The organism is Armatimonadota bacterium (assembly GCA_035527535.1).
Taxonomy (GTDB): Bacteria; Armatimonadota; Hebobacteria.
Genome location: DATLAK010000012.1, coordinates 1 through 57,277, shown reverse-complemented (window position 1 = coordinate 57,277; position 57,277 = coordinate 1). Strand labels below are relative to the sequence as shown.

Below are 57,277 nucleotides of genomic sequence, written 5' to 3'. Positions count from 1 at the left end.
GGGCGAATCCGACCCGGGCGGCCCCCCAGGCCATGAGTTGATGTTCAACTTCATCCAGGTCCAGCCGTACCTCGAAGACTGACGCACCGCCCTGCGACCGGGTGTATCGGTCACGCGCCCGCGAGACCACCTCGAGGCAGGCCGGCCGGGCTCTGGTTGGCTTGAACAGCCCGTGTTGTCGAGAAACTCATCTCAGATTCAGCGCGGCATCGAGTCTTTCCTTGGGATACGAAGCGCTGGATCGCGGGGTCGGGCGCGGCCAATGCACTTCCCCCGCAGATAAGCACCATCGCCAGTCCCAGCGCGCACGCGACGAGGGTAATGACGGCAATCCGCGTCATTCGCACCATCGTCGTTCCCCCAAGGTGATTTGTGCTCGAGATCCAATCCGACCCTGTGATGGGGCAGGCGGCGCGCCACGCCTGCCCCCCATAGCCTCGGCGAAGGGGGTGCCCCTGTGTGGCGTGGCTAGGCCCCTCGGGCCGCCATGGCGGTCGCGGAGCGACGTAGCCACTTTCGGCCGCGGCCTGCGGCTATGCCTCGCCCTCCGGCCGTTCGCGGCGCTGTCGGCGCGTGTGTGCCTCGTCGGTGGACAACCAGTGGTACCACAAATGCGACTGCTATCCGGCAAGCGACCTCTGGCAACCTCACCGCGGTTCGCCATTCCCCAGGAGAACACCACCGATAGCCGCGACCAGGACGCTGTAGAACGAGAGTCGGCAACTCGACGGAGCGACGTTGTTCGCCTCTCTGCATGATCTGGTCGTAGGCGTCCTGAAGCACATCCGTCCTGTTTGCGTCCATCAGCGCTGAACATCCCTGCACGAGGTTGGCGCGCCCATCGCCTCTCACCGAAATGCAGAGGATGTCATTCAACCGCCACGGTAATGGCGAACCGGCCGCAGGCCGCGCCCTACGGCTTGCAGAGGTAGACGTGCACCTGCTGCGGCTGGAACTCGTCCTCGATGACGCCTTCCTTCAGCGCAACCGCGCGCTTCTCCAACACCACCTGGGCGGTGCCCGAGGCCTTGGCCAGCTCGCGCGGCGCCAGCTTCCACCGCGCGGCGCTGTAGGTAGGATTGCAGGCGATGACCAGGAGCTCCCCGTCACGCTTGATGACACAGAAGTCGAGGCGCCGCTCGCCCTCGCGCAGCACCTCCGTGCGCCGATACGCGGCGACCAGGTACGGCTCCAGCGCCTTCATGTCCTTGAGATCGCGCTGGATGCCCGCCCACAGCGCCGGGTCGTCGTGGGACGCGATGTAGGTGTCCCCGCCGGCCCCCGGCCCCTTGGGATCCTGGTAGCGGAAATAGTGCACCCCCCGCCCGCCGTGGATGATGACCAGGAAGGCCATCGCTCGCTCTTCGGCGGGAGTAGCGAAGGGCATCGAACGCCCGGTGAACGCCTGCACCACGAACCAGGTTGGGATGCGCCCCTGGTTTTCCTGGACCGCCTCGTCCATGCGGTCCGCCACCTCGCGCGCGTCTTCCCCGAGGTGCCAGAAGGGGTAGAACGCGGGCAGCGCGATGTCGGCCACGGCGGTGTAGCGCGAGCCGCCGGCGGGACTGCCGTCACAGATCAGCGTCGGGTGATAGGGGTCGAGCATGCGCACCGCCTGGCAGATACGCCTCATGGTCTCCACCGGCACCTCGCGGTGCGAAGGCTCGTCCGCCACATACCACGCCAGCAGCGCCTTCTCGCGCGAGATCGTCTCGATCGTGGGCATTGACGCCAGGACCACCTGGAAATCCGCCAGCGCCTCCATAGCCATGCCCACGACCGCATACACCCCGTGGTCCGCGCACGCGCGCCAGAAGTCAGGCCCCCCACCGGTGAAGGTCACGTCGAAGCCCATCTGCGCAACGTCGGCGACCTCCTGGGGGGAGGGCCCCGCGTTGTAGATGCCCACCGGAAAGGTCGGCTTGCCGTCTATCAGCAGCGCCGTCCCCGCGTCGAAGCCGATGTGGCCCTTGCGGTAGCCGGGGTAATCCTGCGCCTGGCGAGCAGCGGGCTCCGTGGCGGCTTGTACGCGCTTGGCGAGATCGGACAGGCCAAGCCGGAGGCCGAGGAGGCGCGCCCGCGCATCGCCCAGGCGCGTTGCCTTGACGTCGTCGCGCGCCCACTCCACGTAGTACTTGCCGACCGCGACCAGGCGCCGCGTGAACTCGGCCGGCGAGTTGAGCGGGGGGTCGCCGAGCTGGGCCGCCATCTGGTCCAGCTCCTTGTCCAGGGTCCCCGCTTCCTTGAGCAGCGGCTCGGGCGTCACCCGCTCCAGCTCCAGCTGCGCCTGCGCCAGCATCTTGCCCTGGGCGTCCTCGATGCGCGCCTGCATCCGGCATCCCGGCTCGTCTTTGAGCAGGGTCCCCAAGGGCACGTGCTCGACTATGGTGTGGCGCCCCCCCACCTCACACCGGGAGGAGAATATGGGCCGCTCGGCGCCCTCGACTTGCACCACCAGGGTCTTCTCGTCCAGCGATTCCGGGGCCAGGCTGTCCAGGTAGACCTCCATGTCGCCTATGGCGGCGTAAGACGGGTATTCGCGCTGCGCGATGATGGAAACGTGGAAGCGCGGGGCGCGCGTCTCCTTGTAGGTGGTGACGATCCGCTGCTGCGGCGTCGGCCCCGGCTTGAGCAGAGACGCGTTGATGTTGGCGTTTAAGCGCGTCTGACCCCACAGAATGGACTGCGGACGGTAGGGCGCGCCGGTGGCAAGGCACACGACCCCGTCTTCGCCGCCGCACACGATCTCCAGCTTACCGTCGCCGTCCACATCCCCCAGGGCGGGCGTGGAGCCGATGCCGCCGCCCAGCTCCCACAGCTCGTGCCCGGCGGCATCCACGCAGTAAAGGTGCCCGTTGCCGCCGACGACTACCTCCGGCTTGCCGTCGCCGTTGACATCCCCCACCACCGGCGTGCAGTCGTACGCGCCCAGCTGGCCGCCCTTGGGCGTGAACTGCCACAGCAGCTTGCCCGAGGAGCTCAGGCACCGCAGCGCGTCCATGCACCCCACCAGCACCTCCAGCTCATCGTCGCCATTGAGGTCGGCCACGGAAATGGAGGTGCGGATGACCGTGCCCACCTTGAACTCCCACACCGGCGCCCCATCGGCGCCCGACACGCAGTGCAGCGTGCCGTCATTGGAGCCGTAGAGCACCTCCACCCGGCCGTCTCCCTCGAGGTCCGCCAGCACCGGCCCCGAGCCGCATTCTCCATTCGCCTCGCTGGCCCACACCTGGTTCCCGCGGCGGTCAATGCAATAGAGGTGCTTGTCGGGGGAGCCCACCAGGATCTCGGGCTGGCCGTCGCCGTTCACATCGCCTACCACCGGCGGATCGCCATAGTCCCCCACGGCGAGGAACAGCCACACCACGTTCCCATCGGCATCCAGGCAGTACAGGTGGCCGCCATCAACCCCGAAGAACATCTCCGACCGCCCCTCCCCGGTCACATCGGCTATCACCGCACCCCCGTGGTACACCCCCGCCGTCGGCAGCCACCGCCGCCACCTCAGCTTGCCCTCCGAGGTCAGGCAGATCGCGCGCCGCTCGCGCCCGACTGCGATCACCTCCACGCGCCCGTCACCGTCGAGGTCCGCCGCCGACACGTAGCAGATATAGCGGATCCTCTGCTGCTCCCGGTGTTGGAAGCGCAGCTTGCCCTGGCCGTCCACACAAAAGATCGAGCCGCTGGCCTCGGTGGCAAAGAGGATCTCGGGTTGGCCGTCGCCGTCTATGTCAGCCAGGGTGATCAGCCCGCTGCCCCCCGTGAATCGCCACTTCTCGGGCGGGGCCGCTCCCCACCCGGTGCTCGCCCCCACAGTCAGCGCCAACACGATACCCACCACGGTGAACCTGAACATAGAGCCCTTCCTTCCGCCAGTCTATATGCTACCGGCAAACACCACATATACTCTATTCTTGGCCCCGCTGCCGCTCACCTCCTGCCTGGTACCGCGTCGGCTCCCTCGGGAAATCCGGGGCCAGGCGCCCCCGGCTGCCGGGCCGGCTTTTCTGAACCCAGCGCAGAGATTCCTGAGCCGGGGTCTCTCAACCACCTGGTGGACTCGATACGGTCGGACTCTCCATAGGGTCAGTTGTAGGAGCCAGGCAACTGGTTCATTGCCGGAGCCGAGAGGATAAGGGCGGTTGCCCGCCGCCGCCGGGCAGCGGTGGATGTCACCCGCCAACGCTCGCGCCACTCGTGGCCCCCCACATTATCGCCTGCCCTTGGCCTTGACAGGTTGGCTGAACATCCGCCCTATACACTTATCGGATGCACGCCACGCGTGATAGGAGGGTAGGATGACCAAGGGAGGATCGGGGAAGATAGGTACGGGGAAGGGAGGGGGCAAGCGGCCGACTCGCTCGCTGCTGGGCGAGTTCCTGGATGCGCTGGCGCTGGAGGGGCGGTCACCGCATTCGGTGCGCTCGTATCGCCGGGATCTGGAGCCGTTGCTGGTGGCGCTGCCGACTCGCCTTGACCAGGTGCACCCTGCGGATTTGCGTGAGCATTTCCGCGCCCAGCAGCAGGCCGGGCGCGCGCCCTCCAGCATCAACCACGCCATCGCCGCCACGCGGTCTTTCTTCAACTTCCTGGTGGATAATCGAGTGCTCGATTCCAGCCCCGCCATGAGCTTGCGCTCCATCCGCGTGGGGCCGAGCCTGGCGCCCAAGCATCTGACCGTGGAAGAGGTGGATTCCCTGCTGGCCGAGCCGCGGACTGACACTCCGACCGGGGTGCGCGACCTGGCGCTGCTGAGCTTCCTCTACAACACCGGACTGCGAGTCGGCGAGCTGTGCGCGCTCGACCGCAGCGACGTCCAGCTTCCCGCCGACGGCTGGGGCCAGGTGCAACTGGTGGGCAAGGGTATGCGGATGCGCTGGGTGCCCGTCAACGCCCATGCCCGCCATACGCTGGAGGATTACCTCGCCTGCCGCGAAGACGATAACCCGGCTCTGTTCCTCAACCGCAGCGGGGAGCGCTTCTCGGTGCGGGGAGTGGCCCTACTGGTCAATCGCTACCTGCGGCGCGTCGGCATCACCGACCGCTCGGGACCGCACCTGCTGCGTCACACCTTCGCCACCCACGCCCTGCGCGCGCGGCCCAACCTGCGCGCTGTGCAGGAGCTACTGGGCCACTCCAGCGTGACCACCACCCAGCGCTACACGCATATGGATGCCGACGACCTGCGCCAGCAGGTGGCCGACCTGCCGGGGAATGGGTTCAGGCACTGATTCATCCTCGCCTCAGATTAGGGCACACGGCCAGGCTGCCACCCGGCTGGCAGCAGGAAGCCAGGCCGGAGCGATGGAAATTCTCACCCAGAAGCACAAGAGGCGGGTCGCCATGGGAATCCCGGGCTAATGGGGGGTGCCATGAACAGGCACATATCCATCACCTCGGTTTCACTGGTCGTGATCGCGGCGGCGCTGGTGGTGCTGGCAGCGGTGCCAGCCGAGCGCGACCGGGTGCGGTCGGCGATCAAGAACGTCGATTTCCACGCGAACGTCGGGCAGCAGGCAAGGGAGCGGCCATGGGACCCCGACGCGCTGCTGGCACTCGCCGCGGCTTGGACGCCCTACTACGGCCCCAAGCTGCCGGATGTCAAGGCCTACCGACCGCTGTTCAAGCTTAAGCCGGACTGGGCGGCGGCCTACCTACTGCTCGGTTACGGGATGGTCTCAGCCGTGCCCCTGGATCAGCCACGGGAGTTGGCAGCGTCCGGACAGCGTACCTATTACGCGGGCACTCAGTTTACTCGCCGCCAGCGGCAAGAGGCCGCAACCACCGCGCGAACCGTGCTGCAAGAGGCACGCGCCCTCGACCCGACGAACGCCGCCCCGGACTATCTGCTCGCCTATCTCGCGCTGGCCGAGCACCGCGACGATGATGCCCTGGGGCTGCTCCGTTCGGCCATGCGCAAGAACCACTGGAGCATCGGCGAGCGCGAGACCTGCATCGCCCGTTACAAGGCTAACGCGCGCAGGATGCCTCCGCTTGAGGCGGCGATGTTCGCGCGTGTGTGTACGTTCGTGCCCCGCAAATCCCTGCGCGATCTGGCGAGGGTAGTGACGGGGATGGCTGTGCTCGCGGAAAGAGGAGGGGATGCCAAGCGCGCGATCTTCCTGCGCGAGTCGGTGATGCACCTGGGCGAGCTGATGATGGCCGAGGGGTACACCAGTATTGAGGTTTTTGATGGACGCGCTGTCTGGGCGATCGGTTCCAGCGAGCCGCTTACACCTGCAGAGAGCGCGGCCGCGACCAAGGGACTGCCCAAGCCGAAACCCCGCGAAAGCGGCGAGAGAACCCAACCGTGGAATCTGGCTTTGAGAAAAGCGAGGCTAGATAAGACCGTTCGGTATCTGCGCGCGCATGGCCGCGCCGAGCTAGCCGAGCGCATCGTATCGTTCGGTCGTGCGTATCCTGCCCGCCAAGATCTCTTGAGTCGCGTTGTAGGCCGCGACGCCGCCGAAGTAACGATCCTGTTGAGGCTAATGTTGGGATTTCGCCAGGCGCTTTTCGCCCTCGCCGCCGCGATGATCCTGGCGGCGGTGTGCGGGCTCGCGTCCCTTGCGCTGGTAGTTCTGCGAAGGCGGCCGCGGCCGATTATCTGGGCGCGATGGAAGTGGGCGTTACTGATAGTTGCGTGCCTTGTAGGACCGCTCGCCATCGCGGCGGCACATGCTGGGTGGCGCCCCGGTAGGCCGCTGCCGGGTCTCTCAAATGACGATTACGAGTTGGACTGGCTCAGGCCGGCGCCGGTCATGGCGTTGGGGCTGCTGGTGGTGAGCACGCTGGTGGTAACATGGCGGCTCCGGCGCCGGGCCGGGATGCGCAACGGCGTGCCGGGGTTTGGGCGACACTACGTCGGCACGCTGGCGGCAGTGGCGGTTCCACTCACCGCAGTGGTCGCGCTGGGTTGCCTTGCAGTGTCGGTGCCGTTGGTGCTGAAGGCCAGGGAACGCGCCCAGCACTACCGGACGATGATCTACCACGGCGAACTCGACTATATTGGTCGCCAGCAGGTAGGAGAAATGCCGACGAACCGCCCTCCTCAGTAGGGAAAGGCGGTTCGCCGGTGCTTGCTGCGGACTGGTGCAGTATGCCTACGCCGACTGCGCCTCGAACACCTCCATCATCCGCACGAGCGGCGGCAGAAGTGGAATCAGCCCAGCGAGTGGGAGATTGTCCCGAACGTGCATCTGCCGGTCATCAGCGAGGACGAGGCCAACGCTGCTCTCAGCGCCCGGAAGCAGGCATTGGCGGCTCATGGCAGTCGCTCGGCGGGGATGTCACGTGTCAAGTCGCAGGGCAGCCGGTTCGTTCTGTCGGGCGGATTGTTCGGATGCGCCAGGTGCGGCGCAAGCATGACGGGGCACACGGATCGTGGCCGCGACGGCTATGTCTGCGGCGCTGCCAAGTATCGCCGGGGGCTGGGCTGCGGGTCCAGCATGTTCGTCGAGAAGCAAGTGGTCGAAACAGCCACGTGGGAGAGCGTCAAGGAACTCGCGGATATGGTGGCCAGCGCCCGGGGCAAGCGTGTGCTGGCCAAGCTGAATGACGGCCTGCGAAAGGAATGGGAAGAGCGCGGCGGGAAGGCCGCATCCGCGGCGCGGAAACGGCTCCAGCAGATTGACGAGAAGATAGCTAACGTGCGGGCTGCGCTGGAGGGCGGGCTCAAAGATGTCGCCTGGGCGAATCATAGGCTGGACGAGCTTGGGCGAGAGCGAGAAGCAGCGCTCGCGACGGGTGGCAGCACGGTGGGGCCGGCCGCGCCGCCGCGAGTGGACGAGGCAGAACTCCGGCGCTCTCTGGCCGATGTTGTTGCCCTGATGTCCGAGGCAACGAACGAAGAGAAGCGGGAGCTGGCGCGTCGGTTCCTGGACGGAGTGACGCTCTATCCTGACCAGCGCGAGCTCGAAGTGAGGGTGAAACTGCCGGCTAATACTGTACAACGTGTGGAGGCGGCGACCGGAATTGAACCGGTGTATAAGAGTTTTGCAGACTCCTGCCTTACCACTTGGCTACGCCGCCACGGCACCGCCCCGCGAACCAGTGGTCTGTCGGATCGCCCGGCCAGGGCCGACAGACGTTTATGGAGCGGAAAACGGGATTCGAACCCGCGACCCTCAGCTTGGGAAGCTGATGCTCTACCAACTGAGCTATTTCCGCTCCGCGTGCCCTCTACAGACTACGTAAGACTCTAGCCCATCGTGCCCGTCTGTGTCAAGCCCTCTTTGCGTACCCTCTTCGCGAGCGTGACTGCTTGCTTTGGCGCAGCAGCATTGCTACAATAGGGTGCCGGGGAGGCACAGCGTCCATGCGCGGAACGCAGTCGGCATACGATGTGCTCGGGCTGCCCTATGACGCGCCGCCGAGCCAAGTGCGCACCCGCTATCGCCAACTGGTGCGGAGATACCAGCCCGATCTCGAGCCCCAGGCCCTGCTGGAGGATGACGCCTTTCTGCGCCTGGTGCGGGCCTATCTGGTGCTGGATTCGCCGCGGCGGGCGGAATACACCCGGGTGGTGCGCGCCAGCCGCGGCGCGCCCCTGGAGATGCCTGATCTCTACTCCCGCCTCTCGCGCGCGGACCAGATCCTGCTCGCCGCCGAGGCCGGCGTCGCGCGGCGCCAGTTCAAGGCGGCGGCCCGGCTGGCCAAGGAGGCGCTGGAGGAGAACCCGCACAGCGCTCGGGGCTATGGCCTGCTCGGCGACATCCTGCGCCTGCAGGGCAAGTACGGCGAATCCATCTCGATGTACAACTACGCCATCCAGTTCGATCCTGACAATCGCCGCTACTGGCAACTGCTGGAGGAGGCCACCGCCCTGCGCGAGGGCCGTCGCGTCGCGCGCGCAACGGACGATGTACCGGGCCACTGGCATCGGTCGCTGCAGGTGTGGATCATGCTGGGCGCCGTCGCCGTCTTCATCGAGCTGTCGGTGCTGGTGCTGCGCGCCGGACGGGGGCCGGCGCTGTTCTTCGGCATCCCCGGGCAGATGCTCGCCATCGCCGCTCTGGACGGCGTCCTGGCCGGGCTTGCCCTAGCCGCCACCGACCTGCTGGCCCCCTACGACGATGAGATGATCTCATACTCGGTTGCGGCATACGGCGTCCAGACGGCCCCGGTCGCGGTGTTCGTGCTGCTGCCGGGCCTGGTATGCTTCTGGGTGGCGCTCCCGTTCTATGCGATTACCGCCTCCCTCGACGAGCACGCCTCGGCCTCGATCGTGCTCGCGCTGGGCGTCACCGCCGTGCTCACCGCCGCCTTTTCCTTCATCTACCCCGAAGTGCGCCTCGCATTCCTGATTTTCGGCGGTAATTTCGTCTGGGCGGGGCTCAACATCGGGTGGATGATCGGCAGCCTGCGGCGCACGGTGGCGGAGACGGATGAATACTAGCATTCAGCCTGCGGCCTACTTTTCCGACCGCTGCGCGTGCTTTTCCGTCTCTTCGGCGGCTTTCTCCCGCAGCAACTGGCGCTCCCACCCGGCAGGCGCGGTGGGCGCGGCCGTTTCCCGGCGCCGGCCCGCGCGCCGCGGGGCGGCCGGCGCAGACGCGCCTGGCTCTTCGACGCCAGTGAGTTCCCGGTGCCAGCGCGCGCGCCAGCGTCGCGCCTCGCGCGCCCGTGCCTTGATCTCGTCGTAGTCGAGGCCGGCCGCCTCCAGCGCGGCGCGCCAACTCCCGAAGTAGCACTTCTTCGCCGCCGCGGCGCACAACTGCGGATACTTGCGCTCGGCGACCGCCCAGCTCAGGCCCTCTCCTGCCCGGTGCAGCCGTGAGATCTCCGCCACGATCTTCTCACACGACCACTTGCTGATGCGCCAGCGGCGGCGCTGCCGGCCGCTGGCGCGCACCTGTGCGTAGTCAACCCCGGCCGCCGCCACCGCCGCTGGCCAGCTCCCGAAGTAGCGTTCCGCCGCGCTCACCAGCGGCCCGTCGCGCGCGCTAACCATGCCGGGGGTGAGGTCCGAGCCCTGCGCCCGCAGCGCGCGAATGCGCGTGATGATCAACTCCCGCGACCACTTGCGCTGCGGCATCAGCCGGCCTCCTGCGCGGCGGCGCCCGCCCGCTCCACGAGCGCGCGCAGCTCGGCGAGCTTGAACGGTTTCACCAGGTAGTCAAACGCCCCCTGGCGCAGCGCGTGCACCGCGGTCTCCACCGTCGGGTAGGCGGTCATGATAACCATGCGCGTCCCCCGCCGCTGCAGGCACTCGTGCTCCAGCAATTCCATGCCGTCCATGCGGCGCATCTTGAGGTCCACGAACACCAGATCGTAGCGCGCCTGCTCCAGGCGCGGCAGAGCCTCGTAGGCGGAGGGCACGATCTCCACGCGATGCCCCTCTCCCTCCAGCACCGAGCGCAGCACCTCCAGCAGTGCCTTGTCGTCGTCCACCACCAGGATGTCAAGCCCTGGTTTCATCCTCGCTCCTGCCGGCGGCCGGCAGCCGAATGACGAAGCGCGCGCCGGCGTCCGCACCCGGCGCCGCTGCCGGACTCCGCACGTAGATCTCCCCTTGGTGCATCCTTACCACCTGGTAGGCGATGGCGAGGCCGAGGCCGGTGCCTTCGCCTACCTCCTTGGTGGTGAAGAAGGGGTCGAAGACGCGTCCCCGATGATCCGGCGGAATACCCGGCCCGGTGTCAGTGATGGAGACCTCGACCTCGCCGCCGCAGTGACCCACCGTGACTGCTAGCTCGCCCCTTCCGCCCATGGCGTCGAGCGCATTGCGCACGATGTTGGCGAAGGCCTCGCGCAGGCGATCGCGCTCCATGCGCACCCGCGGCACGTGCGGTTCGTAGTAGCGCGAGATGCGCACCTCGCCCATGGGCACCGACGCCAGCGCCTCCTCCATCACGTCGCGCACATCGGCGGCTGCGAGGGCGGGTGGGCGCGAGTAGTCGAAACTCAGCAGTTGCCCCACGATCTCGGAGATGCGACCCGCCTGGTCGGAGACCGCGCGCGCCAGATTGCGCTCGCGTTCGTCGGCGGCGGACTCGTGCAAGCTTTCCGCAGCCATCGAGATGGTGGCCAGGGGATTGTTGATCTCGTGCGCCACCCCCGCTGCCAGTAGGCCGATGGAGGCCAGCCTCTCGCTCTGCGCGAGCTGCTGCTGGGCGCGCGCGAGCTCAAGGTTCTGGGCGGCGATTTGCTGCACCATGTGGTTGAAGCGCTCGCGCAGGCGCCCGATCTCGTCGTGGGCGCGCACCCGCGCCCGCGCCGAGAGGTCACCGCGCTCGACGCGGCCCATGGTGCGGATCAGCCGCGCGATGGGATAGTGGACCGCCGCGTGGACGACGAGGGCGATCGCCAGCACCACCAGCACGAAGGCGGCGACCTGCGCTCCCAGCATTCTCCGCAGCGCGTGCTCGGTGCGCCGCCGCGCCGCCGCCGCCGACACCGCGATCTCGATCCCGCCCAGCACCTCGCGCTTGCCGTGGCAGGCGGCGCACCGCGGCTCGGAGCGCACCGCCCACAGCAGGTGGTGGGTCCCGGCGGCGTCGCGATAGCGTTCTCTCCCCTGCGGCCGCCGCGCGGCCGCGCGGATGTGGCGCGCCGCCTGCGGCGAGGCGCGCCCGCTGTCGCCCGTCGGCGGCGCCCACGTCTTGCCCTCGGCGTCGAGGATGCGCACCGTGTCCACGCCCTCGCTCAGAGCCAACCGCGCCACCAGCGATCGCACCATCGCGTGCTGGCGATGCGCCATGCTGTAACGCAGGCTGCTGTCCACCGCCGCCTCCATCGTCTCGGCGGTCGTCGCCGCGCTCGCCGCCAGGTCGCGAGCCGCGAGGTCGGTCAGCACGTACGCACTGACCGCGAACGCCGCCACCAGGATGACGGCCACCGGCAGGATGACTTTCCATTTGACGCTGAGGGAGGTAATGAAGTCAGGCATGACGCAGGCGTCCCCCTCGCCACCCTGACAATTCGGCGGCGGGCGGGCGTAACCTCTGCGCTCCTGCGCCCAAAGGGAGCAGCGGCAAGGTGGCCGCGCGGCGTCAGAGGTGGCCCTCGGCGGCCGCGGGCGCGCAGTCACAGGAGGTCGAGCCCGGGGCCGCGCCGTCGCGCAGGAACTGCGCGCAGTCCTCGGGGCGGGTGGCGTTGATGATGAGGCCGGTCGCGTGCTCGAAACCGCCCAGGGTGGTCAGGACTGGCCGGATGTGCCAGTCCCAGTGGAAAGCCTCCCCCAAGCGCTGCCGCTCGCGCACCGGCGCCGAATGCAGGAAAGCGTTGTAGGGGGGATCGTTGAGCTTCTCGTAGACGCGGTGGCTGGCCTCGCGCATGGCCCCGCCGAAGGCGTCCACCTCCTCGTCGCTCATGTCGGTGAAGCCGGCCATATGGCGCACGGGCGTCACCGACAGCTCGAAGGGAAAAGCGGAAGCATAGGGGATGTAGCACGCGAAGTGGCGGTTGCGGAAGACCATGCGGCGGCCGCTGTCGCCCTCGTGGCGCAGCACCCGGCAGGTGACGCACTCGCCCGCACGCCGGTGGCGTCGCAAGGCGTTGGTGCACTCACGGCGCACCGCCCGCGGCACTATGGGCAGGGCGAAGAGCTGGGAATGGGGATGTTCGAGGGTCGCCCCCGAGCCCTCGCCTTGGTTGGTGATGATGGTGATGTAGCGCAGATGGTCGAGCTCGCTCAGGGCGCGGTAGCGATCCACATAGGCATGCGCCACCCGCTGCATGTGCGCCGTCGGCAGCACCCCCGCGTGCGCGTCGTGATCCGGCGACAGTACCAGCACCTCGTGGCGCCCGCTGCCCCGCAGCACGCGGTAGATCTCATCGCAGCGCACGCCCGGCTTGCCATCCTGCGCGAACGCCGGGTACTTGTTCTCGAACACCCGCACCCGCCAGTCCCGCTCGCCGTTTTCGCCGGCGTAATAGACCGTGGGCGGGGTCAAGTGCTCCCGACCGGCGCAGAAGGGGCACTCCGTCGGCTGGCGGCGAGCGCGGTGGGCGAACCCGTCGGGCCGCTGCGCCCGCGCCGTCGCCACCACCACCCAGTCATCGCTCACCGGGTTGTAACGCAGCTCGCTCATGTCTTTGGTCCCGCGCCCTGCGGGCGCGCCAGCGCCTCCCGGTAGATGGCGTCGTAGCGCTCCGCCACTCGCTCCCACGAGATGACGTTGTGGACATAGACGGCGAGGTCGCGCCGCATGCGCTCGCGCCGCGCCAGGTCGTTCATGACGGCGACCACGCGCTCGGCCATGACCTCCATGTCCGCCTCCACGTCGCCGGTGAAGGGGATCAGCTCCTGGTTGGCATCGCGGCAGAAGGCGCCCAGTCCCTCCAGGTCGCGCGCCAGGCAGGGGGTGTGCACCGACGCCGCGTGCGCCAGCACCCCCGACTGGCTCGCGTCCTTGTACGGCGCCACCAGCAGATCCGCCGCCGCCAGGCTCGCCAGGAACTGGTCGGGGGTGAACACCTTGCTGATGAGGCGCACGTTCTGCGGCGACCGGGCGCGCGCCACCATCGCCGCCAGATCGTCGTAGTAGGCCTGCTGCTGGGGCACGCGGATGCCGCCGACCGCCGCCAGCAGGGTGCGCTGATCGGTCAGCTGCGGATAGATATCGTCCCAGCGGGCGACCAGGTATTCATGGCCCTTGTTGTCGGCGAAGAAGCCGTTGAGCATGACCACCGGGCGATCGTCGAAGCCGAGCTGCTCGCGCCCCAGACGCCGCAGCTCGGCGACGCGCTCCGGCGGCAGCTCTTGCGCGCCGTGCTCGACGTAGCGCACGTTGTCGGGCACGTAGCCGATGTTGTCTTTGAGGCCCTCGACCTGGTATTGGGCGTGGGCGACCGAGACGCTGGTCAGCGGGATCAGCTCGGCGTAATGCTCCTTGTGCTCATCGCGCATGCGTCCGATCAGCGTGTGGTAGGTCGCCACCACCGGCAGGCCGCGCTCGCGCAGCCCGCGCACCAGCTCGACGATGCGCTCGCCGTTCTCGTGGACGCTGGCCTGGTAGAGGCCGAACTCGTGTTGCAGGTGAACGACGTCGCAGCCGGTGCGCTCGGCGATATAGGCGGCGGTCTTGGCAGGCCACTGCGGATCGCGGACGTCAATGATGGGGTGGACCTGTGCGCGAGCGCCGCCGCCCGCGCTGTCGGTGTGGCAGACCATCTCGAACGAGTGCCCCAGGCGGCGGATGGCATCGCTCTGCTCGGTGAAGTAGGTGGCGATGCCGCACGCCCGCGGTGGCCAGCTCGATATGCCGCAAACCTTCATCTGTTCCTCTGCTCATCCCACGGTCGGGGGCCCCTGGCTCCACCTCGGAGTCCGCCCGTCGCGCTGCTTTTCTTAGCAGCTATCCAATAAGATGTTACCCGATCACCTCCCTGGCCACTCAGGAGCGCCCGGGGCCTCCATGCGCCGCCGTCGCCGTCTGTCGTGCGCCCTCCTGGTTCGGTTACATATTCCACAACGACAGGGGGTGGCGCAACAGAAAAAGACGGCCTCTTTGTGGCGAGTATGGAGAGAGGGAAGGGCGACTGTGGGGTCCGAACAGGCTGACAGCGGGCCCGGCAGACGGGTTGCCGTGACTAGTGCCGTAACGATCTGCCCGGGACGCCGGCGGTTAGCAGCCCTCCAAGGTGACGCGGTTGACGTACGTTCTACCGTACGTTGCGGAGAGTTAGACGCCGCCCCACAAATCTCCTGCAAGAAGATTTTCCGCGCCCCTGTGGGGGGCTGGCGTCTCGTCCCCCCGCGTCCTGGGTTGGCGGCGCAATACGCACACTGTCGCATCTCGCCCGCAGCTCGGTCTATCAGGTTGCTGTGATTGGTGCCGTGACAACTTGTGCGGCCCAGCGAGGCGGGTCCGCCGGCCCCGCCGCGTGGCATCTGCTGGTGACGCCAGCGATCGGCAGTCCTGCGCAGTGACGGGTTTGCTTGCACGGCTCTGCCGTACGCCGAACAAGATCAGACGCTGCTCGCCGAAGTCCTGCCGGAGAGTTGCGAGCCTCGCCCTTCCACCGGGGGGCGCCGGGACGAGAGCAGACGCGCAATCCGCCGGTGCGGATCGATCGGCAGCGGCGTGGACGCCTCGCCCCGCCGGAGGCGCACGAGGCTCGCACGCTAGGCGAAGGCGACGCTGAAGAGCCGGGCCGCGCGCAGGCGGAAACGCAGTCTGACGGCGGCACCCTCCTCGTGCCCGAGGTCCGCTTCGCCCCTCCACGTCACCATGTTATCGAGCTCGTCGCCGCTGAGAGGGTCGCATTCGGCGAAGCCGCGCCCCGCCAGCACGTGGCCGTCCGCGCCGACCGCCTCGACCAGGGCGTAGCCGGCGGTCTTGGTGCTGAAGTTCAGGCGCACGGTCCTGCCGCGAAAGCGCAGCGGGAACAGCGCGAAGGAACCCTCCAGCGGTGCCTCCAGTGCCACCAGTCGCCCGGTTGGCCACCATGCCCAGGCCAGCGCGCCCATGGGAGGCCGGCGGGGGTGCTTGTGGGGCACCGGGGTGCCGGCGAACAGTATTCCCATGCGGTCGCCAGGCAATGGAACCAGCCCCAGACCGGGCGCCACGACGCCCGCGTCCCATGCCCGCGGCGGGCCGGGCCGGCACACCGCCCCGCCGGGCACGAAGTTCCACACTATGCCGTCCGGGCTGGTCGCCAGGTGGAACTCGAAGCTGTCGTCGGGCAGGCTCCAGCGCAGCGGAAACATGACGTGATAGTCGGTCGTGCCGGGCATCATGGTCTTCGCGTTGGCGTACCACGTGTCATATGGCGCGACGGCGGCGTTGGGCCAGAACAGCTCCTCGGGCAAGGGGAATCGCCGGAAGTCGTCCGTCTCCATGCGGCCGATAGTGCGCCGGTTGAAGAACCACGAGCGGACATAGGCGACGTACTTGCCGGTCGCCTCGTCGAACGTGCAGACATTGTGCGTGTCGCTGGTCTGCACCACGAGGGGGTCCGGCAGCGGCGTCCAGCGCAGACCGTCGGGCGACACGCCACCGAACAGCGCCGGCACTCTTGGCGCATGGAGGTGGAACGGGTCAACCGCGTCCGGGCGCTGCGTGCGGAAGCGCTCGACGATCTCATGCGAGACGCGACCGAGGTGGAAGGCCTTGTAGCGCTCACCAACCGGAGCGGAAGGGTCGCGGAACACACTGCCGCCGTGGTAGCCGGTATCGGGGGTCAGGGGGGCGCCGTAGACAACGTTATTGCCGCGGCTGCCGCGATACTCGACCACACCGAGCGATGGCATCTTCCAGTCCACCCCATCGTCCGATTCGGCGTACCGCAGCAGGTTGAACGTGCCCATGCGATCGGTGCCGATGTCTTCTCCGGGCCAGCACTCATACCAGAGGCGGTAGCGCCCCTCATCGTGGATGCAGGTGCCGCCGAAGAGGAACAGCTCGCTCGCGGACTCGGCGGTCAGCACCGGCTCCGTCTTCCGAGCGGGCTGAGCCGCCAGGTGAACGCCCAGCGGCAGGTCCTGGTATTCGAGGTGCATGGGAGGCACGGGGTCCGTTCCCCAGATGGGGACCCCCTCACCATTGGGGCCATGCCAGGCGAAGGCGCCGGGGGCAACATATCGCCAATCGTGGAAGTAAACGATGTTGGATGGCAGCACATAAGGCGGGCGCAGGCCGTGAAGCGGGCTGGGCATCGGGTTCCTCCTGCGTCTGCTGCGGGCACGGGGGCATGGCCCCACTGCAGCAAGCGGCGGGCGATACGGTCGGCGCTCGGCAGGAATAGGCAGGTCCGGGGTGAAGTGCCATGCAATCAAGCGCTTTTCCCGCCCACCGAGGTCCGCATTTGTAACGTTCTTCTGGCAGCCACGCTCGTTTCCTCTCGGCCACTCGAGTTCACTTGCCGCACCATGCTCCCCGCGCAGGAGTGTCGCTGCCGGGCACGGAAGACGGAGCACGGTCGTGCCGTACTCGATCACTACCGCGGGGGAGTCACCATGAGCCGGGATATCCTGATGGCGACCGCCGTCATGGCGGTCATCGCTGGAGCGCTCTACGGGGTAGCCGCCTGGCGCAGCCCGACCGTGCTGCGGCCGGCCGCGATAGGCGGGGTGCGCGGGTTCGTCGGCATTCTGCCGCTGCTGGCGCTGTCGTTTGCGATCGCGGGGCTGGCGCAGGCATGGGTGCCGCGGGAGCTCATCGGGCGCTGGCTGGGAGCCAAAGCGGGCCTACGGGGCATCTGGTTCGGCTGCCTGTTCGGGGCCATCACCCCGGGCGGGCCCTATGTCAGCTTCCCCATCGTCGCCGCTATCTACAAGGCCGGGGCGGGCATCGGCACCGTCGTCGCGTTCGTCACCGCGTGGTCGCTGTGGGCGGTGGCGCGGCTGCCGATGGAGGTCGCCCTCATCGGCCCCGAGATCACCCTCAAACGCATCGCCAGCACCCTTATCTTCCCGCCCCTGGCCGGGCTGCTGGCGCACTTCCTGTTCGAGTAGGCGGTCGCTGCCGCCCGGTGAAAAGATGACCGATGACTGACCGCGTCAATATGCGCCAGGCGTGGAACCGCATCTCGCCGGGCTATCAGGCGGACTACGAGATCCCCACCGATTTCGCGCACTACGGCCCGCACTGCCCGAACGAAGATCAGCTCAAGCTGGTCGGCGAGGTGCGCGGTCGGCGGGTGCTGGAGATCGGCTGCGGCGGCGGCCAGTGCGCCATCGCCTTCGCCAAGCGCGGGGCGGTCGCGACCGGGATTGACATCTCCGACGCGCAGATCGAGTTCGCCCGCGAGTTGGCGCGGCGCGAGGGCGTCGCGGCGACATTCCTGCGCGGCAACATCGAGGACCTGCCGGCTATCCCGGAGGGCAGTCAGGACGTGGTCTTCTCGGCCTACGCACTGAACTATGTGCGCCGCATCGGGCGCTGCCTGGCGGAGGTCGCGCGGGTGCTGCGGCCGGGCGGGCTGCTGGTATTCAGTTGCTGCCATCCGTTCTGGCTGTGCCTGGCCGAGGACGAGATGACGGTCACCAGCAGCTACCACGACCGCGCCCCCGACGAGTGGGAGTGGGAGCGCGGCGACGAGCCGCTGGGCGCGCGGGTGCGCGAGTACCGCCATACCGTCGGCGACTGGTTCCGGCGGCTGCGCGCCGCCGGGCTGGAGGTGGTGGACATCATCGAGCCGGAGCCGGTGGAGTCCGGCAGCGGCCAGGACTGGGGTGGCCACTACGCCCCGCAGCGCCAGCGCATCGTCCCCGCGACCATCATCTGGAAAGCGCACAAGCCCGAGGAGGCGCGCCCATGAGGGCCTGCGGGGCTCTGCCGAACATCCGGTGTCCGTGGCCGCGCCGCGGCGGCGCTCGGGGGACTTCTGCGAATCGGTGCTGGTGTTGCGCGCGGCGCCGAGGGCGGCGTTACACCCCAAGCTCGATCTTGGTGCGCAGGAAGCGCATGATGTTGGTGCGGCTGATGATGCCGACCAGCTCCGTCCCCTCCACCACCAGCAGCCGCCCGCGATCGGCGCCGGCCATGGCCGCCAGCGCCTCCCACGCGTCGTCGCCGGGGCGCACGAAATGCGACTGATCGAGCCGCTCCACGACGTCGGCGACGCGCGTGTGCCCCCACTGCTCACGTGGAACCTGACGCACGTGCGCCAGCGACAACATGCCCGCCAGGTGAGGCCCCTCGGTCACCGGGAACGCCGCGTGGTTGAGGCGCAGGAAATACTCATCCACCGCTTGCTGCAGGCTGACATCCGGGGGCACGGTCACCACCTCGGGCGTCATCATGTCGCGCACCCGCACCCCCGACAGCGCGCTCCGCAGCACCTGCTGCTGATAGCTGGAGCGCGCCGCGTCCAGCAGGAACCAGCCGACCACGAGCAGCAGCCAGCCGTTGGCCGCTGGAATGCGTGGAATGCGCCCGAACAACGCCAGGATGCCCGCCGCCATGAGCGAATAGGCCACGCCTTGCCCCGCCGTGGATGCGATGTAGGTCGCATGGCGGAGGTCGCCGGTCGCGGACCAGATAATCGCGCGCAGCACCCGCCCGCCGTCGAGGGGGAACCCCGGCAGCAGGTTGAATCCGGCGAGGAAGAGGTTCATCAGGCCCAGCCAATGCAGGCCGAACCGAACCGCGGGCGCGGCGCCGGCGGCGACGGCCGCCACCCACAGGGCGAGGAAGACCACGCCGAGCAGGGCGCTGGTGGCGGGGCCGACGATCGCCATCTTCAGCTCGTCGCCGGCGGACTTCGGCTCCGACGTCATGCGCGAGACCCCGCCGAAGATGAAGAGGGTGATGCCGGAGATGCCGATCCCCAGGCGCTTCGCAACCAGCGAATGCGCGAGTTCGTGCAATACCAGCGAGGCGAAGAACACGAGCGCAACGCCGATCCCCAGCCCCCACTGCAGGCCCGGCGGGATGCCGGGCGCGATCCCGGGTAGACCCGCGGTAATCACCAGCGCCACCACGGCGAAGATGATGAACCACGTGAAGTGCAGGTCAATGGAGATCCCGGCGATGGTGCCCAAACGGATGGAGCCGTGCATCGGCCTGTGCTCCCCTCTCACCCGGCGGCGGTTGACCGTATCATGCGGGCGCACCGAGCGCGGCATCGGCGTAGCCCAGCCCGACCGGGGATAGGCTTTCGGTCTGGATGCGGCCGCCGCGCACGCGAAAGAGCGCCTGGTGCGCGCGCTGCACCGCCGGCGCCGCCCACGGGACGAGCTGCCGCGCGCTGTATTCCACCCCCCGCAGCGGGAAGCTGCGCGCCGCCAGCCCCGCCGAGTGCACCAGCGCCAGCCCCGGATTGGCGAGGTCCTGCACCGTGTAGAGCATCCGCGCCTGCGCCGCCTGGGCGATGTAGAGCAGGCAGGCCGAATGCCCCTTGCAGGTCTTGAGCGTGACCCCCGACCACCCCAGCCGGTGCGCCAGCTCCAACTCCTCCGGGCCGGTGACGCTTTCGTCCACGATCACCGGCTTGATCGCCGCCAGCTCGTGCATGTCGAAGTGGCGGGCGGTGAGGTCGCGCTCCGTGGGCTGCTCGAGATAGAGCAAGCGCGCGAAGGCGTCAGGGCAATCCACCTGCAGTCGTTGCAGCAGCTCGACGCAGTAGCCCGGACCCTCGCACATCTCGTTGGCGTCGGCGCTGAGGCTGTAGTCGCTGGCGCCGCGCGACGCGGTCGCCGCGACCTGCTGCAGGCGCTCGAGGTCCCAGTCCAGGTCGCGCCCGCGCAGCTCGACCTTGAAGCAGAAGACGCCGTCGCGCTCGATCCAATCCTGCAGGCAGTTGGGCAGGCCGTCCCGGGGATCCTCCGCTCCCAGGTCGGCGTGAGTGAGCTTGTCGGCGGCCCCCACCAGGTGAAAGACCGGCAGCTCGGGCACGTACTCGCGGCGCAGGTAGTCCGCAGGATAGCACCCATCAAAGGACGGACCCAGATAGGCGCCCAGGTCGCGCGCCATGAACTCGCGCCCGCAGCCGTCGTAGGCGCAGATATCGTTGACGCGGCCAAAGGCGTCGTGCACCGCCGCGTCCACCGCCGAGGAGCACACCAGCGTCGCCAGCGTCGGCATGTGGCAAGGCGCCGAGTGGCGCCGACTCACCTCCGCCGCGATCACCGGCAGCTCCGGCTTCAACTCCAGGAACAGCTCGATGGGATGAGCCTGCACCCGGCAGGCCGCCGCCTTCCGGCAGAACGCGGTTGCCACGTCGCGCATCGCCGCGTCGCGCTCTTCGGGGGCGAGGGTGTCACTGGGGTAGGCCCACATGTAGCCGAGCAGCGTGCAGCCGTATCCGTCAGCGGTATGCCCGAGGCCGTTCTCCACCCGCGCGCGCACGGTCAAGCGGGTGTGTGTGCGCACGATCCCGGCACCGGACACCAGCGGCGTGCGGAACGCCTCCTGCTCGACGCGGGGCTCGATCTCCACGATGCGCACGTCGGTCTTCACGGCTCGGCCCTCAGCCGGCCTGCGCCCACGAGCGACGGCCGCGGGCAGGCGTCCACCGCAGTTGTTCGCCGTAATCGTGGTCAGTCCTGCCCCGATCATGTGTGCCGGGCAGGCCGCAGAGCCCGCATGGGGAGGTCGGCTGGGGGCGACGGAGGCTACGGACCGTACGTAGTCTCCGCCGGCTGCTCCTGCGTGGGGGGGGCGGGCTCAGCGGCCGGCGGCGGGCTTTTCTCCTGCTCCACCAGCAGGCGGCTGGCCACTCCGCCCTCCGCCTCCAGCCAGTCTTCTTTCACCGACACGGTGATCTTGTCGGCGCGGAAGGTCTGGCCGCGCTCGTCCTTCATTTCGACCTTGCCGGTCAGCACCAGCAGCTCATCCTGGTCGGTGTACACCGCTTCGTCCGCGCGGCCGGTGCGGTCCTTCTGCCGCGCGGCAACCCCTCCGCGCGCCAGCGCCCGGTCGTCGCGGTAATTGTAAACCAGCTCCGGGCACCTGATCTCGGTGTGGTCGCTCCAGTACTCGCGGAAGGGCTGCTCCTGTTCGTCGGGGGCCTTCGCCGCGGGCGCCGCCGCCGGCTTTTCCGCCCCCGACTTAGGCTCGGGCCGCTTCTGCGTCACCAGGCGCACCTCGCCCTTGAACACGACCTCGCGCGCATCGAAGTCTATCTCCAGCCGCTGCGCGGTCACCACGGTCCGGCCATTGGTGAAGGACAGGTCGCCGCTGGCGTCGCCCTTTTTCGTCTCGCGGTTGAGGCGCATGGTCTGCGCCCGCAGCACGCCGTCCTCGTGGCGCACGACCACCGCCCCCGTCAGTTCGTACTGCTTGGTAGGGTGGTCGTAGCGCACGCGGTCGGCATGCTCCAGCACTACCTCGTGGGTGGTGTTGTTCGCGGGCTCCGGCTTGGGCGCAGCCGCGGCCGTCCCGCCCCCGGGGGCAGGCTCGGCGGTGGTCGTGGCGGCCGCCGCCTGCGGTCGAGCATCGGCCCGGTGTGATGGCCCGCGATCGAGGCAACTGGCGGCGATCACCGCCAACAGCACCCCGGCCGCCGCCCATGACCACGCGCGCACTAGCGTCCCTCCCTTGGCGCCTTCTCCAGCAGCTTCGGCATCGCCCCCAGCAGCCCCGCGCCCTCCGCCAGCTCCCGACCCTCTTCAACTCGCGCTCGCATGCGCACCCCGCCCGCGAGCTCCAACGTCTCCGCGACCAGGTCCGCGGTGAGGCGATCTGCGCGCAGGCGGTCGCGACCCTGCGCGATCTGCACGCCGCCGTCGCATACTATCTGCTGGGTGCGCGCCGAGTAGGAGGCCCGCGGCGCCGTGACCGTCGTGTCGCCCATGGTGATCGTTACCGGCCCGGCGGAATCGAGGCGCTCCGGTCGCGCCTGCCAGCGCAGCAGCTCCGCGCGCAGCACCAGCCCGGCGGGCGAGGCCACCTCGACGCCGCCGCCCAACTCGAGGTCACCCGCCGGGGACTGCAGCCGGGCCCACGCCGCGCGCGCCGTGAGCTGCCGCTGCTTCCGGTAGTAGAGGCTCGCGTGGCGCAGACCATCGAGCCGGGTCAGACGCTGGTCTTTGGTGAGCTCCACGCTCTCCGCCTCCAGCTCCCACCAGCGGTCGTCTCCCGCGCGGCCGCGCACGGTGACGTGCTCGAACTTGACCTGGAGGTCGGGGGCGACGAGGGGCGCCAGCTCGCGTGGGGAGATGCGACGCGAGGTCAGCCACATGCCGCCCACCGCGGCCACGGCCAGGGCGGTGACCGCTGCCCAGAATGTAAGGCGCATGGTTGTTCGCCGGGGCCGCTGGCCGCTCGCGCAGGAAGCGGACGGTGGATCAGCCGCTGTCGGGCGCGTCGCCTCGTTGCAGGCGCTCCTCCAGTTCCTGCACCCGTCGGCGCAAAGCGCGCAGCTCCGCCAGCGCGTCGGGCAGCTTGCGCAGGCTCGCCTCGATCTTGAGCCGCTCCTTGTGCGGCCGCGCGGGAAAGCCGGACACCACCGTGTCCGCCGGCACGTCGCCGGTGGCGCCCGTCTGCGCGCACAGCTTCGCGCCGGCGCCGATGGTGACGTGGTCGGCCACGCCAGCCTGGCCCGCGAGCACCGCCCCGTCCCCGACCTGGACGCTGCCGGAGAGGCCGACCTGGGCGACGATGATGCAGTTGCGCCCGATATTGACGTTGTGGCCGATCTGCACCAGGTTGTCTATCTTGGTGCCGCGGCCGATAGTAGTCGCATCGGTGGTGGCCCGGTCAATAGCGCAATTGGCCCCGATCTCGACTTCGTCCTCGATGAGCACCGTTCCCACCTGCGGCATCTTGACGCGCTCCCCGCAGGCGCCCTGCACGAAGCCGAAACCGTCGCCGCCGATGACACAGCCGGAGTGGATGATGCAGCGCGCCCCGATGCGCACGTCGTGATAGACGCTAACCCGGGGGTAGAGCACCGTGTCCGCGCCTACCTCAACGTTGTCGCCGATGAAGGTCAGGGCGTGCAGCTCAACCCCGCGTCCCAGCCGAACGCCGCTGCCAAGCACGACGTAGGGACCGACGTAGACTCCCTCCGCCATCTCAACGTCGGCGCCCATCACCGTCGTCGGGTGCACCCCTGGGAGCGGCCGCCGCCGGGGGGAGAACAGATCCAGCGCCTGGGCGAACGCCAGGCGCGGGTTGTCAGCGCGGATGATGGGCTTGGCGGCGGAGACGATCTCGCGCGGGACGATGAGCGCAGCCGCACGGCTGCGCTCGGCCAGCGGCAGCAGGCGCGGGCTGTCCACGAAGGCCAGGTCGGAACCGCCCGCGCTCTCGTAGCTCGACACGCCCGCTATCACCAGCTCGCCGGGGCCCACCGCCTCGCCCCCCAGCTTCTGCGCCAGCTGCTCCAGAGTCAGTGCGGGCACGGGCATCTCCTCATGCGCCCCAATACGCGCGCAGCCACTCTTCGGCGCGCGCGGTCACATCCCTCGTCGCCCGGCGGCCGGCGCCGGGGGGCGCCCACTCGATGCGCCAGTTGCGGGCGCGTGCCAGCGCCTCGGCCGTCATGCGCGTATCTTGCCTCACGAAGTCCAGCAGTTCCTGCCGGCGTCGAGCGAGTTCCCCGGCATCGCGCATTTCATCCTGCGACCAGCGCCGCGACTCGCTGTGCAGCAAGTCGGCGGCGCGCCCGAGATCATCGCCCAGCGCCCCCGGCGCCACCGCCGCGACCTGCGTACCCGGCAGCGCCGCCTCCACCGTCAACCGGCGCCGGCCGGCCGCGGCCCGAGCGCGCTCGGCGGCCAGCTCCTCCGCGCGCTGCCGCACCAGCGACTGGCGAAGCGTCTCCACCTCCCGCGCCACCTGCGCGTTCGCCGCCTGCCGCAGGGACGCCAGTTGCTCGTCATAGCGCCGCTGCAGCACGGCGATGCGCTCGGCCTGGTTCCGCGATGCCTGGCTCAACTGCGTCTCGGCCGCCTGCAGTTGCTCCTGGGTCGCCGCGCGTACCGTTCCCGGACCGGCCTGCGCCAGCGCGCGCTGCAACTCGGCGACGCGCACGCTCAGGTCGAACCCCTGGGCCCGCGATGCGAGCAGCACCTGTCGGCGTCCATCCTCGAACTCCCGCCGCAGCTCGATGCGCCGCTGCGCATCGAGCGCATCAGCCTCGCGCGCAGCCTCCCGCGCCCGGCGCGCGAGCTGTGCTTGGTCGCGCTGCTCCAGTTGCTGCGCGAGGCGCGCCAGTTCCTGCTCGTGCAGTTGCTCCAGGCGCCCGATCACTGCCTGCGCCTGCGGCCGGTCGAGCTCGCCGCCCCGGGGCGGCGGGAAGCTCAGAGCTGCGGGCGTTGACAGGGCAGGCCCGGCCTCTCGCGCCGCGGTGCGGGCGCTTCGCGCCCATCGCTCCAGCTCCGCGATCGACACGTAACCCGGATGGAGGGGGACCAGGGCCTCCAATCGCGCGTAGCCGACGCGCGGGGGCCGCGCCGGCGGGGATGCGCAGCCGGCACCGGCGGCGACCACGACGCCGACCAGCGCCACTCCCCCCCACCATCTGACGATGCCGCAGGATGACCTCACGCCGCCTACCCGCTGGACGCGCCCGTGGGGCGGTCGCGCTCTACTGGCTCGGAGCCGCCGTCGCGTTGAGCTTGGTCAGCAGGTCCGGAGTCAGGTCGCGACCGCCGTAGAGCACGACCTCCTTGGTCAGCACCACGTCAATCTGCTTGTCCTTCGCCACCGCCGCCAGGGCCGTCTCGATCTGGTGATTGAGGTTGTCTGAGAGCTCCTTGTTGCGCTGGCTGATTTCTTCCTCCATGCGCTTCTGGAGCTGTGAGAGTTCGTCGTCGCTCTTGCGCGCCAGCTCCTGGAGCTCGGTCATGCGCCGCTTGTTCTCCTCGGTCGGGTTGGACACGACCTGCAGGCCCTTGAGCTCCATGTCGCGCGTCCGCGCCGTCTCCTTGAGTTGCTCCATGCGCTGCTTCTGCTCGTCGCTGGGGGCGATCACCGCCTTCAAGTTCTGGTATTCCTTGAGCTCGTCCTCGCCCAGCAGGCGCAGGCTCGCGCGCTCGACGAATTCGGCCTGGCGCGCGCGCATGAACTCCTGGTAGGTCTTCTCCGATTCCTGGAACTGCTTGTACCCGTCAAACACCTTGCTCATGTCAACCACGCCCAGACGGGGCGCGCGTTCCTGCGCCAGCGCCGCCGGGGCGGCCGGCGACGCGACCATAGCGCAGGCGATCAGGACCGCCGCCGCTTGCTTGATCAATTCACGTCTCCTTTCGTAGTCCGAACTCGGCGCTCCGCGGTAAGGGAAGCGCCGATCACGTCCCGCCGGCCCTGACTAGAATGCATGGCCGATGCTGAAATGCGTCTCCTGGCCCTCGGTGCCGATGCCGTAGTCTATGCGGATAGGGCCGATGGGGGTGATCAGGCGCACGCCGACGCCATAGCCGAAGTGCGCCTTGAAGTCGGCGTCGCCGAGGTCGCGGGCGAAGGCGCCGCCCCAGGCGTCGCCGACGTCCGCGAACAGCACGCCGGCGATGCTTTCTTGGATCGGCATGCGCAGCTCGGTGTTGAGCAACGCCATACGCGTGCCGGGGAAGCGGTCATTGCGGTAGCCGCGCAGGGTCTCGCCGCCCCCCAGCAGATACTGCTCCAGGAAGGGCGGGTTGCCCGAGGTCAGGCCGAGCAGCACCCGTGCGGCGAAGATGCGCTTGCCCCCGGCGCGGAAGTAGCGGCGGACGTCGGCCCCGAACTTGTTGAAGCTGGTGCCGCCCAACCATCCCGCGAACTCCGCGGAGAGGCTGTTGAGCCCGCCCCGGGTGGGGTTGGCGACGATGTTGCGCGTGTCGTTGCGCAAGGCCAGCGCCACGCTGCGCACGTCCTCGCCCCGCTGCAGCGCGATGATGTCGGGCAATCCCGCGTCCTGGGCCTGGCGCACCGACACCGAATCGGCGCGCAGAGTCGCGAAGATGCGCGTGGTTTCGCTGTCGCCGAGCGGCCGGCTCCAGGTGACGTTGCCGCCGCTGCGCTTCTCGTCGTAGAGGAAGCTCTGGTTCTCGCTGAATGCCTCGCGCAGGATGATCTTACGGTAGAGCCCTACGCGCAGGCTCGTCGCGGGCGCAGCCGTCCACGGATTGAAATAGCCGAGCTCGTAGCTGTCGCGCCCGCCGAACTCGGTGCGTAGCGTCACCTGCTGCGCGGTGCCGCCGAGGTTGGACTCCGCCAGGTCCACGAACCCGACGAGCTTCTGCACCGAACTGTAGCCCACTCCCGCCGCCGCCAGCCCGGTCTTCTTCTCCACCACGTTGACCGTCGCCACCACCAGCCCCGGCGCGCTGCCGACCGACGGCTGCGCCGAGACGTCCTGGAAGATGTCAAGGTTGATGAGGCGGTCGAGGTCGCGCCGCAGGCGCCCGTTGTTGAGGATGTCGCCAGGTTTGGTGCGCATCTCACGCGTGATGACGTAGGTCTTGGTCTTGTGGTTGCCGGTGACCCGCACCTCCTCGACTTTGCCCTCGACCAGGGTCACCACCAGGTTGCCGGTCGCGGTGTCGGTGGCCACGTCCACGATCTGCGCGAAGATGTAGCCGGCGGCGTGGTACTTGTCGGCGATCACCGCCATGTCACTGATGATCACGCGGTTGTTGCCCACTTCGCCCGGCTTGGTCTGCATCACCGCCAGAAGCTCCTGCTGGCTGAAGACGGTGTTGCCCTCGATGACGATGCCCTGGTAAACCGGGTTCTCGACGACATTCACCACCAGGCGCACGCCTTGCGCGGCTTCTTCGCTGGTGACCGAAACGTCGTAGAACCATCCTAGCTGCCGCACCGCCTTTTCTTGCGCGGCCGCGACCGTGTCGCTGTAGGGATCGCCGATGTGAGCGCTGAGGGCGGCGGTAATGGTGTCGGCCGCGATGTGCTCGGTGCCGCGCACCTCGATGGCGACGATCGGCGGCCCCGGCTCTTCGGCCGCGGGTTCCGCGGCGGCGGGCGTTTCGGCCGCCGCCGGCGGCGCGGCCTCGCCCTCGCTCCCGGGCTGCACGGCGGTCGCCGCCGCGTCCGGGGCGGCGGCAGGCGCAGGAGGCTCCTGCGCCCACGCGGCGACGCACATCACTGTCGCCAGGCAACAGACGGCCAAGGCTTTGCCCATGCTCAAGTCTCCCTCCAATCGGCTCACGATTCCGGCGACAGATAGGGCGCCAGCTGCTTGCGCAGCGCCGCGCGCGCCCGGAACAGGCGTGCTTTCACGACTTCCGCGGAAACCCCCACCACCTCGGCGATCTCCTGATAGCTCAGCCCGCGCAGGTCGCGCAGGATCACCACCACGCGCGCGTCGGGATTGAGCGCGGCGATAGCGCGCTCGACCTCCTGCTGCAACTCACGCTGCTCCACGTGGCGCTGCGGCGCGCGGCTCCAGTCCTCGATCTCGCGCGGAGGCGAAGCCCCTCCCGGCGCGGACTCCGCCTGCTCGTCCAGTGACGGGCCATCCACGCGCCGGCGCACCCCGCGCCGACGGTAGTAGTTCTTGCACCGGTTGACGGCAATGCGGTAGAGCCAGGTGTAGGGCTGGGCCTCCCCCCGAAAGCGATCGAACGATCGCAGCGCCTGCACAAAGGTCTCGGACGTGAGATCGGCCGCGTCCTCATAGTCGCCCACCAGGCGGTAGATGAGGTTGAAGACGTCTCGCTGATGGCGCGCGAACAACTGGTCGAAGCCGTCCATCCCCGGACGCTCAGGCGCATCGCCGCCCGGCGTCCTGGACTTATCTCCAACCACCGCGACTCCCATTGCCGGGTCGCCCGCACATACGACGGCCCATCATCTTAGACAGATGATGGCGCAAAACGTTACGTCCCGATCTCATTTCCACTCTGAGCGCCGCGGGCGCCTAAGTCTAGCACATATCCCCGCCGCGGCACAACCGCGGGGCGCGATGCGCGAAGCTTGGACCCCTCGCGCGCTGCAGGCGCCCACCCGCCGGTCGGGGCCGCACTCGTGGCGCCCCTACTTGTGATTCCCCCTCTCCCCGCCCCGCAGCAGCCCATATTCCAGCGCGTCAACCAGCGCCTGCCAGCTTGCCTCGATGATGTTGGTGTGCACGCCCACCGTGCTCCACGAGTCGGTGCCGTCCGATGACTCCACCAGCACTCGCACCTTGGCCGCGGTGCCCTCCGCCCCCGCGATCACCCGCACCTTGAAGTCGGTGAGCTTGATCTGGCGCAGCTGCGGGTAGAACTTCTCCAGCGCCTTGCGCAGCGCCCCGTCGAGCGCGTGCACCGGCCCATCGCCCTCCGCCGCCGTGTGCTCCTGCACGCCATCCACCGTGACCTTGATCGTCGCCTCCGAGAGGATGTCGCCGGCCGCCCGCTTCTCCACGATGACGCGAAAGCCCCCCAGCTCGAATCGCTGGCGGTACATCCCCATCGTCTTGCGCATCAGCAGGTCGAAGGACGCCTCCGCCCCCTCGAACTGGTAGCCCTCGTGCTCCATCTCCTTGACGCGCCGCAACAGCACCCGCGTCTGCGGCGACTCCTTGTCGAGGTCAACCTCCAGCGCGCGCGCCTTGTGGATGACCGCGCTGGCGCCCGCCTGGTCGCTCACCAGCAGGCGTCGCTGGTTACCCACCAGCTCGGGGGCAATGTGCTCGTAGGCGCCGGGGCGCTTCAGCACCGCGTCCACGTGCACCCCCGCCTTGTGCGCGAAGGCGCTGCGGCCGACATAGGGCTGGCGCTCCGCCGGGGTCTGGTTGGCGATCTCGGCCACGTAGTGCGCGACCTCGTAGAGCCGCGTCAGGTTCTCCGGCGGCAGGCAGCGCCGATCGAGCTTGAGCTGCAGCGCCGGGATCAGCGAGCACAGGTTGGCGTTGCCGCAGCGCTCGCCGTAGCCGTTGATCGTCCCCTGCACGTGCGCGACCCCCAGGCGCACCGCCGCCAGCGTGTTGGCGACCGCGACCTCGCTGTCGTTGTGGGCGTGGATGCCGAGCGGGGTGCTGACCGCGGCCTGCGCCGCGCGCACGCCGGACTCCAGCTCGTGCGGGAGCGTGCCGCCGTTGGTGTCGCACAGCACGATGCAGTCCGCCCCCGCGCCCTGCGCCGCGCGCAGGGTGCTCAGGGCGTAGTCGGGGTTGTGCTGGTAGCCGTCGAAGAAGTGCTCGGCGTCGAAGAAGACCTGCCGCCCGTGCGACTTGAGGCAGGCGACGGTGTCCTCGATCATCTCCAGGTTCTGCTGCAGAGTCGCGCGTAGCGCGCCCTCGACGTGCAGGTCCCAGCTCTTGCCGAAGACGGTGATGGTGGAGGTGCCGGCTTCGAGCAAACCCTGCACCTGGGGATCTTGTTCAACCTTGGCGCGCGGGCGACGGGTGCTGCCGAACGCCACCAGCCGCGCCCGCGTCAACGGTTCCCGGCGCATTTGATCGAAGAAAGCGGTATCGCCCGGCAGCGCTCCCGGCCATCCCCCCTCGATGTAGTCCAGGCCCAGCTCGTCCAGCCGACGTGCGATCTTGACCCGGTCCTCCACCGATAGCGATATGCCTTCCGTCTGCGCCCCGTCGCGCAGGGTCGTGTCGTACAGGAGCACGTCGCGGCCGGTGGGCGTGAGGGCGGCGTCGGTGTGCATAAGGGGACCTCTGTGCCGCGATCGCGTGGGGTGGGCGTGTTCGGCATTCACACCCCCCAGGGCCAGTCCGCCGCCCGAACGGACGGCGGACCCCGCCTCGCGTCTGCGCCGATTCTAGCAGAGCGTTTCCGGGGGTGTCAAGGACGCCCGGCTGGGTTCGTGGTGAGCGTGGGGATGAACTCCTCCAAGCGCGTAATCCGCTTGGAGGTTGGCGGATGAGTGCTGATCCAGGTCTCCAATTGCGACGGGTCCCTGCCCTCCCGGTCCCTGATGTCCTTCAGGAAGTCGAGCAGGCCTCGCGGCGGGTGGTGGCTGGCATAGGCCCACCTGGTCCCCACCCGGTCCGCGTCGTACTCCTCCTCCCGGTACCCCTGGCGGACGATGAGATCGAGCGCGATGTCGGCGGCGAGCTGCGTGTCGGCGCTGCTGTCCTTGGTCACGATGGCCACGATCACCCCGCCGGTCAACGCCTTCTCCATGATCTTGACCGCGTGCCTTTGGGTCACGTGCGCGATCTCGTGGCCCAGCACCCCCGCCAGCTTCGGGTCGTCGGCGCCGGACTCGATCAGCCCCCGCGTCACATAGACGAAGCCTCCGGGCAGGGCCATGGCGTTGATCTGCCGGTCGTTCAGGAGCTTGAAGGACCACGGCAGGCCTGGGCGCGGCGTATTGCGCGCGATGGAGGTCCCGAGCTGCCGCACCCGGGAGGTCTGCGCCGCGTTATCCCACACGCCGTACTGGGCCTCCAGTTTTCGCGCTGCGTCGCGGCCGATCTCAATCTCGTGCGGCTCATCTATCTCCACCAGTTGCTTGCAGCCGCCCACCGGCAGGGCGATCAGCGCCACCAGCATCAACCACCACGCGTACGCGCTCGCCGACCCGCTTCGGATGTCGCTCAACATGTCGCTCAACTCTCCGCGGCGCCGGGCGGCGGTGATGGACGCCCCGGCACCCGCCAGGCCCGGTCCCCCCCCGCTTGCGCCGGCAGCGGGCTTCGCCGAGGCCGATCATCCCCCTTGTGCCACCTGACCGACATCGCCGCGGATCGCGCCTCTGAGCAAGGGATCGGTTGGTCAGGCATGGTGCCAGAGCCCTCGGATGCGGCTCAGGAAACCGAACACGGCGGTGCCGATGGTGAATGTCGCAGGGGTTGCGGGGAGGCTTTCCAGAACCGCGGCGTGGGCCAATCCCGCCGGGCGCGCATTGGCTTCAAGCACCACCGGCGCCAAGCGCCCGCCCCGCGACTCGAGGACGATGTCAATGCCCAGGTGCTTCAGGAATGCGGTCTCGCACAAGTCGGCGTTGAGCGCTTCGGCGGCGGCGACGGCGGCGCATTTCATTGGTTGAAGGGCACTCCCCGCGGGCGCCGCGAGCCTCCAACCCCGCGCGCCGCGCCGCCACAGCGAGGCCATGGCGTCCGCCACCGGGACGATGCTTCCTCCGCGCCCGCGCGAGGCCGCGTCGGCCGTCTCGTCGGCGGCCACCTGGGCGAATCCCGACTCCGCGACGAAGCGCTTCCCGTCCCACCCCACGTTGACCCGAAAGGCGATGCGGCGCAGCCCCCCGTCCCCCGGGTGGCGAAATCGAGTGTCGCCCCGCTCTTCGCGCACGAGCGCATCATCTACCGCGCCCAGGCGACCGATGGCGGCGACCGCGGGATGCGCACTGCCCAGCCGCTCGAGGTCGGGCGCGGCAGCCTCGACGCGGGCGACCCCCTGCCCCTCGGTGCCGCGGTTCGGCTGCAGGTAGAGGGCCTGCCGGCGCCCGCGGGCCCCCATCTGCGCCAGGACGCCCCGCAGCGATGCGGCGACTTCCCCGGGCGATAGTGATCGCGCGAAGAGCCACGACTGCGGCGTGGTTACGCCGCGTTGGCGCCACAGCGTGTGCGCCCGGAACTTGTCGTCCGCGCGCTCGGCCGCGGGGTAGGGGTTGATTTCAAGGATATGGTTCTCGGCGCAATACCGGGAGAGCTCGCGGTGAAGCTCCTGTTCGCCATCGGTGGGCAAGTGCAGGACTTCCGCCGCGTGGATGGGCACCGGCGAATCGAACATGACCTCGTTGGCCATTCCGCCATGGTCCACCACCAGGGCGCGGCGGGTCGCTCCGCCGGGCATGAGCCACTCGGCGTGGACGGCAAGGAGATTGATGCCGGGGGCGCGGCTCTCGGCCGTCATCTCCTCTCGTTCGCGCCAGCGGCGCTCGTCAGCGTGGAGAGTCTCGAGCGTGTCCTGGAGGCAAACCGCCTCGGCGGCGAAGATCAGCGCGAGGTTGGTGCGGCCGGCGAGCAGGGTGGAGACCGCCGAGGCGTCCAGGGGTTGGGGGGCGATGCGCAAGGCCGGGGCATCGGCGCCGGCCCGCAGTCGCTGCCACGCCATCTCGGCGACCCGGGCCAGGTAGCCCGCGTCGGCGAAGAGGAGGCGCAGGCTGGTCCCGCTCGCCGCGGGGATGCGAGCGCTGAGCTCCCCCGAGCGCGAAACCAGGAGCCGGGCGAGCTGCTCGTGGGCGCGCGGGGGGGCTCGCCGCATCAGCTCCCCGATCTCCCGCGGCCGGGCCCGCAGCTCCTGCTCGAGGAAGTGCGCAAGCACCACGCTCATCTCGTCCGCGCCGAAGCCTTTGCCGCTCATAATTCCGGGGACAGTCGACTTAATTACCGCCGCTCAAGCACAACCCGGAGCCCAAGCGCCCGCGCCCTCACTCGCCTGGCGGCGAGGATGGACACCTGCCCGGCCCGCGACGCGCGGGGCCTCGCCCCAGCTCCTCGCTCGCGCGCTTGATCGCCCGCTCCAGGGCATCTCCGCCGGAGGGGCGGCCGCTCAGATAGCGCGGGGCGGGACCGGTTCGCCTGCGCCGCGGCGGCTTCGTTTCCGCGGAGGCGGCCAGCTTGCCCAGCTCCTCCCGGTAGATCGCCGCCCGTTCGCCCAGGCACCTGAAGATGGTATAGACGCCTTCGCCCTTGCGCTCCGCCGGAAGCTGATCATCGTGCGGCCGCCACAGCCCCGCTCCCGGGTTGGATTCGATCTTGAAGACGACCAGGGCGCTGATCGGGCGCCCGCGCTCGTCGCAGCGGGGGATTCTTCGCCCCCGCTCGTCAAACATCGGCAGGGGCAGGGGCTTGCCGCTCGCATCGAGCCGGGGCACGGGCGTTCCCCCCTCGTCGCACACCGGGACGGCGGTGGGCCGCCCCTCGCGGTCGAACAGGGGCAGCAGCACGCCCCGCTCGCGGTCGTAGAGCCGCACCAGGTGGTGGTTGTCATCCACCAGCATTACCGGCATGTAGTCACCCATCTCGTATGCGATGCCGGTGTCCGGGAACCCGGTCAGGTCTTCCCTCGCCTCCAGCTTGACGTCATCGGCGAACTCGGGGTGCACCGCCAGGTACTCCTGCAGAATCTCGCGCCAGTGCTCGCGCAGGTAGGCCTGCTCGGAGGCGACCGAAGCACGGGTGGCCTCGGTCAGCTCGCGGCGCAGGTCCGCGCGGTACTGGGGGTCAATCATTTCGTCGCGGTACTCGTAGAGCAAGCCGCCCTGCCCCACGTTGGCGATCCCCAGCGTGCTCACGACCGTGATATGGTGCGAAGTCTCGAAGCCGTCCTTGCCCAGCACCACGATCTGCCGGAAGTACGAGAACAGCGGGGTCGGCCGTCCGCCCTCCAGCAGCACCGGTACGCCGATGCGGGCGAAGCGCGCGACCATGTCGGTCAGGAAGGACGGCGCGTAGAGCTGGCGGACGTGGGACGGCAGCACCTGCTGGATGACCGCGTTATCGGTCTTGCAGATGTCGTAAACCAGGTCGCGCAGGTCGGCGATGTTCTCCCGGATCGGGCGCCCATCGCGAGCGACCGGCAGGATCTTCGCCTTGCGCCCGCCGGACTCTTTCTCCGGCTTGACGATGAGGGTGGCGTAGCGGGCGGCCATGGCCGCCAGGTCGCGCTCGATGGCGGCCTTCGCGGCCGCCGGCGACTGTCGCGCGCAGGTCGCGCGATACCAGTTCACCTGCCCGGGGGCGCCAACCCCGCTCGCGCGCAGCATCTCCGGCAGGCGGCACTTGAGATGGGTCGCGGCCTCCCACACCAGCGGCTGGATGAGCGGAGCCTGGGCCTCGCCGATGAAGGGGCGCAGCGGATGAGTGAAGTGGAAGAAGATTCCGTGGGCGACCACCGGCTCCCGAAAACCGGCCAGCACCAGGACGCCGTCCTCGCCCACCGACCGGCAGCGCCGCTCCACCTCCTGCGGGGCCACGCCCGACGCCGCCAGGGCCGCGCGGTAGTCGTCCCGGGAGACATACATGAAGCCGTCGTGCAGGTGCAGCACCCGGCGGCGGTAGCGATCATCGTCCACCAGGTCGGGGAAGGCGCACAGGACGAGGTTGATGCCGGCGCGGCGCGACAGCTTGGCGCCCTGCTCCAACGCCACCGGCACCGTCGTATTGCCATGGGGATAGATGATCGCCACGTTGGCCCGTCGCTGGTGCGCGATCGCGGCCGGGTCGAGGTGCTCGAAGATCTCCGGCGGGGGGAACCCTTCATGCCTCAGCACCGCCGCGTCCCGCAGCCGCGCGTAGCCGAACCAGAAGCGTTGGGTCTCATCCTCGCCCCGCACCCCCAGCGGGACGACGCCGCGATCGGCGTCACCGAGCCAGGCGTCGTGGTACGCCGATCCCAGCTCGGCCAGCTCGCTGCGGGTGGCCAGGAGCTGCCGGATGTAGGTGTAGAGCCACCGGTGCCGCCGCGCCGCCAGCTCGAACTTCGCCTGCCGATTCAGCCCCTGGAAACCGGCGCCTCGCTCCGGGTGATAGTGATAGGGCAGGCAATCGAAGACATGGTTGTTGAGCGTGATATCGAAGAACCGCGCCAACTCGATGGTCAGCATCACCGGATCGTCCACCGCCTGCGTGCGCTCGACGACCAGGGCGATGTCGAGCAGCTCCAGCGCCGTGGCGATGCGCTCGAGCTCGTCCGCGTCCCCGGCCGCCAGCTCGGCCGCCGCCGCGATCCGCGCCGCCACGGTGCGGTAGAGGTCGGCGTCCACTTCGCCTCCGTCGAGGAGCGTGCTGACCTGCTCCCCCAGGGACGACCGCAGGTCGCTCTGGTTGCGCAGGAGGCGATCGAGCAGGATGGTCAATGCCCCCCGCGCCCAGGCGATGAACTCGCCCACGGCCTCCTGCGAAAGCGATCCCGCAGGATCGCCGAGGGCGGCCTTGGCCCGTTCGCAGGCGGAGCCGTAGTCGCGTCCGCGAACGACCTCGGCGACCGCTCCCGCGGTCGCCGCATAAGCCTGCCGGCGCGCGCTGAGGGCTCCGGCGCGCAGCGCCTGCCGCCGACGGGCCTCGCGCTTTTCCAGGCGGGCGACCTTGTCCTCCGTCGCCTTGAGCGATCCCGAGATGCCCGTATCCATCTCGCGGTACTCGCTCTCGGGCGCGGGCACGTACGCTGGCCGCAGCAGCAGCGCCACCAGGTCATCCACCTGGGCCCGACCATAGCCGCCCCCGCGGCGGGAGCAGCCGGCGATGCGCTCCATCGCCGCCTCGAACTGAGTCCGGTGCCGCTGGATCTCTTCCGCGCTCATGCGGCCGTTGACCAGGTGCGCTCCGCCGAGGATGAGCCAGGTTCCGTAGTCCAAGCTCTGCAGGGGCAGGCCCTGCGCGATGCGGCCCAGGGCCTCGGAGCGGTAACGATAGAGAGCGGCGGGAACCTTGAACTTGCGGGCGGCGATCTCCTCCTCGGCGGCTTCCTCGGCGCCGCCCTCGCGGATGATCCTGGCGCCGATCCGCGCGTAAACGAAGGCCGCCAGGTCCGCGCGCCCCGCGCTCACGGCGTCCCACAGCTCGCGCGCCTGATCCCGCTCCCGCACCATCTCCTCGCGCCATCCTGCGATCGTCTCGCGCCCGAGGCCAAGCGCCCCATACGTCGCTCCGTCGTCGAGGGCAAAGAGCTCCTTGACCTTGGCCTTGGTGCAGGCGTAGCGGACGGAGAAGCTGCGGCGGCGCGCGCCGGAGGTGCCGTCCGCCAGCGCCAGCGCGCTGTGCGGTCGCCCGCGGCGCATCAGCGCCAGGAGCTTGGGCAGATCGTCCACCAGGTCCAGCAGCTCCGGGTCCGGGATCCCCAGGTCCACAAAGTCAACCCCCTGCACGGCCTCTTCATAGCGGCGGTAGGGGCCGCGCCGATCGAGAACCAGCAGGTGGATTCGCGGACCGATGTCCCCGATCAGCGCGCGGCGTTCGGCCTCCGGCAACTCCGCGATCCCCGCCCACCGCTCGAGGTCGCCCCCGTACACGGCGCAGCAGGCATCAATCACGCCCTGCTCCAGCCCCGCGGCCAGCAGCCGGTCGTTGACCTCATCCTTGATCGCCTCCAGGCCGGACTCGGGCACATGATTCAGGAGGTCGGAGCCGGTGCAGGTGCCCACCATGCGCAGGTCGGCGGGAGCGACCCAATCGGCGAACATCTCGCGCACCAGCTCGCGCCCTTCCGGGTCCAGCGACTTGAGCAGATGGTGCTCGGCGGTGCCCGCGTAGATCTCGAGCTTGCGCGCGCCGGCGCTGAAGCGGACATCGGTGATGGGGATCTCACGCCCGCGCTTGCGCTCGCCCTCCTTATAGGAGGCGCTCATCACCCCGATGATCTGGTCGTCGGGCGCGATGCGGGGATTCTTCTCTCGCGCCTCGTGCAGCAGCCGGTAGATCAGGTGGACCTTGCGGAAGGGGCCGATGCGGTTGATCTCCTCCAGCCCCAGGGCTTTCTTGTTCACCCACTCGGCGAGCTGGAAGGCGAGCTGGCGCTCCCGCTCGCGCTGCGCCGACAGCCCCCCCGCCATCTCCAGCGTCCGCGCGAGCTGAGGCAGCCGGGCGACGTAGCCCGGCCGGCCCAGCAACGCGAAGTACGAGTCATATCTCTCCGCCAGGAATTTCTCCGCCCGCGCCTCCCAGGCGAGTACGTCGCGGCAGTCCACTTGCGCCCGCAGCAGGCGCCGCAGATCCTCGATCACGGGCGCGTGGAGTTCCGCGGGCACCCCGAACTGATCCAGCATCGCTGTCGAGGTGCGCGGGTTGACCGCCGCCAGGATGATCGCGTACAGCAGCGAGAACTCCTTGGGCACACAGAAGCCGCCGTAGGTCTCGCCGGCGGGCAGCACCATGCGGTCGCCGCGCAGGTTCCACTGGTCGCGGAAGAACTCGAAGTCGCCGATGCCCAACGCGTCGAGGTTGGCGCCCGCCGCCAGCGAGAGATAGAAGACGCCGCCGCGAGAGAAGAAGTTTTCCCCGACCTTGAGGAATTCGGCGAGCCGCGGCGATTCCACCGCCGTCGGGCCGGCAACGTTGTAGAGGGCGTAGAGCTCCCTTCCCGCGCGGGCGCCGGCGCGATCCGCGCCCCCCACCCACTTGGGAACATTGCGCACCGAACTGACCTCTTCGGCCCCCAGGTCCACCCGGCTCGGGGTATAGAGCAAATGATAGCGCTTGTAGGGGCCGGTCGCTTCGTAGCGGAAGCGCGGCTGGGTCAGCTCCGCGCTCAGGCCGCGCTCGGCGATGAGCTCCCGGCGGGCCTGAAGGGTGGCCAGCATCCGATCCAGGCGGCTGCGCAGGTAGGGCCGCACGCTTGGCGCCAGCCCCAGCGACTCGATCACGTCGCGCCGCGCCCGTGATCGCCGCCAGCGCTCCTTCTCCGCCACCCAGTCCGCGTTGGCGGCCACTGTCTCCCGCGCCGCTTGCGCCTCGTCCATTCCCTGCTGCTCGACCCGCGCCCGCACCGCCGCCCCCAGGTCGTTGTCCGCGATCACCTGGCGCACCGCTTCCTGCTCCAGCTCCGGATGGGCCGCCAGGTGCTGCAGCACCGCTTGCGGTTCCTGAGCGTCGCGGGGAGCCCGCGGCCGCTGACCGCCCTGCTCCGCGTGCTCGATGAGCAGGGCGAGGGTGGCCACCTCGGTGGCGACCTCGGGATACGAGGCGATGAGCTTGAGGATGCCTTCTTCGTGGTCGGCTTCCTCCTCGGGGCGCAGCCCTTCCTCCAGCATGATGCGGTGCAGTTCGCCTTCGAGCGCCAGCTCGCCGATGATCCTGCGCCCCACCGCCGCCAGCCGGCTCCGGTAGTCGGCGATGCGCTGCTCGACTTCGCCCTCCAGGCGGTGCCCCCGGGACACGTTGAAGAGGGCCATGGACTCCTCGAGCCAGTTGCGCACGTGCAGCTCGGTTTCCCCGGGGCCGAGCGTGGTCAGCACATGAACGCAAGGCAGATGGCGTCGGCGCTGGGCGGCGGCTGGCCGCAGGGCCTCGACGCGCTCGTCCAGCCCGCACTCGCCGACCAAGTGCCGGCCAGCCTCGGCCAAGGCGACTCCGGTCGCGGCCGCCTGCTCCCGGGCGCGGGCGATCAGGTTGCGAGGCGATGGCGCCTCGCTCAGCACGGTCCGCAGGGCCTCCATGCCTCCCGTGCGCTCGCCATGCGCGCGCTGCGCCACCTGCGGGCACAGGTCGAGGTAGGTCGCCTCGATCAGCGCGGCCAGGATCGCCACCTGCGCCATCCATCCCCGGCGCCTGATGATCTGCCGCTCGGCCTCCTCTCGGCTGATGTGGTGGCGGCGGGAGCGCCGGTCGGCCTCCGCGGCGAGGCCCGTCGCCTCGATCAGGATCTCGCGCGCCAGGCAGATGTGCTCGCTGGCCATGACCGCGTCAATGTTGAGCGCCCAATCCTCGCCGTGGCGGCGGTACATGTCCTCCATGATCGAGCGCTGCACGCCGGCGACCACCGCGTACCCGCCGTCGGTGGGGACGATCTCGTAGCTGGCGTAGGCGGGCAGCGCTTCCACCCAATCGTCACATCGGCGTAGCCACGCGCTCAGGTTGGAGGTGACGTACATGTGGGGGCCGGCGGAGCGGATCAGGGCGTGGATCTCCTCGTCCTCGCCGAAGAAGGGATCGAGGAGCTCATTCAGCAGCCCCATGTTGACGGCGTCCAGCGGAAACAGGCGCTGGAAAAAGACCATGAACGCGGGATCGCTCTTGGGGGCCCCGGCCAGCGCCGCCTCCACGATCGCGATCGCGCCGAAGATGGCGTCCACCTGCCGGCGCGCCTCCGCGCGATCGCCGGCCAGCGCGGGCGCGGGGGAGGTTTGCCCGCGGTCGCTCTCCAGGGCGTCCATTTGCGATAGGAGGGAGGTCTCGAACGACCTCAGGGCCTGCTTGAGCTTCCCCACCGCTCCCTGCACTTGCGCGACCGAGACGCGATCGGCGGCCGGCAGGTTGAGGAGGCGCTGCACCTCGCCGCCGATGGACTGGAAATTCAGGCCGCGCTCTCTCAGCTCCGGGTCCGCAAACCGCAGGCGAGATCGCTTCCACGCCTTCGCCAGCTCGTTCAAGCCCGCGCGCAGGTGCCTGGCTGCCAGGGTCTTGGCGCTCGCCATGAGCATGGCGTCAATGTAGAACGCGCGGCTGAACCGCCCCCCGACCAGGCGCACCCCGTCCTCCAGGCACCGATCGGCGACCCGCTGCGCATGGGCGCTATCCAGGGACTCGACGTAGGTGTCATGGATGGCGTTGTAGATGCCTAGGCGGAGATCGGCCAGATCCGCGCTCTGGGCGATCGCCTGCCGCACCGCCTCGCTGCTGTAGGGGAGTTCGATAAACGCCCGCCCGAGCAGCCAGGCGATCCAACGGTCCCGCTCCGTACCCGGCTTGCCGGCGGCCTCGCGCAGGAACCGCAGGAAGATCTTGCCCGCGTCCAGGTGGGGATGCGAGAGCGCCTCCGCCAGCGAGCGGGCCTCCGCCGCCCGCAGCGTCTGGTAGAGATCAAGGCACCGCTGCAGGCATGTACGTCGGTCCCATCCGCACAGGTGGCCGCACTGGTGCAGCAGTCCGAGGGCGTAGAGAATGGGGAGCCCGGCGCGACCGGCGTCCGCGGCCTCCGCCGCCGGCTCGATGCTCAGGCGCAGCGTCGGCCGGCGCCCACCGGCGATCGCATCCGCCACCACATCGTGATCGGCCAGGAACTCCACCTCCACCGCGCCATAGCGCGAACGAACCTGCGCGCCGAGGTCGCCGATCCACCGCGCATTGCGAGCGGCGCAGCGCGCCAGCACCGCCAGCGCCTGTTCCACCGTCTCCGCCGTGCGGCGGGCGGCCTCCACCTGGTTGGCGGATGGTCGCCCGCGAGTCCTCAGGCTCGTCAGCCGCGCCGCCAGCCCGTCCGCGTCGAACTCGATCCGCGCCGAAGCTACAGGCGCGCCCTCGCCGCGCCGGGCGACGGCGACCTCCTTGCCCGGGATGACCCGCGCCACCCGGGACACCGGGAAGGGCAGCGGGCGGTCATCGGCCGGCGTGTGTTGGCGGTTTCTCCTTGCCTTGTCGTTCACTGACTGCAGGTCCTTCCTCGAGAGATATCTCGCCGCCGCCTGCGACTAGAGGCTGACGACGCCCGCCCCCGCCACACTGACGCAAGTCTCGGCGGCCAATGGCAGACCGCGCGGCTCGTAATACTCTTCGCCCAGCGCCTCGACCAGGGCCTCCACCGCCTGCTCCCGCGCCAGCACCAGCACGCACCCGCCGAACCCCGCCCCGGTGAGCCCGGCGCCCAGGACCCCGGGCACCCGCTGCGCGAGGTCCACGATCTGGTCCAGCTCCTCGCAGCTGCACCGGAATCCCCCGGGCTGAAACATCAGGTTCGCCCGGTAGGCCTTTTCCGGGTCGCCCCCGGCGCGGTCGTCAAGCAGTCGCTGCAGGTAGTCATCGGTGACGCGGGTGCTCTCGTTGTCCCACGGGTGCCGGCTGCCGTCAGGGGCGAACGTCACCAGCCGGTCGCCGGCGTGCGAGATGTACATGAGTTCGCCGAAGCCCGCCAGGTCTCCCCGTTTCAGGAAGCCCATGGCGTTCGCGCCGCGCGCGATCTCAGCCAGGCCGAACATGGCGACCGCCCGCGCCCGGTAGCCGCCGGCCGGCGCGTTGTGGGTGAGGAAGATCTGCTCGAGCGCTGCGCGCTGTGCGGACAGCCGCGCCCGCAGCTGCTCGCGGGTGATGGCCGGGGGAATCCGGCGCAGGACGCGATAGACAAGCTCGTCCGGGAAATCCCGCCGGTTGAGGTTGATGTCGCCGAGATGGTTGAGCTGGTGCTCGACCGCCGCCGCGTCCACTCCCAGCTCCGCGATCAGCACCTGCTTGATCAGCATCAGCACCACCTGGTACGCGGCGATGGTCTGGTTGTACTCATCGAGCACGGCGCCTGACTTCTCCGCCGCCTTGAGGGAGTTGCAGATCACCACCTGGCAGCCGTCGGGCAGGGGGACGCATTCCAGCAGCTCAAAGGGGAAGAACCGCATGTGGGCGATCCGGTTCCTGCGCCCGCAGATCATGGCCGCGTGGTCGCCCGCGCCTCCCCGCGTGCCCACATACCACTCACCCTGCCCGCAGAGCTCGACCAGTTCGGCGGGGGCCACGTCAAGGTCGTTCAGCCGTACCGCCGCCACCGCGGCGGCGACCACCAGCGCCGACGAGGAGCTGAGCCCGGCGGAGATGGGAATGTCGCCGCTGACCATGAGGTTCATGCCGCACAGCTTGCGCTCGGGGAAGCGGTGCTGGAGCCGCAGCACCGCGGATTTGATGTAGTTGCCCCAGTGGCCGCGCATGCGGGCGACTGCCTGGCTCACCCCGGGGCTCTCGATGAACGCCATCCAGTTATCGCGGGCGCCTTGCGCCAGCTCCTCGCCGATGCCAAAGCTGTGGTCCGGGAAACAAGCGGGCTCGACGCTGCGCAGAACCACGCGATCATCCGGCCGGGGCTGAGCCGCGATCAAGACCTCTCGACAATGGGTGACGTAATTGACCTCCCCGCGGCGGTGCTCGACATGCACCCCCATCAGGTTGAGGCGCGCGGGCGCCCGCGCCACGATGATCGCGTCACGGGAGTCATAGGCCGCGGCAAACGCCTGCAGAAGCGCGCGGTAGGCGTGACGGCGCCGCTCCAGCAGCGCCGCGTCTTGCCCATAGGTCCGCCCGAAGGCGGTCCGCAACGCGGCGCCGGGCCGCTCCAAGAGGCTCAGCCAGTCTCCCAGTCCCGGCAATCCCCTCGGTGGTCTCATCGCTCGGTCTCCGCTTGTCCGCGCGACTTCTGTGCTGAGCGCAGGCGTCCCCGGCCCCACGACGTCGGGCCCGACGCACGCGGCTCTCGCCCGCGCCGTTGGCACCAACCGCCGCCGCAGAGCGCCTGCTCTCGGTGGGGCACAGCGAGGAGTGAATCACGGCGCTGTGGCGGCTCCAGCCTGTGGATACGGACCGGCCTCCCCCGGCTGCCGGCGCCGCCGCCCTCCGGCCGCCACTAGCCTCACCAACGGATTCTTCCTCGCGTGGGGGCTGCTTCCCTGCCATGGGGGTGTGATGGGGCCGGCGTGGGCTCCGCGCGCGCACCACCCTCAAGCTCGTCGAGTCGAGGGGCGCTTCAATCCTGATGTGCCATCTCGAGCGCAGGGAACCGGTTCTCGGCGGACGTCGCGAGGGAGCAGGCCGACGAGGTGAGAGGTGCTGCACCGCAGACGGATCCAAGCCTCGCCGGGAAGGCCTGCCAGACCCGTCGAACTGCCCGGTCCCGGCATGCTTCTGGCCGCGACGTAAGCCATGAGGATATGCGCACTTCGCTCCGAAAAGCTGGCGCCCGCCGCCCATGCCGTGACGACGATGGCATGCCTGAGCAGGGCTCGCAGTCCACTGGACGCACCGTCCCCGGCGACATCCTCGAGGTTACCCGCGAGCCCTACCCCAGCCCTCAAGCGCTCTCCAGACTGCCTGGGTCGCGCACGCTGGCGACGGCGCTAACGCAACCCGCCTAGCGGCGGAAGTACCGCCGCCGAGGACGCTTCGAGGCGCGCTCGGCAGCCTTTGCCATGCGCCGCTGCCGCAGACAGTTCGGGCAAACCCGCGGCGGCGGATACCCCGATCGCTCATCTCGAGCCCGCTCAGCCTCGGAGTAGCTGAACGGCTGCTCGCAGGCCTCGCAGATGAGCTCCGGATCGGGAATCGTCACCAACCGCGTCCGCGTCCGCCACCGCCGCCGCCGCCGAAGCCCCCGCTGCGGCCCCCGCCGCCTCCGCCGCCGCCACTGCGCTCGGTGCGCGGGCGTGCCTCGTTCACCGTCAGCGCGCGCCCATCCACCTCGCGACCGTTGAGGGCGGCGATGGCGTCGGCGGCCTTCTCCTCCGGGACGTCGACAAAGCCAAACCCCTTGTCGCCGATCAGCCGGACCTCGCTCGGCTCGTACTCCGCAAACAGCTCGCGGAGCTTGCTCTCCGTAGTGGAGTAGCTCAGGTTTCCGACATACAGACTCTTGCTGGCCATGATGGCCTCCTTGCGATACGGCCTGGCTCCGTGCGATTCACTCAGCGGCGAACTCTTGAGGCGACTCTCCCCCGCGTGCCAGGCCGCGGGTTATGGAGAGAACGCCGGGGGTCACCATTAGTCGCCGGTTTCTATCACCGTCGCGCCACCCTGGAGCGCCACGCGGTGCCGGCCCGCGGCCGGGCCGGGACGGAGGCGGCGCGCTGCGGTTCGGGTTGGGTCAGTCCGGGCACCGATACCCGCGGGAGGGTGCGACCCAACGTGCGCTCGATGTCGGCCAAGACGAGGGTGTCCTCCCACCCGGCCAGGCTGAGCGCGTCGCCGTCACAGCCGGCGCGGGCCGTGCGGCCAATGCGGTGCAGATAGTCCAAGGGCGCCGCCGGCATGTCATAGTTGACGACATGCGTCACGCCCTCCACATCCAAACCGCGGGCGGCGATGTCGGTCGCCACCAGCACGCGCACCGAGCGCCGCCGGAAGCCATTGAGCGCCTTCTCCCGGTCGCTCTGGCTGCGGTCGCCGTGAATGCAGGTCGCGTTCATATTGGAGCGCTGAAGCTGCTTGGCCAGCCGCTCGGCGCGCCGTCGCGTGCGGGCGAAGACCAGCACACTGCGCATCGCTTCCTGTCGCAGCAGATCGAGCAGCAAGTCGGTCTTGCGCTCGGACGCAACCAGGTAAACCGACTGCGATATGCTTGCGGGCGGCACCGACTGAGAGCCCACTTCCACGTGGACCGGATCGCGCAGGATCTCCTCGTAGGCAAGCTCCAACACGTCAATCGGCATGGTAGCGGAGAACAGCATTGACTGGCGCTCGCGGGGCAACACCGCCAGGATGCGACGCAGGTCGGGCAGGAAGCCCATATCCATCATGCGGTCGGCTTCGTCCACGACCAGCACCTCCAGCGACGCCAGGCGCGCAGTACCGCGGCGGTGGTGATCGAGCAGCCGGCCCGGGGTGGCGACGACGATCTCATAGCCGGAGCGCAACGCGCGGCTCTGGGGCTCCATCCCGACGCCGCCGTACACCGCGACGGTGCGCAATGGGGTGCCGTGCGTCAGCGCCACCGCTTGCCCGGCCGTCTGCGCGGCGATCTCGCGCGTGGGAGCGAGAATGAGTGCTCGCGTGCTCCTGTCTTGGCGTTGCCGCAGCCGTTCGATGATGGGCAGCAAGAAGGCCGCCGTCTTGCCGCTTCCCGTCTCCGCGGTGGCGATGACGTCTCGACCGGACAAGGCCGGGGGTATGGCCTCATACTGGATGGGGGTCGGGGTCTCAAAGCCCAACCGGTGAACTGCTTTCAGGACTCGAGGGGACAGCTCGAAGCGGGTGAAGATGTCTAGGTATCTCTCATGCCAGAGGAGGCCGTGTCGCCGGCGCGCCCTGCTGGCTGCCGATGGGGCCGACTCTCAATTGCCCCTTCACGATGCGCACGAACCGACATTGTCCGGTTCATCCGACAGGTCATGCGCGAAGGCTATGCCCGAAGACTACCACGTGCGCGGCGAGGTGTCAAGTCCACGGCAGGCTATTCTGGTAGCATAGCGATTATGTCTCCATGCAACTGCACAGGGAAAATGTCCCCGCTTGCCCTGAGACGTGTGCGAGGTGAGGGAGGATCAGGTCCCGATCCAGGCCCAATCCCGGCCGCGCCGCGCGAACAAGGGAAGCATCGGTGACCACGGTCGAGGGTTTGGTAGTCTTGTCTTGCTCAGCACGCAGGGGGGCGTTCTTAGGCTTCACATGAAGGACGCAAGCTGGTGGCGCGGAAAGTACCGTGCATCTGACCGGTAGGAGACGCGACGATGCCCGTGATTGAGACCGAGGCCTTCATCCCCGCGCCGCCGGAGCGCGTGTACGCTGCGGCCAAGCAGATCGAGCGCTTCCCCGAGTTCATGTCCAACGTGCAGGAGGTCGAGGTCATCGAGCGCAGCGGCTCCCGCGTGATCAGCCGCTGGGTGGCGCCGGTCAAGGAGTTCAACCGCACCATCAAATGGATTGAGCAGGATGATTGGAACGACGACACGCGCGTCGCCGCCTTCCGCGCCACCGAGGGGGACTGGGACAAGTACGAGGGAGTGTGGGGCTTCGAGGAGCATTCGCAGGGGACGCGCGCCTACATCAAGCTGGATTTCGAGCTCGAGGTGCCGCTCATCGGCCCGCTGATCAAGGGGCTGCTGAGAAGGCTGGTGCTGCGCAACGCCGAGGAGACGCTGCGAGGCATCGCACGCATGGTTGGCGCGGACTAGCGCGCCGTGAATGTTTATTTGATGCACGAAACCGCATCCATGATCGAACTGAGCTCCGGAAACGGCAAACCATCCTGTCGGCGTGTTTCGGCGTTCATCGGCGGTTACTTCCGTAACACATCAGAACAATGTTCACGGAGCACTCGCTACCGCGACCGTCCGACGGAGGAGCCCGTGAAGCAAATCGATAGGGCGATCGGTCTGTGTCGGCAACTTGGGCCGGTGTTCGCCTGCCCGGTGTGTCACAGCCCCATGCGCGTTGGCGCAGCGAGCGAACGGAGCCTGACTTGTGCGAACCACCATTGTTTCGATGTCTCTGCCAAGGGCTACATCAACCTGCTGTTGCCGAATCAAAGGAGATCCTCAACGCCGGGGTACAACGCGGAGATGCTGCGGTCGAGGATGGCGGTCATGCAGCTTGGCCTCTTCGACCCGTTATCTCAAGCGATCGCGGAACTAATAAGGAATAGGACCGCGAGTCCGCGACCGCCGCGCACGTGCATGCTGCTGGATGTCGGCTGTGGCGAAGGCCATGTCCTGTCGGCAGTGATGTCGCACCTGCGTGCAGATGGAGATATGCGCCCGCTGGCGATTGGCCTGGATATCTCCAGGCACGCGATAAGCATGTCCTGTCGGCACGAGGGCGACATGCTGTGTTGCGTAGCCAACCTCGCCACACAGTTGCCGTTCGTGACGGGCGCGTTTCAGGTTGTCACCAACATATTGGCGCCGTCGAATCCTGCCGAGTTCCGGCGCGTGCTTGGGGACGGCGGCGTGCTGCTGAAGGTCGTGCCGATGCGGCATCACTTGGCGGAGTTGCGCCACGCGTTGTACGAGCGCCCGCGGGAACATCCCTGCGGCGCGGATGAGGCCGTGGCCGAGCTCTCAGGCGACTTCGACGTCGCTGCACAGCGACGGCTCAGCTACGGCCGAGAGCTGCCCAGGGACTGCATTCGTGATATCATCAGAATGACATCCTTGTTCTGGAAGGCCAAGCGGCAGAGAATCGAAGCCTTGGAACGGGCGGGCTTGACAAGGCTGACCGTGGACCTCTCCATAATCGTCGGCATCGCCCGCGCCGCTGCACGATTGTCGCCAGCTCGCGACTGACCGCCGCCTGCTGCGAACAGGGGGCCTCGCCGTCCGCTGCGGCGCGAGCTGGGCGCTGTCGGGGGTGTCGCTGCATGTGGACAAGAGCGCGGTCGTGACCCTGATCGGCGTTAGCGACGCGTCTTCGCCCTGTTTCCGCAGTTGGCGCCGCCTCCGGATGCCCTCACCTCGCCGCCCGGCGGACCAGGGCGACGCCGACGGCAAGGCCGACGAGGTTGGGCGTCCACGCCGCCCACAGGGGTGGGAGCGCTCCTTTGCCGGCGAGGATGGCGAGGTAGTTCCACACCACGTAGTAGGCGAAAATGATGAGAATGCTCAGCCCCAGGCCGAGGGTGGAGCCGGTCCTCTGTGAACGCAGCCCCAGGGGGGCGCCGATGAAGACGAAGATGAGGCTGGCGAAGGGCACCGACAGCTTGTGGTGCCACTGCACGCGCAGCTCCGGCGCGGCGGCGCCGCCTTGCTTGAGAGACGCCAGGTAGTCACCCAGCTCGCGCCACGTCATCTCCTCCGGCTGGCGCTGGCGCAGGGCGATATCAGTGGGATCGTGGCCGAGATCGAAACGCGCCGGGTGATCCTCGCGGAAGGTCAGGGTGACCCTGCGATAGGGGTCAAGTGCTTGCGAGAACCCATCGTAGAACTCCCACCTATTGCCCGCGCGGTACACGGCGCGCGCGGCCTGGATGACGCCTTTGGGCTTCCCGCGCAGGTACTGGATGTAGGTCACGCCGCGCAGCTCGCCGCGCGCGCGGTTGAACTCGTCGGCATAGACCAAGCTGCTGATGCGGCCCTGCTCGAATGATGGGACGACGACGTGCTCCTGCGTTCCGCGGGCCCCTTTGGCGGCGCGCGCCAGCAGCTCCTCGGCCGCGCGCGCGCTGGCGGGCACCAGCGTCTCGTTGAAGGCGACGGTGAAGAGGCTGATGGCAAGCCCGGCGGCGATCACCGGCGCCATCACCCGCGTGAAGCTGACCCCGCCCGCGCGCATGGCCGTCGTCTCCCCCTCGCCGCTCAGCCGCCCGAACGCCAGCAGCGCCGCCAGCAGCGCCGCCATCGGAAACGTCAGCACCAGGTACCCCGGCAGCCAGTACACGAACACCAGCAGCGCATCTCCCAGCGCCATCCCCTGCTCCGCCACCAGGCGAGCAAATTTGAACAGCAGGTTGCCGGCGACGAACACGGTGGCGAACGCCGCGACGCCGAACAGAAACGGCGCCGCCAGCTCGCGCAGAATATAGCGATCCAGGATCCTCATCTTGTGTGCTGCGACCCCGCCCGCCGCCTGACGACCGTGTGCGCCGCCCGCACGCGCCGCTCCCGGTGCGGCTCATTTCGCCGCCGCGTCGCTGATTCCGCCCCTAAACATATCATTGATCGCGGCCGGGTGCCAGTCCTGCAGCGTCGGGGGGACCGATTGGCGGTGGCGACGAGGCTGGCGGCGCCCGCGCGCAGCAGCTTGCCCTCGGCCTCCATGCTGTCGCAGCGGGCGACGATGAAGAGGTCGCCGTTGAGGGCGCGAGCGCTCGGAGTCAGGGGATGGACCTCGCCGCAGCCGACGGTACTGGTGGTAATCGCCACCATGAACGGCGCGTCGAGCAGGGGCCATCCTTCGATTTCGGCGTAGTAGTACACCGCAACGCATACGAGCAACGCCACCACCAGCAGCGCAGCCGAAGCTGACGCAGCGCCGCCCTGCCGCCGTTGACGGTCTCCCCACTGCGGTCATTGGTGATCGGGCATCCCGAATGATGGTGCATGACAATGTGGCGCGGCCGCCCCCGTCGCCAATGCGGAATGGCGGACGCACGGCCGGGGCACGTCCGTCAATAATAAGCTTCGGCGCGGACGGGGGCGAGCTTGAGCGGCATTGGCGCGCCTGACAGGTATCGGCCGCCGCGCGAAGAAGTACGGCCGTCGCGGGTGCGCGGGCACAGGAAAGGGCCCAACGGTGACGAGCAGAGAACGGGTGGTGAGAGCGATCGAGCTGCGGGGGCCGGACCGCATTCCGCTTTCGCATGGGGTCTTGCCCGGCGCGATTGATAACTACGGCGAGCGCCTGCGGGAGGTCCTTCGCCATTACCCCGGCGATTTCGCGGGCCAGACCGGCGAGTACGCGGGCACCGACAACAACTCCCATTACCAGCGCGGCGAGGAGACGGATGAATGGGGCTGCACGTGGGTCAACACGGGCCTGGGCACCGAGGGCCAGGTCAAGCGTCACCCCCTCGCCGACTGGAGCGCGCTGGCGGACTACCGCGCACCCGACCCTGATGCCGGTGAATGGCCCGAGCGCCAGGAGCTCCGCGATCCGGATCATTACCTAATCATGAGCGGCTGGGGGCGGCTGTTCGAGCGCATGCATTTCCTGCGCGGCTACGGCCGGCTGCTCATAGACATCGCCGAGCGCCGGCCGGAGGTAGAGACGCTGCGCGACCTGGTTCTCGACCATACGCTGAAGCGCCTGACCTGCCAGCTCGAGAGCTGCGAGTGCGACGGCGTGGGGTACATGGACGACTGGGGGACGCAGGACCGGCTGATGATCCACCCCGACGAGTGGCGCCGGCTATTCAAGCCCGCCTACAAGCAGATCGCGGACCTGGTGCACAGCGCGGGGAAACACTTCCACTTTCACACCGACGGGTACACGATGGAGGTGATTGACGATTTCGTCGAGATCGGGGTGGATGTGCTCAACCCGCAGTTCTCGTGCATGCCGCTGGAGGAGCTGGCGGACAAGTGCCGCGGCCGGGTGTGCATCCGCAGCGATATTGACCGCCAGCACGTGCTGCCCTTCGGCACGCCCGCCGAGGTGCGGGAGTACGTGCGGCGGGTATGCGAGCTGTTCGCCTCGCCTGCCGGCGGCCTCATCGGCCACGGCGAGGTGGGCCCCGATGTGCGCCCCGAGAACGTCGCGGCGATGTTCCAGGCGTTCCTGGATTTCAGCCCGCGCCAAAGCTAACCCCTGACGGTGGGCGGCGTAGAGCCCGCCCTGAGCAAAGCCGCAGGGTTCTCAACCTGCGAACGCCACAGGATGCAATCCTGATGCCACCCATGGGGGCGGGCGCAATTCAGTCATTCCCCGTGCTCGTGGGGGGCGTGCATACCTTCGCCCTTCTGCGTGTAATGCGCGGGGGAATGGCCGGTGTCGCCCTCGAAGGCGGTGTGGTGTCCCGCCGCCTGGGCGCACTCCAGCTTGGAGGCGATGACCTCGCGCACGAAGCTCAGGGCCTCGTCTTTGTCCTGGTCGGTGACGATGCCGGCCAGGCGCATGATGTCGTCGGCCTCGAGGCTGATGGCGGTGCGCTTCAGCTTGAAATCGGGGGTCATGGGATGTCATCCCTCCTGGAGACTGGTGTTCGTCCGCGAGCCGCCGCCGTCCTGTCGCGATTCGACACCATTTGCATCTCAGTGACAGCGTGTCGTCGGCCACGTCGCGAGCCCGTCGCAAGTTGTGTCGCAAGACTGTCGCAAGTTCACGAGACCTTCCTCCCCAGGCGGTAGAAGAACCGATTCGTGGCCCCTTCTGCGACGAGCAGCCCGCTCTCTACCATCACCCGTAGGTCACGCTGAAGGCTTCTGCGACTGATCCCTGGACACAGTGACTCAAAATCGTGGATTGTCAGGCCTCCGTGCTCCAACGCCCGCTCAACCAGGGCGCTGACGTTCACCAGCCGCACGACGAGCGTGAGGGTAGAATGCGCGTTCTGGATCCGGTTGAAGCCGAGTTAATGCGCGCGGATGCTTGTCTTGGCGGGATTCGCTTCGATAACGCGCCCAGCAGTCGTGCTCTGCCCCCGGCGGCGCAAGGGCCCGACTACCACGAGGTCCTGACGAACCATATGATGCCGATCGCTGCCCCCGCCATCGCCATGCCAACCGTTACCAAGCGGGTAACCTTGACCGCGCGGGGACTGCGTATCGCGAGGGAATAATCGACGCCGAAAGCGCAGCCGATCCCCCATGCGAGAACCCCGAACATGCCGCCAGGGCCGAGGACCGCGGTCGCGGCCACAGCCACTGCGAACCCCATTACCGCCAGCAGCAATGCCCTTCGCATCGTCGGCCTAGCAACGGACCGCGTGGATCCCAACACGAAACCTACAAACGCAGCGACGACCGCAGACACTATGGGCACTGCCAGAATCCATAGCAGGCCCAGGGGTTCGGAGTCGGTATACGACCACACCAGCCAGCGCACCAGCGGCACGGTCATCCCCCCAGCCATAACGGCAGACACCAAGGCTGCTTCCATGCCATCAGCTATGCGTTGCCAGCGCCAAGAACTTGGGCCGCTCACTGCCTCGTCCTATCCGCAGCATGTCAAGTGTCCGTAGTCACCGCCGCGCGGCCAGCAGCGCGTCCACCAGGGCGTCCCTGTCCATCGCCGGCGCGTAGCGCGGGGCCGCGCCGCCGCTGCGCGCTACCAGCTTACGCCGGCGCGCCTCCTCGGTCAGCGCGGTCACCTCCACCGGGCGCAGGATGAAGGTGCGCGCGAAGTCGGCGTTCTGGATCTGGTCGAGGGCCAGCGCCGGCGAGCGCCGCGCGGCGAACTCCTCGTAGAGGCAGAACGCGAACGTCGGCAGGCGCAGGGTATGAGGGGCGACGGTGAAGGAGGGACGCCGCGCCCCCGGCGCCCCCGGCAGCACCTCGATCAGCCCCGCCTCCCGCAGCACGCGCAGGGCGCGGGTAAGGGTCGGCTCGCTGTGGAAGTCCCACGCCCGCCGTGCGTAGGTCGAGATGAACGGGCGCGTGATGACGCGGTCGTAGTCGAAAAGCGCGCCGGTGTTGGCGGCGCGGAAGTGGACCGGGGAGAAGCCGCGCGGCGGCCGCCCGTGGACGAAATGGGGGTAGAAGATCTCGGCAGCGATGGCGGCGATGATGGTGTCGGTGCGAGCGGTGCGGTAGTAGATGAGTTCGGTGCGCGCCTGGGGATCGCGCAGGCCGGCGGCCAGACGCACGAACGGTGAGACGATGACCTTGCCGCGCTCGACGGCGATCAGGCGCTGGATGAGCTTGTCGGCGATGCGGCCGCGGGTCTTCGCCGACGCCTGGGGCAGGCCCGCCGCGATGCGCGCGTGCAGCTCGGCGCGCGTCTCCATCTCCAGCGCCAGGCACAGGGCGCGCGCTGCGTCCTCGGGATACAGTTCCTGCCCGAAAGCGGCGAAGGATTGGCGTGCCGGCATGGGCGGATATTACCAAGCGCAGGGGCCGGTGTCAACGACCGGGGGATTGGCGAAAGCCGCGCCTCGGCTGAGCCGCGTTATCGCCCGCCGGACAAACCCGCGCGATCGGGCCTGCCCTCCCCCGGGCCTATGCTCCCCCTTTCGCCTATTTCCAGGCGAGCTGTTCGGCCATCTCGCACAGAATGGCGTTGTACGCGATGTTATGGGCCGTACTGCTGGAAGGCAGCAGCCGCACGCTGTAGCCTGGTACGTCCACCCAGGCATCCGTCGGACGCCAGGGGAGGTCAAACCAGAGAAAGTTCTTCCTCTCGGGCATCCCGGCTCGCTTGCCGTAGGGGGTGGTATGAATGTAATTCACCCCGCGTTTCAGCAGGTTCTCCAGGTTCTTCAGATGAACCGGAGCATAGCCAAGGTGCAGGGCGACATCGCCCTTTTTCAGATCGGCTGGAATCGCCCGGGCGATGCTGCTGATAGGCGCACCCCATTCGATGGGGTAGCTATGCTTTGCGGGCAGCTCCAGTATCTGCGGATGGCTGTGACCGGTGGCCACGGCCCAAATCCGCCTTCGGGCCGAAAAGGCATTCGCCATCCACTCGCCGGCCTGGTTGAGAATCGCGCTTTGTCGGTCCAGGGCGTTGACAAAGAGCTCCGCTCCCGCGAGGAATTCCTGCGCCACATACCCCGGCGCTAACGGCGGGATAAAGCGGTCCCGATGGAAGAACTTCAACGGATGACTCCACCCGTATTCCCCCGGCTCGCCGTAATTGCTCTGCTCGTCATAAGCGAAACTGGCATTGCGCGGGTTAGCCCCCTCCAGCCAGACGCTCATATACATGATCGGCATCTTCTCCGCCCGGATGCACGCCGCGATCATCTCGCCGGTGGCAATCCAGCCCCGAACGAGGTGCTCGAAGGCCCGCACATGGGCGAGCGGCGCGAATCCGTCGTATTGGTAAAGCCCTTCCTCGGGGTCGGCCCCGCCGGTGCACATCTCGATCCGGGGATGATCGGCCAGGGCACCGAGGTCCTCCCGCCGCCCGATGACGAACAGATGCGCCTTGGCCTTGATCAGCTTGTGCAACTCTTCGTTCTTCGCCGGGTCGGACTTGCGCGGATCAGTCAGCGCGAAATAGGCCACATCCTTGCCGTTGTCCACGCTGCCCTTGATGCACATGAGGCCGCCGGCACGCCCTTGGAACTCCGGCGGCCAAAACCGGTTCACCGCCGGCGCGCAGATATTCCCCCCCTCCAGCAGGTAGCCCGCCATCTTCTCGCCCATCGCGATCAGGTGCGGCAAATCCCTGCGGATGCCCGCGATATGCCTGCTCACCAGTTTGAGGTATCGCTGCGACGGCGACATCGTCGGCCTCTTCGTACGCATCTCCAAGACATCCCTTCGTTTAGTCGTTCACGGCATCGTCCGGCGGTTACGGGGTTCCTCAGAATATCTTCAGGCGGCGGAAATACGCGCGCTCATACTGGCGGTTTTTCGCCATGCCGTCTTTCAGGTTGCCGCTCCAGAACACCTCGGGCTCCACTCCCTGGCTGAGGATATAGCGGATGGCCTCCTCCTCGATACGGCGCACCAGGTACCCATAGGTAATGGTGGAAATCGGGGAGATAGGCGTCCCCAGGCCGGGCACAAGCTGCACCGAGTCGCCTACTGGATTGTAGTCATCAAGGTAGAGATCGCACACCTCACTCATGTGCTGCTTGCTGGCATGACGGGTGACATGGTCGAGCGGAATGGCCTCGTGCCAGGCGACGCTGCTCACTGCGATGACAAACGCCCCCCGCTCCCTCGAGGCGACGCAGGCCTCGATGGAGGCGTTGTTGACGCCGATGTTGTTGAAGACGATAACCACATCGTCCTTGCCGATCTGGTAGAGGTCAATCAGCTCGGTATAGTATCCGGCCAGCCTCTCCAGGCGAATGCTGCGGGTGCCGCCGGCAAAAGGAGAGGTGGACAGGTCCAGGATGCCGTCCACCGCCACCAGCGCGCCGGCTCGGTGGACCATGTCCATCACCGGCATGTAGGTGTGACCACCGGTTCCCACGGCGAATATGACCCGGCCCTGCATGAGACGCTTACCGATGACTTCCCCCGCCTTTCGGAAGTTCTCTCCCTGAGTTTCCTCCAGCTTGTCCAGAAACTCCTTGCAGATCTCCAGAAAAGGCTTCTCGGTCGGGTAGTTCTTCAGAAACTCCTTGTCAACCTTGGGTGCCATGCCCGTAATCCTTTCTCCTCTAGGGCCTCACCTGTATGGTGGCGACGCGGTTCTACGCGCCCCGCCCGAATTCCTGCCTACCTTGCCGCCTGGCGCTCGGCGTCGGCGCGGGCCGCCTTGCGTTCGAGCGCCGCCCGCACCAGCCCCCGAAACAGCGGATGCGCGCGGTTGGGGCGCGACTTGAACTCGGGGTGGAACTGGGTGGCGATGAAGTAGGGATGATCCGGCAGCTCGATCATCTCCACCAGGCGCCCGTCGGGCGACACGCCGCTCATGACCAGGCCGGAGGCGGCCAGCTCCTCGCGGTAGTCGTTGTTGACCTCGTAGCGATGGCGGTGGCGCTCGTGTGCGGTCTCGGCGGCGTAGAGACGGTGGGCGAGCGTGCCGGGCGTGATCTTCATCGGCATGGCGCCCAAGCGCATGGTGGCGCCCTTGTCGGTGATGGCCTTTTGCTCGGGCAGCAGGTCAATCACCAGGTGCGGCGACTCCGGCTCGAACTCCGCGCTGTGGGCGTCGGCCCGGCCGCAGCAGCCGCGCGCGAACTCGACCACTGCGCAGTGCAGGCCCAGGCATAACCCCAGGAATGGCACCGCGTTCTCGCGCGCATAGGTGATCGCCTCCATCTTGCCCTCGATGCCGCGACCGCCGAAACCCCCCGGCACCAGGATGCCATCCACATCGCCGAGCAGGGCTCCCGCGCCGTGCTGCACGATGTCCTCGGCATTCACCCGCTTGATGGTGATGGCCGCGCGCTCGGCGATGCCGCCGTGGCGGGTGGCCTCGACCACGCTGATGTAGGCGTCGGGCACCACCATGTACTTGCCCACCAGCGCGATGGTGCATGACCGCTCGGGGTGGCGCACGCGCTCCACCACCTGCTCCCACTCGGAGTGGTCCGGCTCGCGCGCGCCCAGGTTAAGCCGCTCCTCCACCAGGCGCGCCAGGCCCTGGCGCTCGAAGATGAGCGGCAACTCGTAGATGGAATCGGTGTCCAGTCCCTCGATCACGGCCTCCAGGGGGACGTCGCAGAAGAGGCTGATCTTCTCGCGCATCTCCTCCGACAGGGGCATGCGCGAGCGGCAGACGAGCAGGTCGGGGTGAATGCCGATGCTGCGCAGCTCGCGCACGCTGTGCTGGGTGGGCTTGGTCTTGGACTCGCCGGCGGGGCCGACGAAGGGGATGAGGGTGACGTGGATGTACATGATGTTGCCCGCTCCCACGTCGCCCTTCATCTGGCGGATGGCCTCCAGGAAGGGCAGCCCCTCGATGTCGCCGACGGTACCGCCGATCTCGATGATGGCGATGTCGGCGTTGTCGCACTCGGCGGCGTCGAAGATGCGCTCCTTGATCTCGTTGGTGATGTGGGGGATGACCTGCACCGTCTTGCCCAGGTAGTCGCCGCGGCGCTCCTTGGCGATGACGTTGCCGTAAACCCCGCCGGTGGTGACATTGGCGCGGCGGGTAAGGCTGAGGTCCACGAAGCGCTCGTAGTGGCCGAGGTCGAGGTCGGTCTCGGCGCCGTCGTCGGTGACGAAGACCTCGCCGTGCTGGTGGGGGTTCATGGTGCCGGCGTCCACGTTGAGGTAGGGGTCAATCTTCTGCATGGTGACGCGGTAGCCGCGGTCACGCATCAGGCGCCCCAGGCAGGCGGTGGTGATGCCCTTGCCGATGGAGCTCACGACCCCGCCCGTCACGAAGATAAACTTGGTCATCGCCGACGCCCCCGAGTGAGTTTGCTGCCGCGATTGCGAGGAGCTGTACGCCCGGGTATGTCTATTTCGGGGCGCGCAGCCAGGCACCTTCCCCGGGGGGAAATCACAGGCGGGGCGCCTATGCTCCAAGGGATGGAGCCTGGCCGCCCTCGGCCGGAGTCCGACGGCGAACGCTACCGCGACGAAGGGCCGCCGCGCGCCAGGAGTCCATTCAGGTATGCGGCGAAATCGCGGGTGAAGTCGTCCAGCGACACGCCAAAGGCATCCTGGAAAGCCGATGCTGCATCCTGCGTCTTTGCGCTCCGTAGATAAGCGATGAGCGCATCATGCCCCTTCCGCTGAACCAAGAGGTCCACTGCCAGGTAAGCGGTGGCATCAGGGCACCAACTTCCGTAGCGGTCCTGTGCCGCATACCATCCGTTGAGGTCGTTGAGAGCGCTGAACTCGGGAAACGCTTTGTACTTGCGCGCTAAACTGAGCCAACCCTGACGATCGTCTTCCATCGTCCTCAAACCTGTCTTGTCCAGAACCTGCGCCGCGATCGCATCGGCCATTCCCTCTCGAACCCAGGTCAATATACCGCGGGCATCGGAGGCCGCAATGTCGCTCTGGTACTGGTGAACAATCTCATGGATAATGTCCCGCTGGCGTTCCGGTCTGGTGATATGCAGACCCACATTGCGACTGACGACGTAATTGCCCCACGAAATTCCGCCGGAATACTCCACCGTCCTGTCGATCCACTTGGGGCTCATCTTCACCGTATCCGTTAGCGCTTGGCGATAGGCCTCCTTATCAGTCACCAGGATAATCCCCACAAAACGCGTCAGTTCCAGGCCGTAGGTGTCCTGGAAAAAGGCAACTGTCGCATCAGCAGCCTCCTTGACATCGCGCACCACCTCCGGCGCAATCCGCGGGTCGGCGGTCACCCCGATCCCCGGCCGCCGGCTGATGTAATAAACGTCACCCTGGCGGCGCGACCGCAGGTCCTGCGAGGCCAGGATGACCCGCAGCGCCTGCTCCCAGGGCACCTCGTTGAGGAGGGCGTTCACGACGCCGGTTGCGCCTTCCTCGATCTGGAAACGGTGGCCGCTGTCCTGAAAGAGCATCTCCAGGGCTTGTCGGAGCGGGGTGTCCTTGAATTCGAGGGTGACGGCGAGGGGTGACACGTCTGCCTGCGCAAGCACAGGCAGCGTGTGCGCACTCATCGCAGCCAGGGCTACCGCCAGCAGAAGATAAGGTCGCCTTCTCATCAGAGTGTGGCTTCGAGGAGGGCGACAGGTAATCCTGCCAAGATGTGGCGGGCAGTAGCCCTGCCGAGGACTGCTATCCGCGGCTGAGGCGCGGCTGACGTTCCCCATCGGGGAGCGCACGGACACGGTCATCATCGAGAAGCACCCGTACACGCTGGTGCGGCGCGGCATCGAGGTCGTGCACATTGACCCGCCGGGGCGGAACTGGCCCCTGTACCAGCGGGGGCATTATCGCGCGGGGACGACGTTGTGGAGGCAGGTCACGCGCTTCGCGCCCGATCAGGAGATCGAGTGGGCGTAGCCGGGACTATC

At 68.4% G+C, this 57,277-nt stretch carries 41 protein-coding genes and 2 tRNA genes; 9 read left to right on the top strand and 34 right to left on the bottom strand.

Annotation, left to right across the window (positions count from 1 at the left end; all coding sequences use genetic code 11):
- Positions 1-913 precede the first annotated feature (913 nt).
- Positions 914-3,859, bottom strand: a complete 2,946-nt coding sequence (locus VM221_00630; protein ID HUT73322.1) for an FG-GAP-like repeat-containing protein — start codon at positions 3,857-3,859, stop codon at positions 914-916.
- Positions 3,860-4,301: 442 nt separating this feature from the next.
- On the opposite strand from VM221_00630, the gene VM221_00625 reads away from it, so the two are divergent.
- Both VM221_00625 and VM221_00620 read left to right on the top strand, forming a co-directional pair.
- Positions 4,302-5,234 carry a tyrosine-type recombinase/integrase gene (locus VM221_00625; protein HUT73321.1) on the top strand — a complete coding sequence of 311 codons (933 nt, stop codon included), beginning with the start codon at positions 4,302-4,304 and terminating at the stop codon, positions 5,232-5,234.
- Positions 5,235-5,363: 129 nt separating this feature from the next.
- On the top strand, positions 5,364-7,061 hold the full coding sequence (locus tag VM221_00620; protein HUT73320.1) for a hypothetical protein: 1,698 nt from the start codon (positions 5,364-5,366) through the stop codon (positions 7,059-7,061).
- A gap of 898 nt (positions 7,062-7,959) precedes the next feature.
- On the opposite strand, the gene VM221_00615 is transcribed toward VM221_00620, so the two are convergent.
- Together VM221_00615 and VM221_00610 are read right to left on the bottom strand one after the other, a co-directional pair.
- Positions 7,960-8,034: transfer RNA gene (locus VM221_00615), tRNA-Cys, on the bottom strand.
- Positions 8,035-8,096: 62 nt separating this feature from the next.
- Positions 8,097-8,172, bottom strand: a tRNA-Gly gene (locus VM221_00610).
- A gap of 148 nt (positions 8,173-8,320) precedes the next feature.
- Between VM221_00610 and VM221_00605 the strand changes: the two genes are divergently transcribed.
- Positions 8,321-9,400 carry a DnaJ domain-containing protein gene (locus tag VM221_00605; protein HUT73319.1) on the top strand — a complete coding sequence of 360 codons (1,080 nt, stop codon included), beginning with the start codon at positions 8,321-8,323 and terminating at the stop codon, positions 9,398-9,400.
- A 15-nt stretch (positions 9,401-9,415) separates the two neighbouring features.
- On the opposite strand, the gene VM221_00600 is transcribed toward VM221_00605, so the two are convergent.
- From VM221_00600 to VM221_00575, 6 genes are all read right to left on the bottom strand, one after another.
- Complete coding sequence (locus tag VM221_00600) at positions 9,416-10,039, bottom strand: hypothetical protein (protein ID HUT73318.1); 624 nt, start codon at positions 10,037-10,039, stop codon at positions 9,416-9,418.
- Positions 10,039-10,422: a response regulator gene (locus VM221_00595; protein HUT73317.1), complete on the bottom strand. Its 384-nt coding sequence runs from the start codon at positions 10,420-10,422 to the stop codon at positions 10,039-10,041. The genes VM221_00600 and VM221_00595 overlap by 1 nt, the downstream gene beginning before the upstream one ends.
- Positions 10,406-11,893, bottom strand: a complete 1,488-nt coding sequence (locus tag VM221_00590; protein HUT73316.1) for an ATP-binding protein — start codon at positions 11,891-11,893, stop codon at positions 10,406-10,408. The genes VM221_00595 and VM221_00590 overlap by 17 nt, the downstream gene beginning before the upstream one ends.
- Before the next feature lie 103 nt (positions 11,894-11,996).
- A complete protein-coding gene (gene galT, locus VM221_00585) occupies positions 11,997-13,037 on the bottom strand; it encodes a galactose-1-phosphate uridylyltransferase (GenBank protein HUT73315.1) in 1,041 nt (346 codons plus the stop codon).
- The gene (locus VM221_00580) at positions 13,034-14,224 is read right to left on the bottom strand and encodes a glycosyltransferase (protein ID HUT73314.1); all 1,191 of its coding nucleotides are present in this window, start codon (positions 14,222-14,224) and stop codon (positions 13,034-13,036) included. Before VM221_00580 ends, galT begins: the two co-directional genes overlap by 4 nt.
- Before the next feature lie 849 nt (positions 14,225-15,073).
- Positions 15,074-16,606: a hypothetical protein gene (locus VM221_00575; protein HUT73313.1), complete on the bottom strand. Its 1,533-nt coding sequence runs from the start codon at positions 16,604-16,606 to the stop codon at positions 15,074-15,076.
- 300 nt (positions 16,607-16,906) lie between these two features.
- Between VM221_00575 and VM221_00570 the strand changes: the two genes are divergently transcribed.
- Both VM221_00570 and VM221_00565 read left to right on the top strand, forming a co-directional pair.
- Positions 16,907-17,404: a permease gene (locus tag VM221_00570; protein HUT73312.1), complete on the top strand. Its 498-nt coding sequence runs from the start codon at positions 16,907-16,909 to the stop codon at positions 17,402-17,404.
- Positions 17,405-17,436: 32 nt separating this feature from the next.
- Positions 17,437-18,210, top strand: coding sequence for a methyltransferase domain-containing protein (locus tag VM221_00565; protein ID HUT73311.1), 774 nt, complete (start codon positions 17,437-17,439; stop codon positions 18,208-18,210).
- Positions 18,211-18,319: 109 nt separating this feature from the next.
- Here VM221_00565 and VM221_00560 read toward each other — a convergent pair whose 3' ends face one another.
- The 16 genes from VM221_00560 to VM221_00485 form a co-directional block, all read right to left on the bottom strand.
- Complete coding sequence (locus tag VM221_00560; protein HUT73310.1) at positions 18,320-19,453, bottom strand: site-2 protease family protein; 1,134 nt, start codon at positions 19,451-19,453, stop codon at positions 18,320-18,322.
- Between the two features lie 40 nt (positions 19,454-19,493).
- Entirely contained in the window at positions 19,494-20,852 is a 1,359-nt protein-coding gene (locus VM221_00555; GenBank protein ID HUT73309.1) for an enolase C-terminal domain-like protein, read from the bottom strand.
- 155 nt (positions 20,853-21,007) lie between these two features.
- Positions 21,008-21,919, bottom strand: a complete 912-nt coding sequence (locus VM221_00550; GenBank protein ID HUT73308.1) for an LptA/OstA family protein — start codon at positions 21,917-21,919, stop codon at positions 21,008-21,010.
- Entirely contained in the window at positions 21,919-22,632 is a 714-nt protein-coding gene (lptC, locus tag VM221_00545) for an LPS export ABC transporter periplasmic protein LptC (GenBank protein ID HUT73307.1), read from the bottom strand. The genes VM221_00550 and lptC overlap by 1 nt, the downstream gene beginning before the upstream one ends.
- 49 nt (positions 22,633-22,681) lie before the next feature.
- Entirely contained in the window at positions 22,682-23,740 is a 1,059-nt protein-coding gene (gene lpxD / locus VM221_00540; GenBank protein ID HUT73306.1) for a UDP-3-O-(3-hydroxymyristoyl)glucosamine N-acyltransferase, read from the bottom strand.
- A 10-nt stretch (positions 23,741-23,750) separates the two neighbouring features.
- Positions 23,751-24,887, bottom strand: a complete 1,137-nt coding sequence (locus VM221_00535; protein HUT73305.1) for a hypothetical protein — start codon at positions 24,885-24,887, stop codon at positions 23,751-23,753.
- 40 nt (positions 24,888-24,927) lie between these two features.
- Complete coding sequence (locus VM221_00530; GenBank protein HUT73304.1) at positions 24,928-25,575, bottom strand: OmpH family outer membrane protein; 648 nt, start codon at positions 25,573-25,575, stop codon at positions 24,928-24,930.
- Positions 25,576-25,650: 75 nt separating this feature from the next.
- A complete protein-coding gene (locus tag VM221_00525; protein HUT73303.1) occupies positions 25,651-27,462 on the bottom strand; it encodes a BamA/TamA family outer membrane protein in 1,812 nt (603 codons plus the stop codon).
- A 23-nt stretch (positions 27,463-27,485) separates the two neighbouring features.
- Positions 27,486-28,100: a sigma-70 family RNA polymerase sigma factor gene (locus tag VM221_00520; GenBank protein ID HUT73302.1), complete on the bottom strand. Its 615-nt coding sequence runs from the start codon at positions 28,098-28,100 to the stop codon at positions 27,486-27,488.
- 216 nt (positions 28,101-28,316) lie between these two features.
- Positions 28,317-29,927, bottom strand: a complete 1,611-nt coding sequence (gene cimA, locus VM221_00515) for a citramalate synthase (protein ID HUT73301.1) — start codon at positions 29,925-29,927, stop codon at positions 28,317-28,319.
- A 137-nt stretch (positions 29,928-30,064) separates the two neighbouring features.
- Complete coding sequence (locus VM221_00510; GenBank protein ID HUT73300.1) at positions 30,065-30,829, bottom strand: M48 family metallopeptidase; 765 nt, start codon at positions 30,827-30,829, stop codon at positions 30,065-30,067.
- A gap of 171 nt (positions 30,830-31,000) precedes the next feature.
- Positions 31,001-32,551, bottom strand: coding sequence for a hypothetical protein (locus tag VM221_00505; GenBank protein ID HUT73299.1), 1,551 nt, complete (start codon positions 32,549-32,551; stop codon positions 31,001-31,003).
- A gap of 67 nt (positions 32,552-32,618) precedes the next feature.
- Complete coding sequence (locus VM221_00500; protein HUT73298.1) at positions 32,619-40,268, bottom strand: hypothetical protein; 7,650 nt, start codon at positions 40,266-40,268, stop codon at positions 32,619-32,621.
- A gap of 45 nt (positions 40,269-40,313) precedes the next feature.
- Positions 40,314-41,987, bottom strand: coding sequence for a galactokinase family protein (locus VM221_00495; protein HUT73297.1), 1,674 nt, complete (start codon positions 41,985-41,987; stop codon positions 40,314-40,316).
- A gap of 934 nt (positions 41,988-42,921) precedes the next feature.
- A complete protein-coding gene (locus VM221_00490; protein ID HUT73296.1) occupies positions 42,922-43,236 on the bottom strand; it encodes an RNA-binding protein in 315 nt (104 codons plus the stop codon).
- A 134-nt stretch (positions 43,237-43,370) separates the two neighbouring features.
- The gene (locus tag VM221_00485; GenBank protein HUT73295.1) at positions 43,371-44,519 is read right to left on the bottom strand and encodes a DEAD/DEAH box helicase; all 1,149 of its coding nucleotides are present in this window, start codon (positions 44,517-44,519) and stop codon (positions 43,371-43,373) included.
- A gap of 519 nt (positions 44,520-45,038) precedes the next feature.
- On the opposite strand from VM221_00485, the gene VM221_00480 reads away from it, so the two are divergent.
- Entirely contained in the window at positions 45,039-45,482 is a 444-nt protein-coding gene (locus VM221_00480; protein ID HUT73294.1) for an SRPBCC family protein, read from the top strand.
- Between the two features lie 174 nt (positions 45,483-45,656).
- Entirely contained in the window at positions 45,657-46,592 is a 936-nt protein-coding gene (locus VM221_00475) for a hypothetical protein (GenBank protein ID HUT73293.1), read from the top strand.
- A gap of 163 nt (positions 46,593-46,755) precedes the next feature.
- Here VM221_00475 and VM221_00470 read toward each other — a convergent pair whose 3' ends face one another.
- Together VM221_00470 and VM221_00465 are read right to left on the bottom strand one after the other, a co-directional pair.
- Entirely contained in the window at positions 46,756-47,844 is a 1,089-nt protein-coding gene (locus VM221_00470) for an LptF/LptG family permease (protein HUT73292.1), read from the bottom strand.
- A complete protein-coding gene (locus tag VM221_00465; GenBank protein HUT73291.1) occupies positions 47,841-48,239 on the bottom strand; it encodes a potassium channel family protein in 399 nt (132 codons plus the stop codon). The genes VM221_00470 and VM221_00465 overlap by 4 nt, the downstream gene beginning before the upstream one ends.
- Before the next feature lie 298 nt (positions 48,240-48,537).
- Between VM221_00465 and VM221_00460 the strand changes: the two genes are divergently transcribed.
- A complete protein-coding gene (locus tag VM221_00460) occupies positions 48,538-49,548 on the top strand; it encodes a uroporphyrinogen decarboxylase family protein (protein ID HUT73290.1) in 1,011 nt (336 codons plus the stop codon).
- Positions 49,549-49,661: 113 nt separating this feature from the next.
- Here the strand turns inward: VM221_00460 and VM221_00455 are convergent, their stop codons facing one another.
- The 7 genes from VM221_00455 to VM221_00425 all read right to left on the bottom strand — a co-directional run bounded on the left by VM221_00455 (position 49,662) and on the right by VM221_00425 (position 56,965).
- Positions 49,662-49,916, bottom strand: coding sequence for a hypothetical protein (locus VM221_00455; protein HUT73289.1), 255 nt, complete (start codon positions 49,914-49,916; stop codon positions 49,662-49,664).
- Positions 49,917-50,403: 487 nt separating this feature from the next.
- The gene (locus tag VM221_00450) at positions 50,404-50,826 is read right to left on the bottom strand and encodes a hypothetical protein (GenBank protein ID HUT73288.1); all 423 of its coding nucleotides are present in this window, start codon (positions 50,824-50,826) and stop codon (positions 50,404-50,406) included.
- Between the two features lie 97 nt (positions 50,827-50,923).
- Positions 50,924-51,772 carry a hypothetical protein gene (locus VM221_00445; GenBank protein ID HUT73287.1) on the bottom strand — a complete coding sequence of 283 codons (849 nt, stop codon included), beginning with the start codon at positions 51,770-51,772 and terminating at the stop codon, positions 50,924-50,926.
- 145 nt (positions 51,773-51,917) lie between these two features.
- Positions 51,918-53,132, bottom strand: a complete 1,215-nt coding sequence (locus VM221_00440; GenBank protein ID HUT73286.1) for a hypothetical protein — start codon at positions 53,130-53,132, stop codon at positions 51,918-51,920.
- Between the two features lie 79 nt (positions 53,133-53,211).
- A complete protein-coding gene (locus VM221_00435; GenBank protein HUT73285.1) occupies positions 53,212-54,000 on the bottom strand; it encodes a sugar isomerase domain-containing protein in 789 nt (262 codons plus the stop codon).
- Between the two features lie 77 nt (positions 54,001-54,077).
- Positions 54,078-55,712, bottom strand: coding sequence for a CTP synthase (locus VM221_00430; protein ID HUT73284.1), 1,635 nt, complete (start codon positions 55,710-55,712; stop codon positions 54,078-54,080).
- Positions 55,713-55,885: 173 nt separating this feature from the next.
- The gene (locus VM221_00425) at positions 55,886-56,965 is read right to left on the bottom strand and encodes a hypothetical protein (GenBank protein HUT73283.1); all 1,080 of its coding nucleotides are present in this window, start codon (positions 56,963-56,965) and stop codon (positions 55,886-55,888) included.
- 157 nt (positions 56,966-57,122) lie between these two features.
- Between VM221_00425 and VM221_00420 the strand changes: the two genes are divergently transcribed.
- Positions 57,123-57,266, top strand: a complete 144-nt coding sequence (locus tag VM221_00420; protein HUT73282.1) for a hypothetical protein — start codon at positions 57,123-57,125, stop codon at positions 57,264-57,266.
- Positions 57,267-57,277: the final 11 nt, after the last annotated feature.

Bases quoted from the DNA above. Each gene is read 5' to 3' on its own strand.
- VM221_00630 (HUT73322.1), bottom strand. From the start codon at position 3,859: ATGTTCAGGTTCACCGTGGTGGGTATCGTGTTGGCGCTGACTGTGGGG.
- VM221_00625 (HUT73321.1), top strand. From the start codon at position 4,302: ATGACCAAGGGAGGATCGGGGAAGATAGGTACGGGGAAGGGAGGGGGC.
- VM221_00620 (HUT73320.1), top strand. From the start codon at position 5,364: ATGGGGGGTGCCATGAACAGGCACATATCCATCACCTCGGTTTCACTG.
- VM221_00605 (HUT73319.1), top strand. From the start codon at position 8,321: ATGCGCGGAACGCAGTCGGCATACGATGTGCTCGGGCTGCCCTATGAC.
- VM221_00600 (HUT73318.1), bottom strand. From the start codon at position 10,039: ATGCCGCAGCGCAAGTGGTCGCGGGAGTTGATCATCACGCGCATTCGC.
- VM221_00595 (HUT73317.1), bottom strand. From the start codon at position 10,422: ATGAAACCAGGGCTTGACATCCTGGTGGTGGACGACGACAAGGCACTG.
- VM221_00590 (HUT73316.1), bottom strand. From the start codon at position 11,893: ATGCCTGACTTCATTACCTCCCTCAGCGTCAAATGGAAAGTCATCCTG.
- galT (HUT73315.1), bottom strand. From the start codon at position 13,037: ATGAGCGAGCTGCGTTACAACCCGGTGAGCGATGACTGGGTGGTGGTG.
- VM221_00580 (HUT73314.1), bottom strand. From the start codon at position 14,224: ATGAAGGTTTGCGGCATATCGAGCTGGCCACCGCGGGCGTGCGGCATC.
- VM221_00575 (HUT73313.1), bottom strand. From the start codon at position 16,606: ATGCCCAGCCCGCTTCACGGCCTGCGCCCGCCTTATGTGCTGCCATCC.
- VM221_00570 (HUT73312.1), top strand. From the start codon at position 16,907: ATGAGCCGGGATATCCTGATGGCGACCGCCGTCATGGCGGTCATCGCT.
- VM221_00565 (HUT73311.1), top strand. From the start codon at position 17,437: ATGACTGACCGCGTCAATATGCGCCAGGCGTGGAACCGCATCTCGCCG.
- VM221_00560 (HUT73310.1), bottom strand. From the start codon at position 19,453: ATGCACGGCTCCATCCGTTTGGGCACCATCGCCGGGATCTCCATTGAC.
- lptC (HUT73307.1), bottom strand. From the start codon at position 22,632: ATGCGCCTTACATTCTGGGCAGCGGTCACCGCCCTGGCCGTGGCCGCG.
- VM221_00525 (HUT73303.1), bottom strand. From the start codon at position 27,462: ATGGGCAAAGCCTTGGCCGTCTGTTGCCTGGCGACAGTGATGTGCGTC.
- VM221_00520 (HUT73302.1), bottom strand. From the start codon at position 28,100: ATGGGAGTCGCGGTGGTTGGAGATAAGTCCAGGACGCCGGGCGGCGAT.
- cimA (HUT73301.1), bottom strand. From the start codon at position 29,927: ATGCACACCGACGCCGCCCTCACGCCCACCGGCCGCGACGTGCTCCTG.
- VM221_00510 (HUT73300.1), bottom strand. From the start codon at position 30,829: ATGTTGAGCGACATCCGAAGCGGGTCGGCGAGCGCGTACGCGTGGTGG.
- VM221_00505 (HUT73299.1), bottom strand. From the start codon at position 32,551: ATGAGCGGCAAAGGCTTCGGCGCGGACGAGATGAGCGTGGTGCTTGCG.
- VM221_00495 (HUT73297.1), bottom strand. From the start codon at position 41,987: ATGAGACCACCGAGGGGATTGCCGGGACTGGGAGACTGGCTGAGCCTC.
- VM221_00490 (HUT73296.1), bottom strand. From the start codon at position 43,236: ATGGCCAGCAAGAGTCTGTATGTCGGAAACCTGAGCTACTCCACTACG.
- VM221_00480 (HUT73294.1), top strand. From the start codon at position 45,039: ATGCCCGTGATTGAGACCGAGGCCTTCATCCCCGCGCCGCCGGAGCGC.
- VM221_00470 (HUT73292.1), bottom strand. From the start codon at position 47,844: ATGAGGATCCTGGATCGCTATATTCTGCGCGAGCTGGCGGCGCCGTTT.
- VM221_00455 (HUT73289.1), bottom strand. From the start codon at position 49,916: ATGACCCCCGATTTCAAGCTGAAGCGCACCGCCATCAGCCTCGAGGCC.
- VM221_00445 (HUT73287.1), bottom strand. From the start codon at position 51,772: ATGCCGGCACGCCAATCCTTCGCCGCTTTCGGGCAGGAACTGTATCCC.
- VM221_00440 (HUT73286.1), bottom strand. From the start codon at position 53,132: ATGTCGCCGTCGCAGCGATACCTCAAACTGGTGAGCAGGCATATCGCG.
- VM221_00435 (HUT73285.1), bottom strand. From the start codon at position 54,000: ATGGCACCCAAGGTTGACAAGGAGTTTCTGAAGAACTACCCGACCGAG.
- VM221_00430 (HUT73284.1), bottom strand. From the start codon at position 55,712: ATGACCAAGTTTATCTTCGTGACGGGCGGGGTCGTGAGCTCCATCGGC.
- VM221_00425 (HUT73283.1), bottom strand. From the start codon at position 56,965: ATGAGAAGGCGACCTTATCTTCTGCTGGCGGTAGCCCTGGCTGCGATG.